Source organism: Pontibacter sp. BAB1700 (assembly GCF_000277005.1).
Lineage (GTDB): Bacteria > Bacteroidota > Bacteroidia > Cytophagales > Hymenobacteraceae > Pontibacter > Pontibacter lucknowensis.
On record NZ_AKIS01000008.1, the window covers coordinates 1 to 57,671 of the forward strand.

Here is a 57,671-nt window from a genome sequence, read left to right on the forward strand (position 1 = left end):
CAGTAGGCATAGAACAAGCAAGAACACTATTAACTCAAGAAATCCCCCGCTGCTTTTCAGTAGCGGGGGATTTTGCTAAACAGCAGCCAGCATCTGATCTCACAGTACTTGCTGTTTCCACTGAATTTACACCTGATTACATTGGTCCTTTTTAAGCTCTGAAGACCAGATGAACTCCATAAGAGCCAGAGACTAAACATGAAAATTTATACCCTATTGCTGGCGCTTTTGCTGGCATGTCCTGTTGCAACTGTTGCCCAGACTCAAGAAAGCAATCAGCCACTGTTCAACTTCAAACGCGGTGTTGGCCTTGTGACTCCGGACAGCTCCTTCTCGATCAACATGCGGTTTCGTGTGCAAAGCCGGGCCATGTATAACTCCATTGCAAAGGACGATTTTGGAGTGTCAGAATATGAAATGCGGGTGCGCCGTCTGCGTCTGCGCTTCGAGGGTTTTATGTACTCTCCCAAACTGACCTATAACATACAACTCTCTTTCTCGCGCGGCGACATGGACTGGAGCATGCGCGACCAATCCAACATCAACACCAGCCCTAATGTGGTGCGCGATGCCGTGGTATACTACCGGCCTAACGAAAACTGGCAATTCGCTTTCGGACAGACCAAACTTCCTGGCAACCGACAGCGTGTGATCTCTTCCGGTGATCAGCAGTTCATCGACCGCTCCATCGTGAATGTGGCCTTTAACGTTGACCGTGACTTTGGTTTTCAGGCGGTGTATAGCAATCAGTTCGGGGGTTTCCACTATATGCTCAAAGGTGCTCTGACGGCTGGTGAGGGTCGCAACGTGTTCTCGACTGACAAAGGTCTGGCCTATACCGGGCGCTTGGAGCTCCTACCCTTTGGCAAGTTCACCAACGGAGGCGATTATTTTGAAGGCGACCTGGAGCGTGAACCGACCCCAAAACTTTCCCTGGCAGGTGGTATGAGCCATAACGAAGGTGCCCGCCGCACGGGTGGCCAGATCGGTCGTGACCTGTACGAGCAGACGGACATTCAAACCTATATTTTTGATGGTCTGCTCAAGTACAGAGGGATGGCCCTTTATGCCGAATATATGGCGCGGGAGGCAGACAACCCGATCACGCTCAATGCTGCAGGCGATCGACGCCACATCCTGACCGGCCGTGGACAAAATTACCAGTTGAGCTATATCTTCCCGAACAATGTGGAGCTGGCAGGTCGCTACTCCCGCATAACACCCAACCAGGAAGTGCGCTCTCTGGAAAACACCGAAGAGGCCTACCTGGCGGGCGTAACCAAATACCTGCGGGCACACCGCCTTAAGTTACAGGCTAATGTGGGCTACCACTCCTTCAATCCTTTCCTGCCCGTGAACAACGACTATCACTGGACGACTGGTGTGCAGGTCGAACTGGGGATATAGGTCACGAACAGGTATAGCAGCCTTCGGCTAATTAAATTGCGTATTCAGGATAATGTATGGAACTTGCGAGCCCTAACACTTGCGTATGGAAGAACAGAAAAACAATCCCCTGCACGGCAAAACACTGGAGCGCATCCTGGTGCAGCTCGTAGACTATTATGGCTGGGAAGAGCTAGGTTATAAGATCAACATCAATAGTTTCAACAACAACCCGAGCATCAACTCCAGTTTAAAGTTTTGCGCAAAACACCCTGGGCAAGGCAGAAAGTAGAGGAGCTCTACATCAGAACCTTCAGCTAGGACCTTACGAAAGCGATCGATATGAAAGACTACAAAAAATATTATATCATTCCGGCTGCCCCTGAGGAGGTGTATGTGGCCCTGACCAACCCMAGCACTATTCAGCTATGGACAGGCGACCCGGCAGAGATGTCGACGGAGCCGGGCTCGGAGTTTTCGCTTTTTGAGGGTAACATCGTAGGCAGGAATCTGGAGTTTGAGGAAGGCAAAATGATCGTGCAGGAGTGGTATTTCGGCGAACAGACAGACAAGTCGATTGTCACCATTAAGCTGCACCCACACAAACATGGCACCTCCGCCGAGCTGCGCCACCTCAACATCCCTGACGAGGACTATGATGACATCGTGGAAGGCTGGAACGAAGCGTACTTCGGTGCCCTGATCGAGTTTTACGAGGATGAGTTTTAGGCTTTGAGTTTCCTAGAAGTATCCGGTATCCAGGTGGATGAAGACGGCCATACCGTGCTGCACGACATCAGCTTTGAGCAGGCGAGTACGAGAAAATTGCGATAGCAGGCGAAACCGGGTCCGGCAAAAGCACGCTGCTGCAAACCATTGCTGGATTGGTGCAGGCCAGCGCCGGTCAGATCACGTTTGAAGGCAAACGCGTGATCGGTCCGCACGACAAGCTGGTGCCGGGTCATGAAGGCATCGCCTATTTGTCGCAGCATTATGATTTGCCGCAATTTCTGAGAGTGGAGCAGGTGCTGCGCTACGCCAACATGCTGCAGGGCGACGAAGCCGAAACCTTGTACGAGGTATGCCGCATCAGTCATCTGAAGCAGCGCAAGACCAACCAGCTTTCAGGCGGGGAGCGGCAGCGCATTGCCCTGGCTCGCCTGCTCAGTACCTGGCCCAGTCTGCTGCTGCTCGACGAGCCTTACTCTAACCTCGACAAAGGCCACAAGGAATTACTCAAAGAGGTTATCCACGACATCACTGAGCGGCTTGCCATTACCTGCATCCTCATTTCCCACGACCCACACGACACACTCTCCTGGGCCGACCGCATTCTCGTGATCAAAGGCGGCCGGATCATCCAGCAAGGCACACCCGAGCAGGTATACCACCACCCGACCGATACTTATACCGCTGGTCTTTTCGGTAGCTTTAACCTGATCCCTGCTGAGGCGGCTTCTGAATTCGTAGCCAAGCTAGGTATAGCACTTCAGGGCCGTGACATACTGGTTCGTCCGGAACACATTCGGTTTGTAAGCGAAGCCGCTGGCTCTTTGACTGGCACCGTGCAAAAAATCACATTTTACGGTGGATTTTACGACGTGCAGATACAACTCTCGGGCACCAGCATCAATGTAAGAACACAAGCTATACCTGCCGCTACCGGCGAGAAGGTATACCTGACTGTTGACCGGGAGCAGATTAGTTTTGTCTGATCAGGAATAGCCTCAGTCTACCATACTCCCATTCGACATTTCCCGTTCGCGCAGTACCCGCGCAGTTACCAGCAGCTGCCCTACATGGCGCATGCTGTGTTCGGCGGCGTGAAAAAGCAGGCCCATCACCGTGGACTCTACCTGTGCACGTCCTACCCTTCGGCTTTCGGTCAGGGTGTTTTCATCAGTCTGCCGTAATTGGTCCATGGCCTTATCTACCTGCTCGTTAAACTTCTGCACCAGCGTTTCGGACTGCTTGTCCTCCCCTACCGGTTTGCCTTCGGCATACAGATAGGCCAGTTGGGGCTCGCTTAACTGCTCACCACGGGTATAGGCAAAGAGTCGCTCCAGTATGCCGGTGAGGTGCTGCAGGTGATAGCCCACCGAAGCCACTCCGGCAGGTCGCTCCCAGAGCAGGTCGTCCGGGAAGTCCTGCATAAAACTTCCGACTTCTTCGCGGGCCTGCAGCAGCGCATGGGCTACTGGCTGCAGCAAAGCAGGTACGTCAGGCAGCGGACCGCGCAGCCATACTTCAAGGTTTTTGGTCTGTGTCATAAAATTAGGTTTAGGGTATACTCCTTGGTTTAAGCAGCTGCGGCAGTTCTTCCCGACCTCAGCTCACACGCACGACAACCTTGCCGCGTGTTTTACGGGTCTCTACCTGCTGGTGCGCCCTGGCCATGTCTGCAAAGTCATATACGTGCGATACATGTGCCTGCAGCCGTCCCTGGCTCATCAGGTCGGCAATCTTAGCCATATCTTCGCCGCTGGAATGCACCAGGTAATTCTTTGCCTCAATGTTGCGCTCTTTTGCCAGCGCCTGCACCTGCTCCTTGGCACCCCCAAGTATGGAGACTGATCTTGCCGCCATCCTTCAGCGTCTGGAGGGAGCGGCGCGTGTTTTCCTCTCCGAGCGAGTCAAACACGATATCCATGTCCATCACCACGTCTTCTACCTTGAAATCGTGGTAGTCGATCTGCTCGTCAGCCCCCATGTTGCGTAGAAAATCGTGGTTCTCAGCTGAGGCCGTTCCGATTACGGAAGCGCCGAAATACTTGGCGATCTGCACCGCGAAATGGCCTACCCTCCCGCAGCGGCATGAATGAGCACACGTTGGCCAGGCTGAATACCGGCCTCGTGCACCAGCACCTGCCAGGCCGTGAGAGCCGCCAGGGTGGCAGCCGCTGCCTCGTGGTGCGGCACATTAGCCGGCTTATGCGCCAGATGTGCCTCTGGTGCCGCCACATACTCGGCATAGGCTTTTCCGTGTCCCGGGAAATTTACCATCCCGAACACTTCGTCACCAGGTTTAAAATACTGCACCTCTTCCCCTACTTCCACTACTTCACCCGAAATATCCCAACCCAGAATAACGGGCGGTGTCTCCTTCAGCTTGTCGTAAAGCGACTTGCCTTCCCTGGTTTTGGTATCGACAGGATTTATACTCAAAGCCCTGACTTTTACTAACACCTCGTTTTTATCTGGCTTGGGTCGGTCCGTTGCTTCCAATTGCAGTTTGTCTGGCCCTCCCGGTTCATGTAAAATGTATGCTTTCATAGTTTGAAAATCTTATCCTGTACCAAGATTATTTTAAACTGAAGCCAGAGCAAAAAGTTGTACCGACAGGTATAGGAGTCTCCGTAATGTACCTGACATTTGCAGCTGCAGCAGATTATACCTAATATGCATACGCAATAAACTCAATCAATAAACCTATGCCAGCATACATTATAGTAGAGGTGGAAGTAAAAGATCCTGCCACTTACGAAGAATACAAAAAACTAACACCGGGCTCCCTAAAACCATTTGACGGCAAGTTCATTGTGCGCGGTGGCGCTACGGAGCTACTGGAAGGTGAGCAGGAGCCACAGCGCATCGTGATCCTGGAATTCCCAACCATGGAAAAAGCCAAAGCCTGGTGGTCGTCAGAAGAATACGCCCCGGCCAAAGCCCTGCGCCAGAGCGCCTCCAGCACACGCATGATCGCGGTAGAGGGATTTTAAGCTTTTCCTGTCATTTCGACCTTTGGGAGAAATCTGAATCATGTCTCAGGCTTTGAAATCATTCAGATCTCTCCTATTGTCGGGATGACAGATTAAACAAATCGTTCCTTAGACTGAAATTGGAGGTAGAGACAGATTACGAATCTAACTTCTTTTTATCGCGCCGATTCAGATAGTCCAGCGCCTCTTTCACAGAGATAAGGTCGTTGCGGTCGTGGTAGCAGCGGATGCGCTCCATCTCACCGGCGATGAGCCCGGCGCGGGTGTCTTCGAGCTTGCCCTGCGAGTGGGTCACTTCCTCCTGCCAGGGCATGGGCTTGCCTGGCAGACTGTACAGGTATAGCGACGGGTGCTCTCGCAGTGCAGCTGTAATGGCTGTCATAAAAGCACGTGGCTGTTGGAACGGAGCAGCCGTTACCACCATTCTTTTATAGCCCTGCTCCCTGGCGTAACGCACCGCCGAAGTTGCCTCGATCAGGGTATGGAGCATCTCTGTATCTTCGGGCACGGGCGGTACAGGTATAATTTGCTCCGCTCCTATACCTAGCTTTTTCATCTCCTCTTTCCATACCTCAAATCCGGGGTAGCCGCTCATGGCTTTGGTTCCGAGGCAGAGCACCTTATCGGTGCGGCCGCTTTGCAAAAACTGATGGGCTGTTTCAAAGGCCGCCTGCTGATTGTCTTCGGTCTGGCCGAACAGAAACAAACCGTCTACCGGCTCTTCAGGTATTGTATCGCAAAGTGCGCGAATGATGAGTTCTTCTATCATAGCTCCGCTTATACGCAATGTAAATGGGCAAGGTATATCCCCACAAAATTGCCTAATTTTGTACATGATCAAAAAATACCTGCTACCTCTCACCATCCTTTTATTTAGCAGCATCCCTGCCATGAGCCAAAGCAAACCTGAAACGCCTGCCGTTGTGAAACCGGTAGAGCTGCAATTGAAAGGCTACAACAGCCGCGACATTGATCTGTTTGCCAGCGCCTTCAGCGACACCGTGAAGGTATACCGCCAGCCCGGCGTGCTCACCTACCAGGGCCGCGACGAACTGCACAAGCGCTACGACGCCATGTTCGCCAGCACCCCGGACCTGCACTGCGAGATCGTGAACCGTATTGTGGCAGGCGACGTGGTGATCGACCAGGAGAAGGTGCAGCGAAAAAAAGGTGAACCGCGCACCGACGCCATAGCCGTATACCGCGTAAAGGATGGCTTGATCGTAGAGGTGACTTTTATACCGCCTTACAATACCCAATAAATGACGAACCAGATAGACAGTATCATATTTGACCTGGACGGCACCCTCTGGGATGCTGCCCAGACCGTGGCCAAAGCATGGAGCGCCGCCCGCCAGAAAGTTGACTTTGAGATACAGGAGATCACACCTGACAAGATCCGCTCCATTGCCGGCACGCAGCACAACCTGATCTTTGATATGCTTTTCCCGCACCTGGACCAGGCTCAGCGCCAGGAACTGATGGAAGTGAGTGGTAAAGAAGAAATGGCCCATATCCGCGCGCATGGAGGCGACTTGTACGAGGGCCTGGAAGAAACCCTGCAGTACCTGCACGGCAAGTACCGCCTCTTTATCGTGAGCAATTGCCAGGACGGCTACATCGAGGCTTTTCTGGAGCGGCACGACCTGGGCAGGTACTTCGGTGACTTCGAGTGCTCCGGCCGTACTGGTGACCCGAAGGATGTGAACCTGAAAGCCATCGTGGAACGCAACAACCTGCAGGCACCTGTGTATGTAGGTGACACCCCCGGTGATCTGGATGCCGCCCGGAAAGCGGGCGTTCCGTTTATACACGCCGGTTACGGCTACCGCGAAGTGGATGAGTATGAGCACCGCCTGGAGCGCATCAATGATCTGACCACGCTTTTCTAGCAGCTCCGCTATGATCTATGAAGCCCAGCCTGAGGATATTGATGAGTTCTACGAGCTCTGGTGCCTGCTGCTCGATCTGCATCAGCCCACCATGCCGTATTCCGCTTTAAGCCGGGCAGCGAGCAGGCTCTGAAGGCAGAGCTGCTCCACCGCCTCAAGGACAAAAGCACCCGGGTGTTTGTGTACCAGGATGCGGATACCTGGGCAGGTATGCTGGTAGCCAGTCTACGGCCCGGCTCGGCAGGCTTCAAGCTATCCAGCAAAGGTTACATTGGCGAGACGGTGGTGTGTGCCGGATATCGGGGCAAAGGCATCGGCAAGGAATTGTTTGAGGCCGCCCGCAAATGGCTCAGCGACCGGGGAGCCGATCACCTCGAGCTCCAGGTGTCGGTGCAAAACCCGAGGCCATCCGCTTCTGGGAATCACTGGGCTTCACCCCCTCTACACAGCACATGGTGCTGCCTCTGCAGGAGCCGGGAAATTCGAGAAAAAACTAAGCCGGAACCGAAAACTGAAGCTGGGGCGCTTCGTAATGCTAAGAAGGTAACACCGCATGTTGCCTTCCCCCTAACAGCTTTCACTTACGATTACCATGGTTCTAAAATCACGCACCCTTGCGCCCTTTCTGGCGCTTTTATTGTTGCTCACAAGCGGCTGCGACAAAGAAAAAGAAGAAGAAATGCCGATCCCTGAGTCCCCTGTGTATAACAAAGAGGTGGCCTTCAAAATTTTTACGGAAACAGATTACAGTGAAACCCGCTGGCAGGACTCTAAATTGAACCTGACCCTCAGGCTGCGCCGCATCAGCACCACCCTGCCCAAAGACGAGATCGTACTGGACACTACCTTCGGTTGGATGCCATTCCAGGAGCTGCCCCTCAGAACTGCGCCCCTGCAGCTGGACCAACAACTGCGGGAAATTCATAAAGAGCAGGACCGGCTGGTGCTGGACGTAACCAAAACCGTATCCATCAACGGCTACGAAACAGTGTTTCACTACGACCAGACACTGGACCATGACAAGCGACAGGAGACAGTAGAAGTCAAACTCTAGTTAACTGGCACCTTAGCGCCGCAGTTCGTATACCTTGTCGTAGAGGGTTTCCGATACCTTACGGAAAACTGAAAAACCAGCTGCTGTGGATGCTCTATGCAGTTCGTGCTCGTGTCCGTCAATACCACGCTCTACCCGGTATATGTGCTCTTCCAAAACAGGCAATACTTTGGAAGAGCGCAGGCGCTGGTACTGTTCTTCGCTTACGATGCTGCTGTCTTTGGCTTCCGCTATCACCAGCACACCGTCTGCTTTGAGTACCTGGTAACATTCAGATAGCAGATCCTGTAGGCTGTCCCCCATGCAGTTCAAAGTTTCGATAAGCGTGATCAGGTCATACTCGTAAGCATACACCTGTTCTTCGGTGGCCCACTCAAAGTGCGCATTCACGATATGCTTCTCTTTGGCAAGCAGATTAGCCCGCTCTACAGAGGAGTTATACCTGTCATAACCCAGGAAGGTAGATTTAGGAAACACGCGAGCCATCACTAGCGTCGAAGCACCGTGGCGACCGCAGCCCAGGTCCGCTACCAGTATACCTGTTTCCAGTTTTTCAGAAAGTCCTTCCACAGCAGGAATCCAGTCATGCAGCAGACTAGCCAGGTACTCCTCACTGAAAAACCGCCCAGATACATCTTCAGGCAATAAGTTAATTCCTTTGGCGTGGCTACTTACTGTTGGCAGTATCATATCATGGGGTTTGCCATACTGGTCCCCATTTCCTTTCAGGAAACGGTTGCCTATGTAATGGGGGCTGGTTGGGTCGGTCAGCGCAATGGCATGCGCCTCGGGTAGGCAGAAAGTATCGGTCTCTGGTTCGTGCAGTAGGTAGCCATCTGCAGCAAGGCTGTCCACCCATCGCTTGACCAGTTTGATGCTGGCTCCGGCGCTTCGGGCAATCTGACCTACAGTCATAGGTCCTGCATTGACCATCGCTTTGTAAAGCCCCAGTTGACTGCCCAGAAAAGACATCCTGACTCGCTCGGCAGCGCTCAGGTCATCCAGTACGTGGTGTGCAAAATCCTCTACCCGCTCCGGCCTGACCTGCTCTCTATTAATTGTATTCTCTTTCATAGCAGTAGTGTTTAGTTTGAAGATAACACCTTAAAATTAAAACACTTACAATTGAAAGTATTGTATGAATTTCGGAATAATTTGTGCAGACTAGAAGTTTTTGCGAATCTCTAGTGGAGTCTGCCCGGTTTTGCGCTTGATGAAGTGGCTGAAATGGGACTGGTCCTCAAAATGCAGCGCATAGGCGATCTCAGCTATACTCATTTCTGTATGGCTGAGCAGCGTACGAGCTTCCTGTAAGAGCCGGTTTTGGATCATTTCGTGCGGGGGCTTGCCGGTGGTGCTTTTCACAACATCAGCCAGGTGCTTCGGTGTGATATTGAGTAAGCTGGCATACTGCTGCACCTCGTGCATTTCGCGGAAGTGCTCGTCAACCAGGTGCCGGAAGCCGCTTGTCAATTGCACGGCACGGGTAGCTTTCTCTTTGATGTAAACTGTGTACCTGGCTTTGTAGCAGTCACGGATGAGCAAGAGCAGGATATGAATATAATTTCGGATCAGTTGTGTTTTCTCCCTCGAATGGCCATTGTACACTTCTATGATATCCTCAAAAGACCGCTGCAACAGTTTGCTTTCGTATGAGGTGAGACTGATGACATGCTCAGCATCCAGATCAAAGAATGGAAATTGTTCTGACAGGGCTCCCTGCATGACTGGCTCCAGAAACTCCGTTGTAAATTCAATACAGAAGCCCCTGCAGTCTTTGATGTTAGTGGAAGCATAAAGCACATTGGCCGGCACAATGACCAGATCATGCGGCATGAGCCAGCGGTGCTTATCATCAAGGCGTATATCGTGGAGGCCATCGAGGAGGAGGTAGATCAGGTTAAAGTTTCTCCGCAAAGCTGGAATCCCCAGCTTTGGGTCAACATGTTGGTGCCTTTCCTCCATACGCCCTGGCAGGAACTGAAGGCCCGGATCATAGGGCCGTGTATCGTGGTTTATTTTTCTTTCAAAGGCAGCAATTGTTTCAAAGGTCAATATTTCATTTCTGGGCACAAATACCTTGTTAAATTTCCCTACATACCCTCCATCGTCTATTTCGCCCGTAATGTGAAGGATGCTCTCCCCGCCAATCGCTCTTTGTTCTCACTTGAGCCTGTTACTCACTGAAAACCGCAGGGTTTCTCTATTTATCATAACATCATTTCACCAAAAAAAGTAGCAATTTTTATACATTTAGTTAAAGCATAGATCCGCTTTTGGGTGAATCGCACTGAGACACTGATATAGGGCCATAAAGCGTAAGTTAACAAAACCTGTAGCAGAAAAGGGAGCAAATTAATTGCATCAAAATAGGGACAGAGCGAGCCAGCCAAATGCACCGGCCAGTGCCCTGCCAGAAGCGTAGGCAGCATATTGGCTGCCAGGATGGCCTTGTAGTTCTGGATGTTTGCCACTGATGCTGCCGCGATAATATTGAACAGGCAAATGGCATTGCCCAGTCCGGCACCACTCAGCTGCAGCGCCAGGAGCACATTGGGATTGAGCCCCAGCACCGCGGCCGTCTCGAGTTGCGAAGCCCCGAACACGACGTTGGAAATGGTGGTGCTGCCTGTGATGAAAGCACCCATAATGCCCACAAAAGGTGCAAACACGACATAGGCAGGCCCCAGGCCGCTTAGCATTTCAGAAATGTACCGAACCATGGAAGGCCGCGTGACACCTGAATGGATCATCAGTTGGGCAATGGCGATGGAAGGGAAAAGCACGGCAAACACGGCCAGCATCTTTTTGAGTGGCTCTGCCAGGTAGAGGGACTTACTCCGGCACAGCGCCGCAACCCCCAGCCCCACCGCTGCAAAAGGCAGCAAGGGGGAGGCAAGCGGCCTGATGGCAGCCCGTATACCTGTACCGAACATGTTTTCAAAGGCCAACTCCCAACCAAGCCAACTCCGCAACACAGGAGAGAGCTTTGGCAACAGCAGCATTATTGCGAGCAGCGCATAAGGTAACCAGGGCTTCAAATCGATCTTTACATTTTTCTGCCGCAGGTATAGCACTGACAGCCCCAGCATGGTCAGGGAAGCCAGTACGGTGGCTAGCTCGGCAGCCAGCCAGGCCAGCAGTAAAAAAGGCAAGGCAATGAACAGGTATAGCAACAACACCTGCCTGCGGTGCTTCAAGTCGCCATGGCTGCGTACCACCATCCGGAATACCAGCCAAAGGATCAGCAGCCCAACGAGCACATTGATACCTGCCGCCATCCAAGCGATATCGCGTATGGCAGCATCAGGCAGGCCCAGAGGAGCTTGCAGGCCTGTGAGCAAAGGTGTACCGACGGCCCCGAAAATAGCGAACAAGCCATCGAAAAGCAGCACCACCGCCACCGAAAGCACGGCATCAAAACCCAGGGCGATCAGTATAAGCGGCACAATGGCACCCGGCGTACCGAACCCAGCCACTCCCTCAAAAAAAGCTGTCAGTCCGATAGCCAGCAGAAAAAAGCGTAACTCTTTAGAAGGGTGTAATTGATCGAGCGAATGTGTGATCTGGTTGATCAGACCATTCCGGGACATGATGTTGTAAAGGAAGGTAGCACCCAGTACAATCATCAGGATATTGATGGTCGTGAGCAGCGACGCCCCCATTGCAGCCAGAAAATGTGCTGCCGTAGCGCCCCAGTAAAAGAACAGCACAGTCGTGAAGATCGCCCCAACTAGCACCGCCACCTTCACCCCTCTGGTAAGGGAGAGCACGACCAGCAGCAGAATAGGCAACAGGGAGAGCAGATAAGGCATCTTGTCGATCGATAGCGAAGGTAGAGAGGTATAGCTTAGGCCTTTACTTCATTTTCCAATTGCCGTCCTTGTTCAAAGTCAGCAATATTTTGCAAAGTAATGCCTGCTATGCTTTCAAGGGCGTTGCTGGTGAAGAAGGCCTGGTGTCCCGTGATCAGCACATTGTTGAACGAAAGCAGCCGCATGAACACGTCGTCCTGTATCACGCGGTCTGACAGATCTTCGAAGAAAAGATCGGCTTCCTCTTCGTACACATCGATGCCCAGGTATTTGATCTGACCACTCTTGAGTGCGGCAATGACAGCTTTGGTATCCACCAGGGCACCCCGGCTGGTGTTGATGAGCATCACACCCGGCTTCATTTGGGCGATGGTTTCTTTATTGATAATATGGTGGGTTTGCGGCGTAAGCGGACAGTGCAACGAGATAATGTCGGAGTTGGCGTAGAGGCTGCTCAGGTCGGTGAATTCTATACCTATCTCGTCAAATTCACCCCGCTTCTCAATGTCATAGCCCAGCACGCGGCAGCCAAAGCCCTTCAGAATTTTTGCTGTCACAAGCCCGATCTTTCCGAGTCCGATCAGGCCAACAGTCTTGCCATTGAGGTCGAAGCCCATCAGTCCGTTTAGCGCGAAGTTGCCTTCTTTCACGCGGTTGTAGGCGCGGTGAGTTTTGCGGTTGAGCGTCAGGATGAGCGCCAGGGTATGCTCTGCTACCGAGTAAGGCGAATAGGCTGGTACACGCACCACTTTCATACCCAGTTCTGCAGCTGCACCAAGGTCTACGTTATTGAAACCGGCACATCGCAGCGCAATCAATTTCACTCCCTGCTCTGCCAGTAACCGCAGCACTTCGGCATTGGCGGTGTCATTCACAAATATGCAGACAGCCCCATAGCCATTGGCCAGCACAGCGGTGTTCTTGTTAAGCGGTACCTCCAGATAGCTGAGTTTGTGCTGGTGCGATTTGTTTGCGGCATTAAAAAAAGTGCTGTCGTATACCTTGGAGCTGAAAAAGAGTACGTTCATATCGCGACGGTTTTGATAAGCAGGTATAAGACTATACGCAAAACCTCCGGTGGGTTATACCTGTTCTGTTGCCAGGTATAGCTTGCCACTCTGAGCGTACCTGACAATGCCTGTGTCCAGGAGTTCACGCAGCAATTCGGTTACCGAGTCGGTGTGCCTGGCTTCGAACTGCTGCACGAGCTCTTTCGGCAGCAGATTTTTGGACTGCACCACTTCCAGCAGCTTCTGCCGCAAAGCCTGCTGCTCCTCCCCTTCCCGCTCCTTCTTGCGCTGCGCCAGGCAGTAGTCGCAGATGCGGCAGCTCTTGTCACTGACTTCGGCAAAGTACTCCAGCAGCAACTGTGTGCGGCAGCGGTCGGTGGTCTCTACATAGTGGGCCATTTCCTGGGCCTGCTTCATGGCACGGTCGCGCAGTTGGTCCAGCTTTTTGTGGTTGAGCGGCAGGTTGGCGGCATCCAGGCGGGGCGCCGTGAAGACCAGCTGCGGTGCATCGTGCTGCGGTTCGTACACCAGTACCTGCAGCTTGTGCAGGTACTCGAGTTTGCGGCGCACTTCCTGTTCCGGTTTTTTGAGCTGTTCGGCCAGTTTGCGCTCCGATATCTTCACGAAGCCCGTAAAAGCCTCACCCCCATACATGCGCAGGATCAGGCGCAGCAGGGCGTCGTGCTCGGCATTGGCCACCTGGAACTCGTAAAGCGCCATGTTGTCGAGTAGCAGGTATAGCCGCGACGGGCTGTAATAAGCTTCGTTGAGCTGCACGTAGCCTTCTCCTTCCAGCCGCTTGATGGCGTGGTGGGTTTCGAGGGCCGACAGTTTATAGTTCTTGGAGAAAGCAGCCAGGTCGAAATCGAAACTGCCCATAAAGCCGCTGCCCACCGCAATCTGGTAATAATTGGCCAGACACTGGTATACCCGCCGGATCAGCTCCAGTGGCGGATGCGCCTCCTTCACTTTCTGCAGCAGGTCTTTGGTGTCGCTCGGGCCGTAAAGTAGCGTGGCATAAGCGTACTTTTCATCGCGACCGGCACGTCCTGCCTCCTGGTAGTAAGCCTCCAGGCTTTCCGGCAGATCAAGGTGCACCACCAGTCTTACATCGGGTTTATCGATGCCCATCCCGAAGGCGTTGGTTGCCACCATTACCCGCACCTTGTCCTCGATCCAGGCCTGCTGCGTCTTGTTGCGCTCCTCGAACTTCAATCCCGCATGGTAGGCTGCCGCAGGTATACGCCGGCTCTGCAGGAAGCGGGCGATCTCAACCGTCTGCCTCCGGCTGCGCACATACACAATGGACTGCCCCTGCATGCGCTGCAGGATCTCGAGCAGACGACCTACTTTGTCTTCGGTATAGAGGCATGAGTAAGACAGATTGGCCCGGGCAAAGCTCTTGACAAACACATTCTGCTTTTTGAAAGCCAGTTTCTCCTGTATATCGACGCGCACTTGCTCGGTGGCCGTGGCCGTGAGGGCCAGCACAGGTATAGCCGGCAGCGTTTCGCGCAGGGCGGCCAGTTCCAGGTATGGCGGGCGGAAATCGTAACCCCATTGCGAGATACAGTGCGCCTCGTCCACCGCCAGCAGGCTCACCTTCATCCGCTTCACCCGCTCCTGAAACAGGTCGGTCTGCAAACGCTCCGGAGACAGGTATAGGAACTTGATATTGCCATACACGCAGTTGTCCATCGCGATGTCGATCTCGCGGCGGTTCATCCCCGAGAAGATAGCTACAGCAGGTATACCGCGCTTCTTAAGCTGCTCCACCTGGTCCTTCATCAGCGCGATCAGCGGCGTGACCACGATACAGATTCCCTCCATGGCCATGGCCGGCACCTGAAAGCAGATCGACTTGCCCCCGCCCGTCGGTAATAGCGCCAGCGTATCCTGCCCATCCAGCACCGAGCGGATAATATCTTCCTGCAGCGGCCTGAATTGGTCGTAGCCCCAGTAGGTTTTAAGTATGTGGTGAATGTCTTGCAAGGGTGTGTGCTTTACAAAGGCGAAGATAAGGTATATCGGCTAAACTAGCTGCCAGGCCTGAGGCAGGACTTGGAAAAATACGGCGACAGGTATAAAAAAACCCGCCTCTATAGAGGCGGGTTTTTAAGTGCGGTATGTTTCAAATTAAGCAGCGGCAGACTGACCATCTTCACGGTCTTCGATCACCTTCTTCAGCTTATCGATCGCCTGTGCGGCACGCTCTTCGTCAAATCTATTGATGTTGAGCAGCATCTTCGTTTTCTCCTGGCGTGTGATTACCGGGTTGTTCAGCAGTCGGATGATTTCCTCTTTCTGCTTAGCCGATGCATAACGCACACCAGCTACCTGCTCATCAACCTCCGTCTTCTCAGCCACAGGAGTGGCAGAGGCGGCTTTCATGGTTGCTTTCTTCTCGGTTGGCACAGCTGGCTTAGCAGATGATTCGTTGCCGCCATAGTCCATTTCCTCTACCGGAGTTGGCTCGTAGCCGGCCGCGCGGATGATCCAGGCCAGAATATTACGGTATGCTTTACCAATAGCCCGGGTCTGCGCCATAGAGGCAATCGCAAATTCTTGGTAGTACTTCTTGCCCTGCTCTTTGTTGGAGCAAATCGCAAAACCGGCACCCACCACCTGCTGACTGCGTAGGTCTAGCAGGTTTACCTTCGCCTGGTATTTAATTTCCTCGTCGGTGCTGATGTTTACCACATGCTCTACTACCGGCAGGATACCCAGACGAGATCCGGCGTACTGCCAGCCTTCTACGTTCACGTACTCTTTCCCTTGTATATTTTGATATAACCTGTTCTCTTTTATAAACTTAGCCAGGTCAACAGCTAAGTGAAGCGTCTCATCAGATTTAGCTATATCATAGCTTTCAACCTCGGCTTCTTCTCCACTTTTGTCTCTTTATTCACTTGACTCATACTTTCGTTAGTTTTCATGTTTTAGTATATATATCAAACATACCTGCTCCTGAAATGGTGCAAAAAAACTAAAAAAAATATCCATTATAAACAATTGATAATCAGTTGTTTATAAAATAATTTTAGCCAGGTATATTTCCCCCGAAACCAGCCTCTGTTTTAGCACAAAAAGGCAAAGGGGGGATATATTGTACGTGAAAACTGCAATTGAGATAGTCGGGTGAACACGAAAGCCAGTCAAGACAGAGGGCATGGGAAATATTCGCCCAGGTGATGGTCGCTTATAGCACTGTAAACAGCGGATAAGGTATAGCTTAGGCCCTTACTTCCTGCACGATCAAGCCGTCTTTCATGATCAGGGTGCGGTCGGCCATGGTAGCCAGCTGCTCGTTGTGCGTCACGATCACGAAGGTCTGGTTGAACTCGTCGCGCAGCTTAAAGAAAATCTCGTGCAGCTCCTGGGCGTTTTTGGAGTCGAGGTTACCGCTGGCTCATCAGCGAAAATGATGCGGGGTGAGTTGATCAGGGCACGAGCCACTGCCGTGCGCTGCTGCTCCCCTCCCGACATTTCGGAGGGCTTGTGGTGCATGCGGTGGCTCAGGTTGAGCATACTCAGCAATTCGGCGGCCCGTTCAGTCACCTCCAACTCCGGACGACCGGCCAGAAAGCCCGGCAGGCAGGCATTTTCGAGGGCTGTAAACTCGGGCAGCAGGTTATGGAACTGGAAAATGAAGCCAATGTGCCGGTTACGGAAACGTGCCAGTTCAGTCGGATTGAGGCGGGAAATGTTCTTGTCATCGAACAGCACATCGCCGCTGTCAGCTGAGTCGAGCGTGCCCAGGATGTGCAGCAGCGTACTCTTGCCGGCACCGGAAGCACCTACAATAGAAACGACTTCTCCGGCATGGATGGTCAGGTCAATGCCTTTAAGGACTTCTAGCGAACCGTATTTTTTGTGAACGTTGACTACCTGCAGCACAGCTTAACGAATTGGTTTGAAAGTGTTGGACCTTCCAAAGCTACAAAACAAAAGGTATAAGTGCGGTACCTGCTCCCCAAAATTTAGCTTCAGCCTTCCGGTACGACCGGATCTAGGGGCTTGCTGTGCCTGTACTGCCCCCGGCACCAGCTGCCTTAGTTGAATCAGGCCGTTCGAGGACATCCTTGATGTATACTTCCTGCACGATCACCATGACGACTGCCAGCAACGGTGCTGCCAGAAAAAGTCCCAGCCCACCCTGCACGATGCCCAGCAGCACCTGGAAGAACAGCAATAGCGCCGGAGGCAGTGCCACTGTTTTCTGAAAGATAAGAGGCGTCAGCACATAGCCTTCTATACCCTGAATGATACTGTAGACCAGGAGTACCTGCAGCGCCATCTGCGGACTGTCCAGCAAGCCCAGCAGGATGGGTGGCACCCCCGCTATGATAGGCCCTATGTTCGGAATAAAAGCAAAGAAAAAAAGCCAGCAGCGCCATCAGCAGTGCCAGTTCCAGCCCTATGATCGTAAAGCCCAGCCATACTGTCACTCCAATAAGGCACATGGCCAGAAACATGCCCCAAAGCCACTGCCGCAGGGTATCGTAGCACAGGCTGAGCACCTCGTATACCCGGTTGCGCCTCATGACCGGAAAGAGCTTCACAAAGCCTTTGGTGTAGAGCAGCGGGTTTGCCGCCAGAAACAAGCCTGTGATCAGAACGATCAGTAAGTCAGTAAAAATGCTCAGCGTGGAAGTGAACATATTGGTGACGCGAGAGAAGATGGCTTTAGACTCCGGTATCATCTTGCCCGTTCCATTTTCCACCTCGTGGAGCACCTGCTCGCCCCATGTGGTCTCCCGCAGTTTATCTTTCAGATCTTCCCAGGCCTGAGGTATGGAATCGCCCATTTCATTGACCTGCTCCCCGACCGTGGGTGCCACAATGAAGCCCAGGCCGACCAGCATCCCAAAAAGCAAAATGGTTACAATAGTCAGGCTGAGTCCCCTTCCAAAGCCTGTTTTAGCGCTCACCCACTCTGACAGGCTCGTGAAAAGCACCGCCAGCAGTATACCTGCGAACACCAGCAGTAGAAAATGCGTGAGCTGTATGAACAGGTAAAAGGCTGCCGCCACCAGAAAGAAAATAAAAGCGGCCAGTGCAATTCGGCGAGCATATGTGTAGATGTCTTGCATGTAGCGTTTCTGAGGAATGCAATGTATCCATATCGGATTATGTATATTACTCAGAAACTATATCCATCGTTGCAAAGCAATCATTTGGGAATCTTTATTTATGAACACACCAGCATTGCTCACAATGGTAAAAACATTGCAATTATCTGTTTCCGATAAACGCAACTTTATACATAGCATCATAATTTCCTAAGCAGAGGTATGGCAGCAACACAAGGTTCCTGAGAAGGAAAAAGCTGCTAAACTGAGTTGACAAGTACTAAGCTTATAAAATCCGGCCTGCCACCCTATCCTCTTTGCTGATAGAAAAGAAGGTTCGTCCTTAATTGGCAAAAGGTATAAAGCACAAACAGTGAAAATTATAGCAATCATTATAAAAGAATAGTTATATTTACATATTCTAATCGCCTCCACTGCATTAGAGTGCATTGCCAAAAACTGGATGAACCTACCAGGTTGCCTAATTTCAGTTTACGCTTGCAATCGCTATCCTCTGTCTGCAGAGACCAGATAAGGTAAAGGAGATTTTACGAAGCAGTATACATTATACACGTTGTACCTTATGCCTACTATCACATTAGAAACGGTTATCGATGCCCCAATATCCATTTGCTTCGACTTATCCAGAAGTATAGACCTGCACGCTATCTCGACTCGTCATTCCGGCCAGCAAGCCATTGCCGGTGTTACAACTGGTCTGATAGGCTACAACGAAACAGTTACGTGGAGAGCGAAGCATTTTTTCCTTTGGCTTAACATAACCAGCCGGATCACGATTTTTGATCAGCCCCGCTACTTCGCCGAAGAGATGGAAAAGCGTTCCTTTATAAAATTCAAGCACGAACGCTATTTTGAGGAAACTGCTGAAGGCTCCATCATGGTTGATGTCTTTAATTACATATCTCCTTTCGGAGCATTGGGAATCATGTTAGATAGGCTGTTTCTTCAAAAATATATTACCGCTCTGCTCCAGAAGAAAAATAGAGTAATTAAACATTTTGCTGAGACAGGCAGGTGGAAATCTGTATTAAAAGGGTATTCTGACACTCCCCGGTCTTATCAGTCTAAACCTGACAGGCAAGTGTTAGCGCATGCCTGATCCCAGGTGCACATGAGTAGGATAATCCCCGAACATTAGACACCTCTCTTCATTTAGGTATGTAATTGCTTACAAGGCTGCACCTGAGGATCCCGTCTGATAGCATGTAGCGTCTTGGCCAGCCATAGCGCTGTGCACTTCCGTTTATATTTTAAAAACCTATTACTTGAATTTAAGCCGATAAACGATTACTTTCGTGCGACCATTAAATTGAAAGCATGAACATACACGAATATCAGGCTAAAGAAATTCTGAAAAGCTACGGCGTTCGCATACAGGAGGGCATCGTGGCAGATACGCCAGACCAGGCTGTAAAAGCGGCAATGAAACTGACCGAGGAAACCGGTACAGGCTGGCACGTGATCAAAGCGCAAATTCATGCGGGTGGCCGTGGTAAAGGCGGTGGCGTGAAACTGGCGAAGAACCTGGATCAGGTGAAGCAGATCGCAAACGACATCCTGGGCATGACCCTGGTAACGCACCAAACTGGTCCTGAGGGCAAACTGGTACAGAAAGTACTTGTAGCGCAGGACGTATACTACCCTGGCGAATCTGATCCGAAGGAGTACTACCTGAGCATCCTGCTGGACCGCGCCAAAGGCCGCAACGTGATCATGGCCTCTACTGAAGGTGGTATGGACATCGAAGAGGTGGCTGAGAAAACTCCTGAGAAGATTATCAAAGAGTGGATCGACCCGGCTATCGGCTTGCGTCCATTCCAGGCAAATAAAATAGCTTTTGCATTCGGTCTGCAAGGCGAGGCTTTCAAAGAGATGGTGAAGTTCATCACCAACCTTTATAAAGCTTATGTGGAGACAGACTCTTCTATGTTTGAGATCAACCCTGTGTTGAAAACTTCAGACAACAAGATTCTGGCTGTTGACGCGAAAGTTGACCTGGATGACAACGCCCTGTTCCGTCACAAGAACCTGGCTGCCTGCGCGACATCACGGAAGAAGATCCGTTGGAAGTAGAGGCAAGCGAGTCGAACCTGAACTATGTGAAGCTGGACGGTAACGTTGGCTGTATGGTAAATGGTGCCGGCCTTGCGATGGCAACCATGGACATCATCAAGCTTTCTGGCGGTGAGCCTGCTAACTTCCTGGACGTAGGGGGTGGGGCAAACGCACAGACGGTTGAGGCTGGTTTCCGCATCATCCTGAAAGACCCGAACGTGAAGGCTATCCTGATCAACATCTTCGGCGGTATCGTTCGTTGCGACCGTGTTGCCAATGGTGTAGTGGAGGCTTACAAGAACATCGGTGACATCAGCGTGCCAATCATCGTTCGTCTGCAGGGAACCAACGCCGAAGAAGGCGCCCGCATTATCGACGAGTCTGGCCTGAAAGTATACTCTGCCGTAGCATTGAAAGAAGCTGCTGAGAAAGTGAAGCAGGTATTGGCTGAAGTAGGAGCTTAATTCCTATAGCACATAAAACAGAAAGGGCTGCCATCACTGGCAGCCCTTTCTGTTTTTATACAATCTCTAACTCTACATTGATGTTGCCCCGCGTACCGATCGAGTAGGGGCATACCTCATGTGCTTCGTCCACGAGCTCTTTTGCTTTGTCCTTTTCAAGTCCCTGCAAGTGCACCTCCAGCTTCACTCCCAGTCCGTATTTACCTTCTTCTGACTTGAGCAGATCCACATGTGCTTTCACAGTAGATTCGGGATTAAGGCGGATGTGATGCTTACCGGCAACCAGCAGTAAAGCGCTTTGGAAGCAGGCCGCATAGCCCGCCGCAAATAACTGCTCTGGGTTGGACTTTCCCTTCTCCCCTCCCAAGCCCTCAGGTAATGAGAGTGGCATATCAATAACTCCGTCAGACGACGTCACATGGCCTCGGCGGCCTCCTGTAGCAGTTACCTCTGCCGTATATACTTTTTCCATAGCTTTCTGATTCTGTTTGCTTGATCCTAAGTATTATTTAGTAACTCCCAATTTATCCATATTGTTTTAGGTATGAACTAATTATGTATTTATATCAATGCTAAACCTGCTGGATCTGCTTTTCTGAATTATAATTATTGATCCTAAAATTTCCTTTTTAGCGCATTGTTCCTATTTTTGCAACACGGAGAGCACCCGTAGTTCAACTGGATAGAATATCGGATTTCGGCTCCGAGGGTTAGGGGTTCGAATCCTCTCGGGTGCACATTACAATTTAGAGCGCCAGCTACTGCAGAAGTGGCTGGCGCTTTTTTGTTGAATACAGAATTGAGTGCCGCTATAGGAAATAGCTATTTACAGAAGAGATAGCAAGTGCGATGACATAGATCAGGAGCAACCATCTGAAAAGCCTCTTCCTGCTAATGTATCGCTTCAGGATCGGGTAAAATAAGAAGTAGGCAAAGCCTGTTACTACTAGTATATAGAGAAGCGCTTTTAACACTTTTTAAAGTAAAATGGTAAGATCACATTTGGAGTGATCAGAGAAAAACATAGAATACCAAAGTTAAGAAATCAAGCCAGTTGACAGAACTTTGTAGGACAGAAAATTATAACCCTTGGAAGAGCCTATGAAAAAACCAGGTCCACAGCAGCATGAACTGTTGCGCGCACTCACGCTGAAAGACGCAGTGGGTGTCGGCTTGGGCGCGATAATAGGTGCGGGTATATTTGTGGTGACAGGTGTGGCCGCAGGTATAGCCGGTCCGGCTTTCCTTGTCGGGTTACTTTTTGCCGGAATCATCGCTGCCTTCAATGGCCTGTCTTCAGCACAACTGGCGGCGATATACCCACAGTCGGGTGGCACTTACGAGTACGGTTACCGATTGCTAAACCCGGCTTTTGGCTTTTCGGCCGGATGGATGTTCCTGATCAGCAAGCTTTCGGCGGCAGGGGTCGTGGCCATTGGGTTTGGGAGCTACTTTTACCAGCTTGTTCCGATCCACTCTCCCCTTGCGCTCTCACTGGCGGCTGTGGTGTTCCTGACGCTTGCCAATTACTTCGGAATTAAGAAAGCCGGTATGCTGAACCTGGCGATCGTATCCTTCACCCTGCTTGCCTTACTATACCTGGTTTTCAGCGGAGCGCCTGCTATGGAACAGGAAAACTTTCAGCCTTTTGCGCCATTTGGTATGGCAGGTATAGCAGAAGCTTCGGCATTGCTCTTTTTTGCCTTCACTGGATATGCCCGCATTGCCACGCTGGCCGAAGAAGTACAGGAACCCCACAAAACAATTCCCCGCGCCGTTATCATCACCATTGTTTCGGCTATATTATTGTATGCGGCTGTGTCGCTGGTAGCGGTAGGCGTGATCGGGACAGAAAGCATGGCAGGTAGCAAATCGCCGCTACAGGTGGCTGCCGCTTCGCTCAACACTCCTGCCATTCGACCTATCATCACTTTGGGTGTGCATCCACCGCCATGCTCGGCGTACTGCTGAGTCAGATATTAGGTATAAGCCGGATGCTGCTGGCTATGGGCCGCCGCCATGATTTACCGCCTGTATTTGAGCGCGTGCATGCCCGTTACCGGGTACCGCACGTGGGCATTTTCCTTACAGGGGCCATCATTCTTTTGCTCACAATCGCGGGCTCCTTTGAATTTATTCTGCGCTCGGCTTCCTTCACAATTCTGCTCTACTACAGCATTACCAATATAGCCGCCCTGCGCCAACCTGCCGACGAACAGTTGTATGGTAAAATTATTCCTGTGCTGGGTTTGATTGGCTGCCTAGCTATGTCTGTATCTTTACCTTTAGCAGTGATTCTTTCAGGCATAGGCCTGCTTGGGGTCGGCTTTGCACTTCGGTTCGTTTTTCACAAAGTATACGATAAGTGATTTGCATTAAAATACTTTTGAGCTCAGGCATAACTCCTGCAAAAGAAATGAAACTATAATGCCTGAAACAGTATTGCAGCAATGCAGCGTTTTTGCTATGTTGCATAAAATTTTCGGGGTGTAGCGTAGCCTGGTATCGCGCCAGCATGGGGTGCTGGAGGTCGTGGGTTCGAATCCCGCCACTCCGACGAAAGAGAAGTCTTCTATGCTATAGAAGGCTTCTCATTTCTAGTATAGGCTGAAGCTACTTAGGATGGAATTTCACTCACCAGCCTTTCTATACCTTTTTCAATCTGCTCCCGCAGTTTTTCAGGTTTATCAGAAATAACACGCTCAGCCGTACCCTGCCATACCAGTTCGTTCTGCACAGGATCAACCAGGTGTACCGATACCGTGCCCACGCTGTAGCGCCCGACTTCTACCTCCCTGCTCTGCCAGGTATAGCGTCGCTGTCCTATGTAGCGGGGCGGGTCAGATATGATATCCGTTTCCCTGGTTTGTACCTGCCTGTCTACCACTATACCCAGGTTGATGAGGAGGTCGGCTTCTTCTGTCGTCGGTGCCTGCTTCAGGCCGCGAAGTTCCAGCTGTCGGGCCAATTCCTGCTTCAGGAAGTGTACATGCCCCTGATAATCTCGTCCCGTCTTCTCTAAGTCGGTATCTACATCCATGAAGGCAAACTGACGGTAAGTGCTCAAACCGAAACCGGGTGCCGGCTCAGAGTGGATACTGGTGGAAGAGCTACATCCCGTGAACAGCCAGAGCAAAAGACAAGCAGTACTTAATATTAGTTTTCTCATTTCCGAAAGTTCTTAGATCATCACACAGGAAATAATCTATATACGTGAGCAGTAATCTGAGAAGTATGCGTTGATTGCGATTTTTATATTTAACTTAGCACCTAACCTGCTACTACAACTATTCCGCGATGTAAAATATCAGCATCGTTTAAACCATACGTCCACAAGCTACGTTTTGCCCTCCATGAACACAACGGCACAAGTACTCGAAAAAAACAAGGAACGCATCCTGGAAAAGTGGATGCAAAATCAATTGTCGGATGCGTCACTCCGTGATGATCTGATGACAAGTGATGAACTACAGCGTCAATCAAAAGAGATGCTCGACGGTCTGCTCAGAGCAGTTTCTAAAGGAAATCACGATAACATCTACGACACGGAGTTTGAGCAGGTAACTGACACGCTCCGCGATATTTCTATTACCAGAGCAAGACAGGGATTTAGTCCGCGTGAAACCGGAACCTATGTGCTAAGCCTGAAGCAGGCATTGATTGAAGTACTGGTTGAGCAGCGTCAGGATGACACCAGCACGCTCTACATGGAGATTATGCAGCTCAACACGCTGCTTGACAACCTGAGCATCGTTACTTTCGAGACGTTTATCAAAGGTCGCGAAGAAGTTATCCTGCGTCAAACAGACGAAATCAGTGAGATATCGACGCCGGTAATTCGTGTATGGGACGGTATACTGGCCCTACCGATTATAGGCACCTTGGACAGCGCCCGCACCCAAATAGTGATGGAAAACCTGTTGCAGGAAATCGTGAATACAGGCAGCAACATCGCCATTCTCGACATTTCCGGAGTACCTGCCGTTGACTCGTTGGTAGCACAACACCTGATCAAAACGGTAAGTGCGACCCGCCTGATGGGTGCTGAGTGCATCATTAGTGGTATACGCGCTGAAATAGCGCAAACCATCGTGCATCTGGGCATCGACCTGTCTAACATCAAAACAAAAGCCAGCCTAGCTAGCGCATTGCAGCTTGCCTTCAGCATGACGAACCTCGAAGTGCGCCGCAACGATAAAAATAAAGGCTTAAACATAATGCGCTAACACTATGGAAAGGATACCAATACTCAAAATGGGCCCTTTCCTGCTGGTTACCATTCAGATCGACCTCTACGACAGGCTGGCCCTGACATTGGAGAACGACCTGATCAACATGGTAAGCCAGACGGGAGCACGGGGTGTACTGATCGACATTTCAGCTGTCAGCATTGTCGACTCTTTCATGGGTCGCATCTTAGGCAACATTGCCTCCATGTCGCGCATCATGGATGCTGAAACGGTGGTGGTGGGTATGCAGCCTGCTGTGGCCATCACACTTGTAGAACTAGGCTTGACACTGCAGGGTGTACACACTGCCCTGAACGTGGAAAAAGGCATGGAGCTGCTCAACACAAAACTGATCGGTAACCTAGAGCAGGACGAGGAAGAGGAGGAAGATCAGAATGATCGTAATGACTAAAGACACGATGGAGATCGTGCGGGAACAGGATGTGGTCCCCTTTCGGAACCGCGTCCGGGAGTTTAGCACGCGCATCGGTATGAGCTTAGTGAACCAGACGAAACTGATTACTGCAGCAAGCGAACTGGTGCGTAACATGCTCAAGTACGCCAGCGGCGGCAAAGTAATCCTCGAAATAATCAGCCACAATGCCAAAACCGGCGTAAGACTTACCTTCAAAGACGAAGGTCCAGGTATAGCCGACATAGCTTTAGCCATGCGCGACGGCTTCTCTACTGGCAGAAGCCTTGGTCTTGGTCTGCCCGGCGCTAAACGATTAGTCAACGAATTCGACCTTAAGAGTAATCCGGGAGAAGGCACAACTGTTACTGTCATCCACTGGAAACATGGACGTTAATCAACATTACCGCTTCGTAGTACCTGACCGCAGCTACGCTAGCCTCACCAAAAAAGACATCACCCGACTTGCTGAAAGCTTTGCCTTACCGGAAGGTGCTGTAGGCAAAGTCAACATTATTGTGTCGGAGATGCTCTCCAACCTGGAAAAGCACACGACGCACGGTGGAGAGCTGCTGGTTAAGGCCATCGGCAAACCTATTTATGGCATTGAGATCATATGTCTGGACAACGGGCCCGGTATGAGCGATCCCGGTCGCATGCTGGAGGATGGCGTGTCCACATTCGGGTCGGCAGGTGAAGGTCTCGGGGCCATTCAGCGGCAGTCTGATGTGTTCGATATCTACTCACTGCCCCAGGTTGGCACTGTGATCTTAGCGCAGGTATACAAATCGAACCGATCTATACCTCCTGTCCGGCGCTACGACATCGGCAACATCATGGTACCCAAACCGAAAGAGATAGACTGTGGCGATGGGTATGCAGTCATTCATCATGAACGGGGAGCTTACCTGCTGGCACTCGATGGGCTTGGGCATGGCACACATGCGCAGGAGGCTGCACAGCTGGCCGTTAAGACGTACTGTGACAAACCGATACCCGACCCAGCTTTGGCCTTGCAGGTCATCCATACGAGCATCCGACGCACACGAGGCGCAGTGGGTTTTGCAGCCAACATCGATCTCAGTCAGAACAGGTTCAGTTACTGCGGCATTGGCAACATAGCCGGTAAACTTTACTCTACGGAAAGCCCGCTGGGCAACATGCCTTATAAGAATGTGATTTCGTACAACGGTATACTCGGGCACAATATCCCGGGGACTTTCAATAATCAGCACCTCGATTGGAACCGTAACAAGATACTGATTGTGCACAGCGACGGACTGAAATCACGCTGGGACCTGAGCCGCTACCCTAATTTGAGCCGGCACTTACCTACCACTATTGCGGCTGTACTTTACAAAGACCATAGCCGACAGACTGATGATACGCTCGTTCTTGTATGTAAAGCAAAGCCATAGCGCATGCCGAAGAGTCTTCTTAAAATAAATATTTCCAATGAACTGGATGTAGTGCTGGCCTACAAGCGGGCAATGCAGCTATCTGAAAAAACAGGTATGGCGCAGGCCAACCAAACCAAGTTTGCGACGGCCGTATCGGAAATATGCCGCAATGTGGTGGAGCATGTCGGCAACGGGACTATTCAGTTTGGCATTATCGAGGAGAAAGGACACAATTTCCTGGAGGCCAAAGTGTCGGACCGAGGAAGAGGCATTGGAAACCTGGATCAAATCTATGAACGGGCCAGCTACGGAAGCAATGTCACAGGCCGCGGCATGGGCATTGTAAACTCACGCAAGCTGGTCGATTTTTTCGACATCAAGTCTGAGCACGAGCAAGGTACCAGCGTCACCCTTCGCAAGCGCATTCCGGCCCAGTCCCCTGTGTTTACCAAAAGCCTGCAAGAACTTTGGCTGCGCGAGTTCAACGACGAAGAAGGAATATCCCCTTATGCAGAGATCAAAAAGCAGAACATGCAGCAGCTTGAATTGCTGGAGAAGCTGCGACTGCGCAATCTGGAGGCAGAGCAGCAACTACAGGAAATCAGAAGGCTGAACCTGCAGCTGCAGCAGTCCAACTTCGAAATTCAGTCACTCTCGGAGGAGCGTGAGCGCCGCAACCTGGAACTACAGCAAGCCAACGCAGACCTGGATGCCTTTGCCCATACCGTATCGCACGACCTGCGTGCTCCCTTGCAGAACATTGGGGGCATTATCAATTTCATGGAAAACAGTTTGCGGAACGGCAATAGCGAAGACGCCGCTTCTCTGCTGCCGATGCTGCGTGAGCAGGCCAGCAAAATGGACAAACTGATCACAGGTATACTGGCCTATTCACTTGCCGGCCACCACAGCCTGCACCGCCAGATTGTACCCCTGCGGTCTGTGCTGCAAAAGGTGTTGGAATCGCTTTATGTACCAGCGACTTTCAAAATCATATTCCCTGAAAACCTGCCCACGCTCTATACCCAAGAGATCTACCTGTACCAAATATTCAGCAACCTGCTAGGTAATGCCGTAAAGTACCACGACAGACCCGAAGAAGCCGAGATAGCAGTACAGTATGATTTGAAGTCTGAGTTTATTTACATAGCCGTGCAGGACAATGGCCCAGGTATAGCCCCCGAGGATCAGGAGCAGATATTCAGAAAATACGAAGCACTCGGCCACAACCTGACACGCCCCGACAGTTCGGGTTTGGGCCTGGCTATTGTGAAGCGCATACTGGAAGAAAAACAGGGTGACGTATGGGTAGAGTCAACAGGGCGGGGCACTCGCTTCGTATTCTCGTGGCCAGCCAGCGAAATCGTCACTGAACCGGAAGAAGCCGAATAAACAAGAAAGCCTGTATACTTTGCGGTATACAGGCTTTCTCGTTTAGGGCAAGTCCCTCTACTTTTTGCGATTCTGGAAAAACTCAGCCAGTATCTCTTTCACGTCATGGTTAGTCAAGGCTTTGGAGTAGTGCTTCTTCACTTTCTTAAAGCTCTTGATACGCTCCAGGTCATAAAAGCTTGCTGAAGAGGTTAGCATCAGGATGATCACATGATCACCGGCATCAAGGCCTTTGCGCTGGTATTCTTCCAGAAACTCAAAGCCATCCATAGTTGGCATTTTGATGTCGAGGAAGATGAGGTCAGGGCATTTGAAAGCTCCATCAGGTTGATCGCCACAAGCCTTGCTCAGATAGTCAATTGCTTCTTTCCCGTTTTTCAACACCAGGATTTCTTTTGCTACCTTCATGTCCCTCAGCAGTCGCTGATTCAGGTAGTTTGTGGTGTCGTCATCGTCTACCAGCAGCACTAGGTCAAGCACTTCAGATGCTTCCTTCATAGTCAGTTCTCTTATCTCTCTTAATTCAACGGTAGGGTACAAATTATACTCCCGGATGCGCTATTACCCAGTTGAGCTTCTAACACATTGTAAACAATTAATGTTCAATATTGCCACTCTTTATGGTTTATACCCCCGTAAGACAAAAGCAATACAGGATATGCTACACCACAGCGCCGCAAAAATACATTTTTGGTTGTAAAATTTAAAGCTTATTTGGCTGTTATCTTTGTTAAATTTTCAGCCTTCGCACCACCTCTAACCTGCACGTTGCTTCTTTTATTTTTCTTTCTGTTTTTGCCACGCCACATCACAATACCTGTTACCCACAGGGTGGCCGGCATTAGTCCCAAAAAGAACCAAAGTATCCGGGTAATCCAGCCTCCTATTTCGCCAAAGTGTATCGGCACAAACCAGTTGCGCGTAAGCTGACGGCCTATGGGAGCTGTGTGCGGATTGTATTCATACACAATAGCGCCCGTGTACTGATCCAGGTATACCATCGGCCGATCCTGTGGGCCTGCTTCCAGATCCGAGGTGGCCAGGTATGTCAGGTTGAGTGTCCCTGCACTGTCGGGGGCCATCACGAGGGTACGCCTGACGTAGCCCGGGTATAAGTCATCCATGCGGTCGATTGCCTGGTACACGCTAAGTGGTGCTATACCTTGAGTTGGCTGAGATGATTGCAGTGCTTTGACAAAAGGCGTAGGCTCTTTAGCAAAGGTCAGTTTGTCCACCACTGCCTGGGTCTTTTCCTGAAAGCCAAAATACACGCCGGTGACAGCAGCCAAAAAAAGCGGTATGCTGAAGTAAAAGCCAAACACGTTGTGCAGATCGTAATTGCGTCTTTTGAAAGAGGCGTTGGCCTTCAGGCCCAGGCCGTCTTTCAGGTTTCTTTTCTTGCGCGGCATCCACAGGTATAGCCCTGTGGTTAGTAGCACAAAGGCCAGCAACAATGCACTTATACCTGTGATCAAAGCGCCGGTATCTCCTATGGTTAGCTGGCGGTGCATCTCCAGTACAGTATCCATTACGCCCCGTCGCTTTTCGAGCTGTCCTACGTAGTTGCCAGTCGCGGCGTCAAAAAACAGAAACTGCTTGTTGCCTTTCACCTTGACGATGTAGTTCTCCAACTCTCTTACCGGAAAAAAAATATTGGTTACGGGGGCGCCAAACTGCTCTTCGGCCTTGCTGACAACCAGGCGCACGTCCACTGTCACTGCCCCCGGGTCTGAGCTTTTGTACTGCTCAGGGTATAGCGCGACCGTTAGCTCAGGCTGGAAAACATAAAGCGAGCCCGTCAAGCCAACAAAGGCCAGTACGGCGCCCGCTGTCAGGCCGATCCAGAGGTGTAGCTGAAGAAGAAGTTTACGCATGTACCTGAACTTGAAATCGGCGGCATCGCCCTTTGCAGAGCAATACCGCCGATATACTTATTATCTATGTTTCTATCAATTAAAATCTCACGCCAACGGTGCCCTGCACTGCAGTAGGTGCACCCGGCATGATCACGGTTGCTGACTGAGATCCCTCGTAGTATTTCACGTTGGTCAGGTTCTTCACGTTCAGGGCCGCATGGAAACGCTTGCTGTTGTAGAACATGGTGGCGTCGTACCGGGTATAGCCTGGCAGCATAAAGCTGTTGGCATCGTCTACCGGACGGTCCTCTACATACGTAAAGCCACCGCCAATGCCCAGGCCTTTCAACAGGCCGTCCTGTAATTCGTAGGTTGTCCAAAGGCTGCCATTGTTATACCCCACTCCTCTGAAGCGTCGACCTACCGTGCGTCTTGGATCGTCTGCACTCAACGCATCTTTCGTTACACGGGCATCAGTATAGGTATAAGTAGCGATCACATTCAGGCCAGGTAGTACCTCACCGGTAATATCGGTTTCTACACCTTTGCTCTGCACTTCACCTAATTGCACACTAGCGCCACTTTGTGTCGGGTGCGGTACCACCACGTTCTGGCGTGTGATATCGAAGTAAGCAGCCGTCAGGTTCACGCGGTCGTTCAACAAACCGATTTTGGTACCGGCTTCATACTGCACAGAAGTGATCGGTCTAAAGGCCTCTCCTTCCAAGGTCTGGCCTATACCTGGCTGGAAGCCTTTTGAGTAGTTGGCATACACTGAAACCGGCCCGTACACCTCATACAGCACGCCCAGTCTTGGGTTGAAGGCCTTGTTGCTTTGCTTTGTGGTTTCGTCTTTCATCCGGTTTTCTTTCTCCTGCTCCCAGATGTCATAGCGACCGCCCAGCAGCACTTTCAGGCGCTGGTTGATGGTGATAAAATCCTGCAGGTAGAAACCCAGCACATCCACACGATCCTGGTAGTCTTGCGAGTAAGTCAGTAGCGAATAGTCCTTCGGCTTAAGGTTGTAGTGTGGGTTCAGGATATCTAACACATCATAAGGGGCACGCTTCACCCATATGTCGAATATCGAACGTGAGATCTCAATACCTCCCACCGCTTTGTGCTCCACCAGTGCGCCTGTGTTAAAACTGGCGTACAGCTCGTTTTGTGTTGCAATATTGCGGTCGTAGGTATCCTGGTCCTGGTGCTGGCGATTGATGCGGAATGAACCGTCTTTCAATACCGTTGTCTGCTCTACTACATCGCGTGTTTCAGTAGCATAGTTGTAGTTGAAGGCATGGCGGAAACTCAGCGCCTCAGAGAATTTGTGCTGCAGGTTGTACTGCGCCATGCGGTTTTTGAATTCACCTGTATTACTCGGTTCAATCAAAACGCGGCTTCTAGAAACCGGAGCAATTTGGTCGTTAACGGAGAAAATGCCGCGGTCGGATGGCTGGTCGTGGTTCAGGAACTCTGTCTCTACGGTGAGGGAAGTCTTGTCAGAGAAATCGTAGGTGATAGCCGGGGCCACGAAAATACGCTTCGTTTTCACGAAATCCCGGTAGCTGTCAGCACGCTCGTACACGGCATTCAATCTGTATTTAAATGTTTTGCTTTCGTTCAAAGCACCGCCCAGATCTATAGCAGGTCTTACGAGACCAAAGTTATTCGCCGTGATCTGGATATCCTGGAAGGTATGGGCTGTCGGCTTCTTGGTGGAGATGTTCACCATACCACCCGGATCGCTCACCCCATACAGCACCGATGCCGGGCCTTTCATCACCTCAATCTGCTGGATATTGGCGCTCTCGCGGTAGGTACGCACCGTGTTGCGGAAGCCGTTTTTGAACACGCTCTGCATATCGGTACGGAAACCACGGATCTGGAAAATATCGGAGCGACCACCGAAACTTGTTTCCATGGATACGCCGCTTACATTACGCATGGCATCCTCCAGGCGAAGCACCTGCAACTGGTCCAGGGCACGGCGCGAAACCACCTGTACTGACTGTGGCACCGATTTGATAGGTGCTTCCATCTTTGTGGCTGTCGTGGCGGTGCGCTGCAGGTATTCACCGCTGCGATGTGCCGTCACCTGCACCTCTCCGAGTGAATGCGAAGAAGCAGCCAGGTCTACGTTCACAAAGGACGCCTTCCCTCCTGCCACTTCCAGCAGCTGCTTCTGTAAGGTATAGCCTATACCTGATGCTACCAGCGTGTAGTTGCCGGCAGGTATGTTTCTGATCAGAAATTTGCCTTCGTCGTCTGTGGTGGAACCGTAAGACGTGCCTTCCAGCCCAACGCTGATACCGGCTATACCTTCTCCTCTTTCTGATTGGATACGGCCTTCTATACGGCCTGTGGTTTGAGCATATGCCTGTTGCGCCAGAAGCACGAAGGCAAACATAATGGTGAGTACGCGTTGCATCTATTCTTATTTAGATTTATTCTAAGAAGTGCCGCAAAAGTAAGCACCATATCTATAAGAGAAAAGAGTTATTTAGATATTTTCTAAATAAGTGACAAAAATCACCTTAAGCCTCTCTATGAGTAGCAACGTACATCTTTTTGAAAGCTTTTTAAGTATTTAGAGTGATACCTGAAGCAGCATGCGGTATCGTTTTAATTGAATCAGAAAGAGAAGATATGGATACTTATAACCTGAAACCTGAGCACATGCGTGCCCCTAATAACCTGACACGCGAAGAAATAGAGAAAAGTCTGGGTGAGCTCGACAACAAGATCAAAACCCTGAAGGCCCGTGTAAATGCCACTGCGGCCGACTCGAACCATACCTACCACGAGCACATAGCGGCACTGGAAGCCAAACGCGAATTGATCGCCAACAAACTCGGCGACCAAGAGGACAGCCAAAGCAAGTGGCAAGGCCTCAAAGATGGCCTCGACAGCCTTAAAAATGACATGGACAACCTGTTCAAATAAAAACAGAAAGCCCCGGTACTAGGTATAGCACCGGGGCTTTTTATAGCTTAAGCTATACGCCGATTAGCCAGCCACAGGCTCACGGAAACCTACCCAGGTAAAGCGCTTGATCACAAATTCAGGGTTTGTAAAAGAAGCGTTACCGGCCGGATTGCCACCCGTCACGTGGAAGTCAGAGAAAGCCGCATTCTGGTTCACATAAATACCACCCGTCAGGTTAAAGCTCACCGGCGTACCTGCCAGGCTCATCTCATCCATGATCTTCTCTTTTGTATCCTCGTTTGTGGTATAGGCGCCGCAGGAAATCGCTCCGTAGTTCATCGCCATTTCTTTGGCAAGCTCAATCGACTGATCCGTGTCCTTTGTTTTGATCACAAGCGCAATCGGGCCGAACAGTTCGCGGCTGAAGCTTTCCTTCTCAGTAGCGTCCACCTCGTAGATTACTGGCGTGCAGGTACGGGCATTTTCGAACATAGGGTTGCTAAAGTCGCAGGTGCTCAGCACTTCTTTGCCTTTCACGCTTGCTGCCTCTTTCACACGCTCCGATGTGGCCGGATTCTGGATAGCTCCCAATATGTGTGGACCAGCTTTTGGGTTGTTCACCAGGCCAGTCACCGCATCAGCCAGTTTCTTCACTACCTCATCATAAGGCATCATCTCATCTCCTACTTTCACACCAGCTGCTGGCACGAAGAAGTTCTGTGGAGCGGTACACATCTGCCCGGAGTACAGGCTGAGCGAGAAAGCCAGATTCTGGGCTACCTTATCAATATCCTGCACCGAATCCAGTATGATCGAGTTCACGCCAGTTTTTTCTGTGAAAGTCACTTTGCCCGGCAGGCTTTCCACGTAGTTACCAAACTCCGTTCCACCGGTGTAGTCGATCAGTTTTACCTTCGGGTTTTCTGCCAGTTCTTTCGTGATCAGATGATCGTCCGCATCCACTCCAAGCTGACAGATGTAGGGGTTCAGTCCGTTTTCTACCAGCACCTTCTGTACCTCGGCCACTACAATTGCTATAGGCAGCACAGCCTTTGGGTGTGGCTTTACGATAACCGGGTTGCCGGTAACAAGGCTTGCATACATGCCCGGCACCGTATTCCAGGTTGGGAAGGTAGAGCAGCCGATCACCAGGCCTATACCTTTAGGCACAGCTCGCCAGCTCTTATTCAGCTTGAGGTTATACTTACCCATCGGCTTCTCCCACTCCATGTTTTCCGGAAAGCGGGTCTGCTCTTCGTAGCCTGCTGCTATGGCCTCCAGCGCACGGTCAGCTGCATGCGGACCTGATGCCTGAAACGACATCATATAAGCCTGCCCGGTAGTGTGCATCGTAGCGTAGGCAATTTCGAAAAAACGCTCCTTCATGCGCTCCAGCGATTCCACCAGAATAGCGGCACGATCAACTGGCTTTACCTTGCGCCACTGATGGAAAGCCTCATCGGCGCGAGACACCAGCGTTTCTGCACTGAAATAAGGGTACTTTATACCTAATGGTTGTTGTTCATAAGGTGATTCTTCCTGACCTGCCCAATTTTCAGCATTATCATGCACCAATTCTGTAAATTTGTTGTTAAGGTGCTGCTTATACCTCTCACGGCCTTCTTTATCAGCGGTTTCGCCATAAATATCGGGCATCGGGTTTTCAGGATATTGCGCAAAAAAACGTCGCTCATGCAGGGCTTTCACGGCGTTTTCTATGATGGGAAGATTTTTATTTTTCAAATCCGAGGTCATAGTATTTATTTTATATAATTAAACACATATATTAGAATCAATTGTTGGAAAGTTACGTATTTTTTTAAATACGCACGGGAAGCATCTTTAAATTTCGCCGTGTAATATGCGCTTTTACTCTATACCTCTGCCTACTCAGTGGAGGTCGTATTCACCTAATAGTTTAATATGATTTAATGTTTACCCAAGGGCCAGTGGTTTACCGCTGCATACTTTCTTTACTGTTTATAGTCCTTAGTTCTTCCCTGCTTGCGGCGCAGCATTTGCCTGCTCCAAAGGGTATAGGAAACGCGACTAAACCTCATACCGTTGTCTACAAGCTGAAGCCTCAGTCAGGAAATCAGCTACGCATGGCTACCGGTAATCCTATGCAAAAAGCCCTGCAAAAGGTAGGAGCCAAACCGGTTGAACAGAAGTTCCCGGGGAAAGCCCCCTCTCCTTTTGCCCGCAAGGCCCACGTGGACCTCTCGCTTATCTACGAACTGTCATACGACCCTTCGCACAACCTCGAAGCTGTGCAGCAGGCCCTGCTGGCAACCGGTATGGTGGAGTATGTGGAACCGCTCTACGAACGGGTACCGCTCTACCAGCCTAATGACCCGGCCTCCGACTCAACAAAAACAACGCAAGCTTACCTAAAACTGATACAGGCTTATGGTGCCTGGGCCGTACAGAAAGGCGATACCAATATTGTGATAGGCGTACTGGATTCCGGATTCCGTTTTAGCCATGAAGACATCAAAAATAAGATCAAGTTTAACTATGACGATCCTATAGATGGGATCGACAATGACGGCGACGGACTGATCGATAATTTCTACGGCTGGGACTTCGGTGACAGGGACAATAATCTAACAGATGATTCCCCTTATAGAGGGCACGGCACGAAGGTAGCAGGCGTCGCAATTGGCGAGGCCGACAACGGGTTAGGTATAGCAGGCACAGGTTTCAATACCAAGTTTATGCCCATCAAGGTTTTCCCGTCCACTTCAGTTGGTAGCTTTGGCGGCTATGAGGCCATTGTATATGCTGCTGACAAAGGCTGTAGTATCATCAACTTATCCTGGGGTGGCACGGGTTCTTCCAAGTATGAGCAAGACATCATCAATTACGCTGTGCTGGAGAAGGATGTCGTTGTTGTAGCAGCGGCTGGAAACACCAACGCTTTTGTAGAAATATATCCGGCGGCATATGAGAATGTGCTGTCAGTAGGTGGCATCCATAACGATGTGAAGACAAATGGGCATACCTGGAACTACAGGATAGGCTTGTCAGCACCGAGTCAGAGTGTATACAGTACTACTCACAGCCGTGACAACTCCTATGGCACCGATACAGGAACATCACTGGCTTCTCCGATTGTAGCCGGTGCAGCCGCTTTGTTGCGCTCTCAATTGCCGCACCTCAATGCGGTACAGGTCATCCAACGATTACGTGCTACGTCTGACGATATTTATCAATTGCCTGGCAACTCTCCTTACCATGAACTTCTTGGCAAAGGTCGCCTCAATATGAAACGGGCACTTCGCGACAAACAGGTAAAATCAGTTCGCTACACTTCATTTAACGTTGTCGATAACAAGGTGGCGCAGATCGGAGATACTCTGTCATTACACTTGAGCCTGACGAATTACCTCGACCCTACTACTGACCTGAAGCTAAGACTTACTTCAACCTCACCTTTTATCAAAGTGCTCGAGGAAGACCTGAGTGTTGGTGCCATGGCTACTTTGGCTTCACGTAATAATCACAACAAGCCATTCCGTTTCGTAGTGCTCCCGGATGCTCCCCATAATGCCATGGCTACTTTCAGACTTGGTTTTACAGATGGGGACTACCAGGATTTCCAGTATTTTCAGTTACCTGTCAACCCGGATTATATCACCCTTACGGCTAACAACCTGCATATCACCCTGAACAGCAAAGGCAACCTGGGGTACAACGGGTATAATTTCAGACAGGGCATCGGCATTACGTACAAGGGAAGCGCTTCCATGCTTTTTGAGGGCGGACTATTGGTTGCCACTACCCCTGACCGCGTGTCGGACAATGTCCGCAACGCCAGTTGGCAAACAGACAACGACTTTGTATCTGTGAACTCCGCACGGCTCCGCCACCACACAGACGATGCAGACCAGGAGATCACCGGGATGATGCGTGACAAATTTCCGGCGCCAACACAGGCGGGTGTGCAGGTCAGCTATAAAGGGATGGCATGGAGCGATACTGCAGACGCTGACTACATCATACTAGAGTATCGCATCCGTAATATGACCCCTGATACGATCAAAACCCTGCATGCCGGTTTATTTGCAGATTGGAATATAACCGACGCTTACATGAACGTAGCAGACTGGGACGAAACACTCAAGATGGGCTATGTCTATAACATGGGCCAGGCTTCGCCATATGCTGGTATCAGTTTGCTTTCGGTGACACCTCCTTCCTACTACGCGATCGACAACCTGTCTGGGGGCTCATCTACTTTTGCGATAGCCGACGGCTTTAGTACGCAGGAAAAATACAGAGCACTGTCGGGAGGCGTGGCACGAAAAAAAGCATGGGGCAGTGGCTATGGCAATGACGTGGCACATGTTGTGGGCACCACGGCAACGGGGTTAGCGCCAGGTGAAAGCCAGTTGGTTTCGTTTGCCATTGTCGCTGGAGATGATTTGGAACAGCTTCAGGAAAATGCAAAAGCAGCTCTTGTAAAATACCAGGTCATGAAAGCAGGGCCGGCTCCGCTGGCTATCAGTGATACTGTTTGCATTGGCTCGTCGGTTAGTCTTTCGCCGGTGGGAGGCAAGCAGTTCAAGTTTTACGCTGACGAAACTAAAACGAAGTTTCTGGGCGCAGGCAATAATTTCGAACTGGCTGCCCTCGACACAAGCACGGTGCTATACGTTTGCAACGCCGACTCCTTGTTTGACAGTCCGTTGGTACCTTTCCGGATCGTGGTAGCCAACTCTCCTGTAGCCGGTTTCAGCATTGCACAGCAACCGGAAGCTCTGGAGCCCGGCATGAGCATTGATTTCCGTAATGAAAGCGAACATGGCAGTAGCTGGCGATGGGACTTTGGCAACGGCGACACTTCTACTGAACAACACCCCACTTATAGCTATGACTTGCCTGGCTCCTATGATGTGGCCCTGATTGTAGCGAATGCCTATAACTGTGCTGAAGACACTGTCACAAGGCGAATAGAGATTAAGCAAAGCGAAACGGTAATACCGCCATTAGAAGCTCCTCAACAGTTTGTAGTGTACCCTAACCCGGCCGTGTACGAACTGTATGTCGCGATGCCTACGGCTGATGCTGCTCTGGCTTTGTTTATGACAGACGCTATGGGCCGTCGTGTCAGTCCCAAGCTACGCAGCCGCCTGCCGCACGAGGCTATCTATGACCTCAGCGGCCTGGCTGAAGGTCTCTATATTGTCCAGCTTACGTATGAGCAAAACACGGTCACGAAACGTTTGCTAATCATGAGACCTTAAGTAAAGTTGTTTCATTCTCCAATGGCCAATCTAAGGTTAGTTTTCGTCAGCCTGTACGGCACCTGATAGCAAGTCGCATAGAATAGAAATAAATATACATCCTTACAAAAACAAAACGCCCCGCTCTTTCGAGCGGGGCGTTTTCATTATCGGCAGCTAACTGTTTATTACGCGTTAGTTGACTGTTTCTGCTGCAAACGAATCAGGTTAAGGGCTGAACCAGCCTTGAACCACTCAATCTGTCCTTCGTTGTAGGTATGGTTTACCATGAAGGCATCCTGAGAACCGTCTTTGTGCGTCAATACCACTTTCAGTGGCTGACCAGGTGTGAAGTTCTCCAGACCCAGGATATCGATTGTGTCGTTCTCCTCGATCAGGTCGTAGTCAGCCTTGTTGGCAAACGTAAGACCCAGCATACCCTGCTTTTTCAGGTTAGTCTCGTGAATACGAGCGAATGACTTCACAATAACGGCACGAACACCCAGGAAGCGTGGCTCCATGGCCGCATGCTCACGTGATGAACCTTCACCGTAGTTCTCGTCACCAATTACAACAGTACCGATACCAGCAGCTTTGTAAGTACGTGCTGTGGCAGGTACGGTGTCATAACCGCGGGTCATGTCGTTGTATACCTTGTTGGCTTCACCGTTAAACGCGTTGATCGCACCGATCAGCATGTTGTTAGAGATGTTGTCCAGGTGACCGCGGTACTTCAACCAAGGTCCAGCCATAGAGATGTGGTCAGTTGTACACTTGCCCTGTGCTTTGATGAGCAGCTTCAGACCTTTCAGGTCAGTGCCTTCCCATGGCTTAAAGCCTTCGAGCAATTGAAGACGATCAGACTTCGGATCAACCACTACCTCTACGCTGCTACCGTCTTCAGCAGGAGCTACATAGCCCGCGTCTTCTACAGCGAAGCCCTGTGGAGGCAATTCGATACCTCTAGGCTCGTCCAGCATTACTTCTTCTCCATCTGCGTTGATCAGCTTATCAACCAATGGGTTGAAGGTCAGGTCACCGGCGATAGCGAAAGCTGTTACGATTTCAGGCGATGCCACGAACGCGTGTGTGTTCGGGTTGCCATCGTTACGCTTAGCGAAGTTACGGTTGAAAGAAGTAATGATAGAGTTCTTGCGTGTAGGGTCGTCTGTGTGACGCGCCCACTGGCCGATGCACGGACCACAGGCGTTTGCCAGTACCACACCGCCCATCTGAGCGAAGGTATCCAACAAGCCGTCGCGGGCTGTGGTAAAGCGTACCAGTTCAGAACCTGGTGTGATGGTAAACTCAGCCTGGGCTACCAGTTTTTTTGTTACAGCCTGCTCGGCAATGGAAGCTGAACGGGTAAGGTCTTCGTAAGAAGAGTTGGTGCAAGATCCGATCAGACCTACTTCCAGTTTAGCTGGCCAGTTGTGCTCTTTTACAACAGCAGCAAACTGAGAAATTGGCCAGGCGGCATCCGGCGTGAATGGTCCGTTTACGTGTGGCTCCAGTGTAGAAAGGTCGATCTCGATCAGTTGATCATAGAAAGCAGCCGGGTCAGCGTATACCTCGTCATCGGCACGCAGTTGGTCAGCTACTTCATCGGCCATCTGCACCACTTCTTCACGGTTTGTAGCGCGCAGGTAGGCACGCATGCTATCGTCGTAAGCAAATACCGATGTAGTTGCGCCGATCTCAGCACCCATGTTACAGATCGTGCCTTTACCAGTACAAGACATAGACTCAGCACCTTCGCCGAAGTATTCTACAATCGCACCTGTACCACCTTTTACAGTCAGGATACCAGCCACTTTCAGGATCACGTCTTTTGGTGAAGTCCAGCCGTTCATTTTGCCGGTCAGTTTCACACCAATCACTTTCGGGAATTTCAGCTCCCAGGCCATACCGGCCATTACGTCTACAGCATCAGCACCACCAACACCGATCGCTACCATACCCAGACCACCGGCGTTCGGTGTGTGGGAGTCCGTACCGATCATCATACCGCCCGGGAAGGCGTAGTTCTCGAGTACCACCTGGTGGATGATACCTGCACCCGGCTTCCAGAAGCCGATGCCATATTTATTTGAAACAGAGGCAAGGAAGTCGTATACCTCTTTGTTTTCGCTGTAAGCGTCCTGCAAGTCCTGGTCAGCACCAACACGTGCCTGGATCAGGTGATCGCAATGCACTGTAGAAGGCACAGCTACCTGCGGCTTACCAGCCTGCATGAACTGAAGCAAGGCCATTTGCGCCGTTGCGTCCTGCATAGCCACCCTGTCCGGAGCAAAGTCTACGTAAGACTTTCCGCGCTCAAAAGACTGTGTCGCGTTACCGTCGTAGAGGTGCGCGTACAAGATTTTCTCTGTCAGGGTAAGCGGTCTGCCTACTGCGTTACGGGCAGCATTCACTCGCTCGGCCATCCCGGCATACACTGCCTTGATCATTCCTAAATCAAATGCCATAGTTTTGCTATTGTTATTATTTTTAATGCTTCGTTGTGAAGTTTACAAATGTACGAAATATGCGTGTTTTAGCACAACATTAGCAGATAGGAATATAACATTTCCACACCTGCTATTGCTATTTAGTCTAAGTTTCGCTTTTCACGAATTCATCTAGTAATTTCGCGACATGAAACTTACTTGTTTTAATACCCCAATGAAGCTGATTTTGTTGTTGGCGTTGGCCACCTCACAGCTTTTAACCTCCTGTGGCTCTTCCACATCTAACGATAACACCATACAACCTGGCCCATGGCGTGTTGTGCTGCAGGCACAAGGCCAGGAGATTCCGTTCATCATGGAAGCTGAAGAGCAGAACGGCAAGACCGTGCTATACCTAGTGAATGCCGACGAGCGCATACTTGTGGACGAAATAAAGGAAGAGGGCGACTCGCTCAAGATCAGGTTGCACATCTTCGACGCCGACCTGATCGCCAAAGTAGAAGGCGACAAGATGGCCGGCCGCTTCACCCGTAACGACCTGACCAAGCGCTACTCTGTACCTTTCACGGCTGAGCATGGCAAGACCAACCGCTTCAAGGAAAATCCCGCTCCGGCTACTTATGACTTTTCCGGCAAATGGGAAGTGACCTTCACGAAGAAAGACGGCAAAACCTACCCGGCAATCGGTGTATTTGAGCAGAAAGACAACTACGTGACCGGCACGTTTATTACCCAAACCGGTGACTACCGCTATCTGGAGGGTCAGGTAGAAGGCAATGAGTTGAAGCTTTCTACTTTTGACGGTAACCACGACTACCTGTTCACGGCACAGCCAACAGCTGATGAAACGCTGCAAGGCGAGTACTTTGCCGGCCTCTATGACTACGAGACCTGGACTGCCAGACGCAACGAAAACGCCGAACTGGCCAATGCCAACGAACTGACTTACCTGAAGCCAGGCTACGAGTCGCTGGAGTTCACATTCCCTGACCTGGAGGGCAAGCAGGTGTCGCTATCGGATGACAAATACAAGGGCAAGGTAGTGCTGGTGCAGCTACTGGGCTCCTGGTGCCCGAACTGTATGGACGAAACACAATTCCTAGCACCTTATTACAGCAAGAACAAGGACCGCGGACTTGAGATTATCGGTTTAGGTTTTGAGCGCACCAAAGGCTACGAACAAGCCGTGCCACGTCTGACTAAAATGAAGGATCGCTTCAACATTGAGTATGACCTGCTCTACGCCGGTCCGGCCGACAAAGAAGCTGCCGCGCAGGCGCTCCCAGCCCTCAACCATGTGCTCTCCTTCCCGACCACCATCTTCATCGACCGCCAGGGCAAAGTGCGCAAGATCCATACTGGCTTCTCGGGGCCTGGGACCGGAAAGTACTACGAAGAGTGGGTGGCAGAATTTAATAAGACAATGGACGAGCTGCTGGCGGAGAAGATTTGATTGTTGATTGTTGATTGTTGGATCAGCAGGTATAGCAAAGGCCGCTACTGGTGCAGTAGCGGCCTTTGTGTTTTCTTACCTTTTGACCTTTCGTGTTGGACTCAGTCCTTAAATTCAGTCTCCGTTCACCTTTCGTAGTTCTGGCTGGATCTAAACTGGTTTCCTTAGCCGCACGATCCGGAACGTGCCTCCAAAAGCGGCCGGCTCGTTCAGCTCCATCTGCAGCGAGGTATGGCTGACAATATTCCCAATGCTGCGGTTCACATCCGAAAAGAGCGTGCTAGAAACCTGGTTGAAAAGTCGACGCAGCAGTGAGGGTTGCTGTCCGTCGGGCAGGAACTTGTCGAAGACCATCACCGTGCCGCCCGGTTTTAATACCCGTTCCACTTCCCGGATGCAGGCCACCGAATCAGGTATAACTGCGATTATGAGGTGCAGGATCACCGCATCGAAACTGTTGTCAGGATAGCGTAGTTGCTGGCCGTCCATTACCTGGGCATCGACAGGTATACCTAGCTTCTCAGCACGCACTTTCAGTTTGGTGATCATACCGGGTGTGATGTCGTTGGCGGTGATGTGGGCATAGCCTTGCAGGTATGGCAGGTCCAGCCCGGTACCTGCGCCGACGATCAGGATGGCGTCGTCAGGCTTGGCTTTTAGTAACTCGATGGAGCGCTTCCTATACCTTCGGAAAATACGATCGGCAATCAGATCATATACCGGCAGATAGAAGGTATAGCGCAGCCGGTTCCAGCTGTTGGTGTTGAGACTCATTTTTCATAGGTTATTTTGTGCTCCCAAAATTACCTCCGCTCCTGTCTTTCAGGCTTACAGATTTCATTCCAAAGTTTACAGATATTTTCGCTCCAGGTATAGCAGTTAAAACAGCGATTACTTTTTTGTCATCTCGACCGACGGGAGAGATCTGAGGTCTTAATGCTGTAGGCTCCAGATTTCTCACTAGCGTTCGAAATGACACAGGAGTTACGAGGCAGGTCCGCCTCTGCCAGTCTGGTATAGGGTATAGGTATATCCATCCTAGGAGTCTTTTCTGATCTTGGAAATCCTGATTCTGATAAACTATACCTGTGCACGATTCGGACAGGTCACCCCCTGTCCCTACCGAGGTCGGCATACCTGGCACAGAGAACATCCTGCTGATCTAAGATCAACAATTTAACCATCAACAATTTAACAATTTATTTCTCCCTTTCGATAGTAAAAGCAATGAGCTGCTCCAGGGAGGTGCGGGATGGGGAGGCCGGGAAGGTATAAAGAATAGCGAGCGCCTCGGCATGGTACTGGTTCATGACCTCGATGGTATGCTGTATACCGCCGGAGGTTTTCACGTAGTCGATTACCTGCTGCACGCGCCTGTTGTCGCCGTTGTTGTTTTTTACGTTGTAGATCACTCGGCGGCGGGTCATCCAATCAGCTTCCCGCAAGGCGTGAATCAAGGGTAAGGTCATCTTCTTTTCTTTGATGTCTATACCTACCGGCTTGCCGATTTCAGCAGTGCCGTAGTCGAACAGGTCGTCTTTGATCTGGAAGGCAATACCTACTTTCTCACCGAAGAGTCGAGCTTTTTCTATGTCTTCTTTAGAGGCGCCGGCAGAGGCAGCTCCCACTGCACAGCAGGAAGCAATCAGGGAGGCAGTCTTCTGTCGGATGATGTCGAAGTACACAGACTCGTCAATGTCCAGGCGGCGTGCTTTTTCGATCTGTAACAGCTCCCCTTCGCTCATTTCCTTCACGGCATTCGACACGATCTTGAGCAGTTCGTAATCGTCGTTCTGCAGCGATAGCAGCAGGCCTTTGGAGAGCAGGTAGTCGCCCACCAGCACAGCAATCTTATTTTTCCAGAGGGCATTTACAGAGAAGAAACCGCGGCGGTAGTTGGCCTCGTCCACCACGTCGTCGTGCACGAGGGTGGCGGTATGCAACAGCTCGATTAAGGCCGCACCACGATAGGTGGCATCCCCGATGGCATCGCCGCGGAAGAGCTTGGCCATGAAAAACACAAACATCGGCCGCATCTGCTTGCCCTTGCGTTTTACGATGTAGCTCATGATCTTGTCGAGAAGCAGTACCTTAGACTTCATCGAAGTCCTGAACTTTTTCTCGAACAGCTCCATTTCCTGCGCAATCGGCGCTTGTATTTCCTTTAGGCTAATGCTCATGCGATATTCCGCAATATTACTAGGTGTGGGGGTCGTTTCCAAACAAGTATAGCAAATCGGCGTTTAAATAATCTTAGATAAGCCAGGCGGTATACGTAACCAACAGCACAGCCTAGTGCTGGTTTGCCGCATGCCTAAAATAACTATATTGCCTTCTGATAACACAGCAGACTGTTATGGCAGACACACTCAAAGTAGACTTCGTGGTATACCCGGAGCACGAGCGTCCTTTCACCGCTGACGCCACCTATACCCAGGACGGAAACAGAAAGCCGGTCGTGCTTTATACCCATGGTTTCAAAGGCTTCAAAGATTGGGGGCATTTCAACCTGCTGGCAAACTATTTTGCCGAGCACGGTTTTGTGTTCATCAAATTCAACTTCTCTCACAACGGCACCAGCATCGACAACGATTCCGATCTGCACGACATGGAGGCTTTTGGACGCAACAACTTCAGCATTGAGCTGGAGGACCTGAAGTCGCTTATCGACATGGTGCACGACGAGGAAGGCCCGCTTCCACAGAACGAATTAGATCTCGACCGGATTTACCTGATAGGCCACAGCCGTGGTGGCGGGTCTGTCATACTCAAAGCTGCAGAAGACACCCGTGTGCGTGCTGTGGCTACCTGGGCCGCCGTCAACAACTTTGACCAACGCTGGGACGAGCTGGAGCAGGAACAGTGGAAAAAAGAAGGGGTGCAGTGGGTTACTAATTTTCGCACAGGTCAGCAAATGCCCTTGTACTACCAGATCGTGGAGGACTACCTGGCCAATGTCGAGCGACTGGAGATTCCGAAAGTGATTCAGAAAATGCAGCAGCCCTTGCTCATCCTGCATGGCGAAGAGGACGAGACACTGCCCGTGCAGATGGCCCACGACCTGCATACCTGGAAACCCGATGCGGAGCTGCACCTGCTACCCGGCGCCGATCACTCTTTCGGGGGCCAGCACCCATACCAGCAGGAAGAATTACCACTTGCAGCTAAAGCCGCTGCCGACCTGAGTATCGCCTTTTTTAACAAACATGCCTAATTTATACCTGCTCCTGGGCGGTAACCTCGGTGACCGCACGCTATACCTGTCCCAAGCTTGCGAACGCATTGCCGCACAGGTCGGCCCGATCACGCAAAGCTCCTCTCTCTACGAAACAGCTGCCTGGGGCAAGACGGATCAACCTGCTTTCCTGAACCAGGTATTAGAGGTACAGACTACTCTCAGTCCGGAGCAAGTGCTGCAAACGATCAATCAGATAGAGCAGGACCTCGGCCGCATCCGGCACGAGCACTGGGGAGCACGCGTCATAGACATCGACATTTTGTTCTATGACGAACTTGTACTACAATCGCAGCGCCTGACTATCCCCCATCCGCAGCTACACCTGCGCCGGTTCACGCTCCTGCCACTGGGTGAGATAGCACCGCATATGCAGCACCCAGTACTTCACATGCAGGTAACACAGCTCTTACAAAATTGCCCAGACGAACTTCCCGTTTATTTATTTAATTCAACTTCAAACCAATAGCTTGTATGGGAGCTGTGAATTTCCTCTAAAATACCTTACTTTAGAGCGGAATACAGCCAAGAGAGCAAAATTTTACTTATATTGTGAGATAACTATACTTGCGATTATGCATGATTTGATGCGCTTGTGGTTCGCTTCTCCCCAATAGCTTATGAACGACCTCCTCACCATCATCACAAACGAAAGAAGAAGCCTTTTGCGGGGCTTCCTGGTTGTGTTTATCCTGGTGCTTCCTTTTACTTTTATACCTGTTCTGTTCACGCAGCGCTTTACTGCAGAAACATTTAGCCAGCAATTGCCAGATAAGGCTTTGGTTGCAGCACTAATCGCCGCTGGCATAATTATCCTGCTGCTACTCAACAATTACGAAAAGCTGCTGCAGAAGAAGCGGCTGTATGACCTCCCTGCCTTTTCATCGCTTCACTTCAACGGAGCTGTTGAAAAATACAACTCGATTGTAAAAGAAATTTCGACCTATCTGTTCGGCAAAGCAGGCAATTACTTTTTCAGGGTGAACATCACCAACCCAAGACAGCACAATATTCAGGTTGAGCTCTCACCCCTCATCTATGTCGGTCAAAACCAGGAGTTACTGGACCGGCTCATGCAAGAGCTAAAGCTAAAGGAGAATTTATACCTGTCACGCGTGATCAATCTTCCGGAAGAGGAACTGCAACACAGCGACATTATTAGAAACGAACTATTGAAACTGTCGGACGAACTAAGCAGACTAGGCGTAACACCGATGGCCGTAGACGGGAATGGGCAGTAAGCCCTGCCTAAGCACCGTCATTAAGACATCTACTTCCCATAAAAAAAAGACCATTGCAGCAGCAGCCACAATGATCTTTTTTTATGTCTTGCTTTAAGGTTTTATTCCACTGAACTCACCTCAGCCGTACGTTCTATCTTTTTAACCAATCCCTGCAATACCTTGCCTGGGCCGCACTCTACGAAATGCGTCGCGCCATCAGCCACCATTTGCTGTACTGATTGCGTCCAGCGTACCGGGGCTGTCAGCTGGCTGATCAGGTTCTGCTTGATCTCTTGCGGATCAGTGTGCGGCTGAGCGTCCACGTTCTGATAAATCGGGCAGATGCCCTGGCTGAAAGTCGTTTCTTTAATGGCTTTGGCCAGCTCCTCTTCCGCCGGCTTCATCAGCGGGGAGTGGAAAGCGCCGCCCACAGGTAGTGGCAAGGCACGCTTAGCACCGGCTTCCTTCATCTTCTCGCAGGCGATTTCTATCCCTTTGTTAGTGCCCGAGATCACCAGCTGACCCGGACAGTTGTAATTCGCCGCCACCACTACTTCACCTTCTACTGAGGCACATACTTCCTCTACTTTCGCATCGTCCAGACCAAGGATAGCCGCCATGGTAGACGGATTGGCCTCGCAGGCTGCCTGCATCGCCATCGCTCTTTTATATACCAATCTCAGGCCATCCTCAAAGCTCAGCACCTTGCTGGCTACCAAAGCCGAAAACTCACCCAGTGAGTGTCCAGCGACCATATCCGGATTGAAATCCTGGGCAACAGCCGCCTGTGCTACTGAGTGCAGAAAGATAGCCGGTTGTGTCACTCTGGTTTGCTTCAGCTCATCATCTGTACCACCGAACATGATGTCTGTAATGTTGAATCCCAGAATCTCGTTTGCTCTGTCAAAAAGCTGACGGGCAGTCTCGTGCTGCTCATACAGGTCCTTGCCCATGCCCACAAACTGCGAACCCTGTCCCGGGAAAACGTATGCCTTTTTCATGCTAATATTAGTTGTTGATAGTTAGTTGCTGGTTGTTGAGTGGCTAAATTGTTAAATGGTTGAAAAGCCAGGTACATGCTGCGAGGTCCGATCTATACCTGACCTGCGCCTATACCTGCCGCCCTGTTTGAGTTTTCAGGTATAATCAACTTCCGATTGTCTATACCTACCTCGCTTATACCTGTATAAGGTATAAGGGGTAGCAACAAAGCTCTTAGCTGCTCGGCCAAAGTAAGACCCAACAACAATTTAACCATCAACAATTTAACAATTCAATACGCTACAAACCGGGCCCTCTCCTCGGGGCTGGGCAACATACAGGCTTCGTTGCGTCCTGCTATGCGGTAGCGGTGTTTCGCGATGAAGCGATACACAAAATCGCGGAAAGATAAGGGAATAAACCTGAAATAGTAAAGCACCGACCACGGAAAATTGAGATGGCAGGCAATGCGGAGGGCGGCTTCAGACTCCGTATAGAGCTGGCCGTTTTCAAAGAAAAGAATAGAATCAGGAAGCGGATCAGGCACCAGCTGCTGCGGCACGAGTTGTTCCACCAATCCGGATTGCAAAGCGGCGAAATGCAGGTTCTGCCGCGTGTTATACTTTAAAGCGATCTGTATGCTGGCCTGGCAAAAGCCGCAGGTTCCATCGTAAAACACGATGGGCAAACCCTGCAGCCGGTCCAGTTCATCTTTTGTCATTAGCGTACTATTTCTACCCAGCCTTTGTACTTACTGCGGCTGCGGTTCGGGTCAATGGATATAAACTCAACCTCGGCCTCGTAATAGTAAACCCCATCTGTGAGGCGCTTACCATCGTTATCGGTGCCTGGCCAATTGATATACGCATCTGAGTTGCTTTCGTATACCTTCACGCCCCATCGGTTGAATACCTTGAAGGTAGTGGAGCGAATAAACGCAGCCCTTGGATCTGGCTTGAACACATCATTTTTGCCGTCAGCGTTAGGCGTGATAATGTTCGGCAGCTCAAAGAAGAAGCAATTGTCTTTGCACTCTTCGTTGCTTGGCTCGCTCTCCTCTCCCGCCAGACTGGTGGCCGTCACGTAGTAGCAAGCCGCAAAAGACTCCAGCCCGGTATGGGTAAAGGTGGTCTCTTTCGTTGTGGCAATGGCGCGATAATCCGTTTCGCCTGGTCCTCTGAAGTATACCGTATAGAAGTCGATCTCATCCGTGCATCCATTTTCGATCTGTGGCACCCAGTTCAGCACATTCTGGTAAGGTGGCCGGGTTGGGTTTGCAAAGAAAGCCTCACAGTTGAGCACATCCAGGGTCAGTTCAGGCGGACAGATCACCAGTGGTATTTCCACGCACACTTCCTGACTCAGGTTCTGCAGTGGCTCCGGCAGACCGTCTATCTGGTAAGTGCCCTGGGTGCGTACCACGTAGCAGTAGGTCTGGCCTCGCTCCAGTGGGGCGGCGGCAGTGCCATTGTCGGTAAAGGTGCCGCTGCTAGCTGATGCTGCTACGCTGCCTACCTGCACCAGTTCATCTCCCACTACCCGGAAGATCTGGTGCTCCAGCACTTCGTTACGCCACGGCACATTATAGGTCCAGTTGAGTGTCACACCCAGTTCATCGCCTGTACTCTGTGCTTCGGCAGCCAGTCGCACACTGGAGGCGGATGTCGAATCGCGCAGCATATCCGGTGTAGCGCCACCTGGTGCAGTGGTACTGTAGAACTCAAGTTTATATCGATAGGCGTTTTCCTCTGTATTCAAGCCGCTGTTCACATAGACGGTGTCGCTCAGTCTGCGGGAAGTAAATACCCGCTGATAGGCTCCGCCTGGCTCCTGCCCTGTCTTACGGTACAGTCGGTACTCAAATGGTGGATTGAGGCGTTCGATTCCTGGCCCCGGCTGCGTCCAGCGGACGGTAATCTGTCCGTTAGTCACGTCGGTGCGGTCTACTGTTACATTTGTGATATAAGGTATGTCACGCTCTATTACAACACAGGCCTCCAGCGAAGCGATACTTTGTCCGCCAGCCGGTCTTGGAAACTCAGCATAGATCACATAGCAATACTCTGCGCCTGCTGCCAGCCCTTGCCCGTTGTTATCATCCAAAAACTCAGTAGCATCCTTGCCCACCTCTCCTATCAGCACATAGCCCGTGCTGGCAGGCACGCCAGTTTCGCAAGGGCCGGGGGTCCAGCCAGAGGGTCCTTCGCGCCTGTAGATCCGGATGGTTGCGGCATTCTGACAGATATAGCTGTCCCAGGTCAGCCGCACGGTACGGTCCTGTCCGGTTGCCAGCAGGTTTTGAGGCGGCGGTCCAATGACTCTGATGCGATAAGGCTGCAGGTCAGCCAGCTGCCTCGATGGCGGCGGCGGGTTATCCTCTGCCCTGAAAATTACCTGATATGGGTTGGCACGCACATCGTTGCAGGAAGTATTCCATACCAGCTGTCCTGCTGCGCGGCCAGGCTGGTTAACGGTCACGTTGAAGGTGGCAGGTGGCAGAACACCACCGGTACCAGGCGCAGTAAGCGTGATCAGGTGACCGTCAGGGTCAGTAGCTGTGATGGTAGTGCGCAGCGTTTCGCCAGCTACGATACAGGTGTCGCGGGGAACCAGCACCGGCGGACGGTTACGGGCATCCACCACCAGGATTTGCATGTCGCGCACCACCGTACTGATCAGCACGGGTGCGGCGCCTGTTACACGCCACTCTTCCACCACAAAGGCTACGTTATACTCACCCAGTCGGCAGGGCGCGTCCCAGGTTAACTGTCCGGTGATAGGGTCAAGGGTAAAAGTAGAAGGCCCGGTGTTAGCGGAGTTGCGACAGTTATCCACCGTATGCGGATCGCGGTAGCCAGGCACGTTGGTGATCGTGCCAGTAGCCTGATTGCGGTGCTGCGGTTGTATCAGTTTGTATGCCAGACTATCTCCATCGTCATCAATAGCCCCTGGGTTATGTACCCAGCGCTCACCAGCAGTCGCTTCGTCAATAGGTGCCACGGTGAGTACTGGTGTACTGTTCAGGCCACGGAGCGGGTTGATCGAAACTGTGGTCGTAATAGAAAAGGTAAGCTGATCGGTTGGAGCGGCCATGTTCAGGATGCCCCCATTGCGGTTTTCCCCTACCCATGTGACAGGATAGGTACCATTGGCCGGGAAAATATACTCCCACACAAATACTTCTCGGTCTACATCCGGCTTTACCGGTGTTACAGACTGCCGTTCTACCCGCACTGTCTCCCCTGTACCCATCGAAATAAAAACAAAGGGATCATCGGCCGGGGAGCTGGTTTTGGTGTACATCACCATGGTAAAGAAGAACTTCCGGGGATTGGGGTTGGGACCTGTGTCCCTGCGGGCTGTAATATCTCCCGCCCTGATATGTGTTGCCTGCGCCTCGTATGCATATCCCAACAACAACATCAATACCAACAGCACAATGCGGCCAGGCAAGCAACAGCTCAAGCGTAAACTATTTGGCATAAGCGTAGAGTTAGGTTTGGCGCTGAACAAAGGTAAAATGAAAACTGAATTTTTACCTTTTTATTATCAACAATCACAAGAAAAGTGGGTTTATAATATATGGTTTTCAGTCCTACGCATTGCAATTTAGATTGATTCAAAATATGCTATTTAATTGTTTTATACGGGCTCCGCTTGTACCTTTGGGCATTAAAAAGCATTCATTACTTAACCTTCTAACAAATACAGATGAATTGGTTTACTAAAACGTTTTCCAGTACAATCGGCCGCAAGATCATCATGTCTATCACAGGTCTTTTCCTGTGCTCTTTCCTGGTAGTGCACCTGATAGGTAACTTAACGCTATTCAAAGGTGATGACGGCGTGACATTTAACCTGTACTCTCACTTCATGGCGAATAACCCGATCATCCGCACCATGGAAATTGTATTGGTTTTGGGATTTGTGTTTCACATCTACGATGCGCTTGTACTGACGCGCCGTAACAAAGCAGCCCGCCCTGTTGGATACGCAGAGAATCATCCGCAGGAGAACAGCACGTGGTCTTCCCGTAACATGGGCCTTTTAGGTACTGTGATTCTCGTATTCCTGATCATTCACCTCTGGAACTTCTTCGTTCCGGCTCGTTTTGGTGCCGCTGGTGGCCTGGAGGGTGTTGTGATTGAGAATGTAGACTATGACAACCTTTACCTGAAGGTGGTGCAGTCTTTCCAAATCTGGTGGTATGTGCTGATCTACGTAATTTCCATGATCGCTTTGGCTTATCACCTGATCCACGGCTTCCAGAGTGCCTTCCAGTCACTGGGCCTGACGCACAAAAAATACACCCCGTTCATTAAGACATTCGGTGTTGTATTCTCTATAGCGGTTTGCTTTGGCTTTGCCATCATTCCGATTTATTTCTTTTTCGCTGCATAACATAAACTTTCATTAGTTGCTATGATATTAGATTCAAAAATCCCGGAAGGCGCCTTAGCTGAAAAATGGGATAAGCATAAATTCAATGTGAAGCTGGTAAACCCAGCCAACAAACGTAAATACGACATCATTGTAGTGGGTACTGGTCTTGCCGGTGCTTCTGCTGCTGCCACACTCGGCGAACTAGGCTATAACGTGAAAGCGTTTTGCTTCCAGGATTCCCCTCGCCGTGCGCACTCTATCGCTGCACAGGGTGGTATCAACGCCGCAAAAAACTATCAGAACGACGGTGACTCGATCTTCCGTCTGTTCTACGACACCATCAAAGGTGGTGACTACCGCGCCCGTGAGGCAAACGTATACCGCCTTGCTCAGGTGTCAGTGAACATCATCGACCAGTGCGTGGCTCAAGGTGTACCTTTCGCCCGTGAGTACGGCGGACTGCTGGCTAACCGTTCGTTTGGTGGTGCACAGGTATCCCGTACTTTCTACGCCCGCGGCCAGACCGGACAGCAGCTGCTACTGGGTGCCTACTCTGCCCTGAACCGTCAGATTGCTTACGGTAAGGTAAAGATGTACCCACGCACGGAGATGCTGGACCTCGTAATGGTGGACGGCAAAGCCCGCGGTATTGTGGTGCGTAACCTGATCACTGGTAAAATTGAGTCGCACAGTGCACATGCTGTAGTGCTGGCAACAGGTGGTTACGGTAACGTTTTCTTCCTTTCTACTAACGCGATGGGCTCTAACGCTACGGCGGCCTGGAGAGCGCATAAGAAAGGGGCTTTGTTCGCTAACCCTTGCTTCACGCAGATTCACCCAACCTGTATACCTGTATCCGGTGAGTACCAGTCGAAACTGACGCTAATGTCAGAGTCCCTGCGTAACGACGGACGTGTATGGGTTCCTAAAACGGTGGAGATTGCCCAGCGCCTGCGCAAAGGTGAGATCACTGTAAACGATATCAAAGAAGAAGACCGCGACTACTATCTGGAGCGTAAGTATCCTGCCTTCGGTAACTTGGTACCACGTGACGTAGCTTCGCGCAATGCGAAACTGATGTGCGACGAAGGACGTGGCGTGGGCGCATCTGGACTGGCCGTATACCTCGACTTTGCTGATGCAATCAGACGCGAGGGCCAACCAGCAATCGCTGCCAAGTATGGCAACCTGTTTGACATGTACGCCAAGATTACGGATGAAAACCCGTATGAAAAACCGATGCGCATTTACCCTGCCGTGCACTATACCATGGGTGGCCTTTGGGTGGATTACAACCTGATGACCAACATCCCTGGTCTGTACGCTACTGGCGAGTGTAACTTCTCTGACCACGGTGCCAACCGCCTTGGTGCCTCTGCCCTCATGCAGGGTCTGGCCGATGGTTACTTTGTAATTCCTTACACAATCGGTGATTACCTGGCTCAGACGCCTTACGACAAAGTAAGCACTGATCACCCTGCCTTTAAAGAAGCAGAGCAAAATGTAAAAGCCACTACTGATCGCTTACTGTCTATCAAAGGTAACCGCACAGTAGATGACTTCCATAAAGCGCTTGGTTTGCTGATGTGGGACTACTGCGGTATGGCCCGTAATGCTGAAGGTCTTCAGTTTGCCAAGCAGGAGATCCGCAAGCTGCGCGACGAGTTCTGGCAGAACGTGAAAGTGACTGGTGTAAACGAAGAGCTGAACCAGACACTGGAGAAAGCGCACCGCGTAGCCGACTTCCTGGAACTGGGTGAACTGATGGTAGACGACGCACTGAACAGAAATGAGTCATGCGGCGGTCACTTCCGTGAGGAGTACCAGACACCAGAAAACGAAGCCCTGCGTGATGACGAGAACTATGCTTACGTAGCCGCCTGGGAGTTTACAGGGGTAGGCAACGAGCCAATCCTGCACAAGGAAGAGCTGAAGTTTGAGAACGTGAAGCTGACGCAGCGTAGCTATAAATAATGGATAATTAATAATTAAGAATGAATAATAGATCTGGGAAACAGATGATTGAAGTTCTTAATTCGTAATTCTTAATTCGTAATTAATAAAGAAATGGCTGGAAGTAATCCAAATGCTAAACCAATGGACCTCACATTGAAGATTTGGCGCCAAAAAGATAGAAATACTGCAGGTCAGCTGGTAACCTATCCGCTTAAGAACATATCCCCGGATATGTCTTTCCTGGAAATGCTGGACGTGCTCAACGAAGAACTCCTGGTGAGAGGTGAAGAGCCTGTTGCCTTTGACCATGACTGCCGCGAAGGTATATGCGGTATGTGCAGCTTGTTCATCAACGGCCGGGCTCACGGTCCGGAGCGCGGCACAACCACGTGCCAGTTGCACATGCGTCACTTTAACCACGGCGATACCATCACAATCGAGCCTTGGAGAGCAGCGGCTTTCCCAGTACACAAAGACCTGATCGTTGACCGTTCTGCCTTCGACCGCATTCAGCAGGCCGGTGGTTATGTATCCGTAAACACGGGTGGTGTACCTGACGCAAACGAAATTCCTATACCTAAGACAATTGCTGACAAGGCATTTGATGCAGCTACCTGTATCGGTTGCGGTGCTTGTGTAGCTGCTTGTAAGAATGCCTCTGCCATGCTGTTTGTCAGTGCAAAGGTATCGCAGCTGGCGATGCTGCCTCAGGGTAAAGTAGAAGCCAAGACACGTGTAGAGAACATGGTAGCACAGATGGATGTAGAAGGCTTTGGTGCCTGCTCTAATACAGGTGCTTGTGCTGCTGAGTGCCCGGTAGGCATCTCACTAGACAACATTGCCATGTTGAACCGTGAGTATCTTGGTGCTAAAGCAAGCTCTGAGAACGTATAGTTCAACTGATTCTAATTAGCTCAAAAGGCGAGACAGGAAACTGTTCTCGCCTTTTGCTTTTATATTAGCACAAATATTCTGACATCTACACTTTTCTGTAAACCGTAGAGACTAGCGTCTGTTTACAAAAGGACACTACACAATACTATGATCACCATTATAACGGGCACTAACAGGCCATCCTCTAACTCCACAGCAGTTGCCAAACTTTACGCGAAACTGCTGGATGAACGCCAGGTTGGCAACCAAATACTGGATCTGGCTAATCTTCCGGCTGACTTTACGACTTCAGCCCTGTATGAAAACATTGGCACAAACCAAGCCTTTAACGACCTGAGCGCGCTTATCGGTGAGTCAGATAAGTTTGTCTTCATTGTTCCAGAATACAACGGTTCTTTCCCAGGCGTTTTAAAGGCTTTCATAGACGGTCTCTCCTACCCTAATACCTTTCGAAACAAGAAAGCAGCCCTTGTCGGCCTGTCTTCCGGGGTGCAGGGCAGTGGGCTGGCCATGAGTCACCTGACTGACATCTTTAATTACCTGGGCATGCATGTGTTAGCACTGAAACCCCGTCTTGCACAGATAGAGAAGAACTTCGATGGCGCTGCTATCACAAACGAGCTATACCTGGGACTGCTAAAACAGCAGATTGATCAATTCATCCATTTCTAATAGCCAGGTTGTTGTGTAGGTATAGGTACAAAAAAAGAGCCCGCTTTGACAGCGGGCTCTTCACATTATTAGAAAACAGGATTGAAAATTAGTCTACATTATCATGCAGAAAGCGGTTGTCGCCTAGTATCTCGTTGTCATCGTTTAGGTTGAAACGGGATATGTTGCGTTCAGAAGAGTGTGCAACTGAATCCAGAGCAACATTGCGGCGCAGGTAAGCCGGTACGTCCAGCTTCTCTTTCATCGCTTCGCTCGTGGTCATGTCGGCGCTCAGCATTTTCAGGCGCTCACGGCGCTCAATCGCTTTTTGCTTCATCAGCTCACGCTCAGCTTCAAGGCGCTTTGCCTCACGTGTGGCATAGTCTTCTTGTTGCTGCGCACCAAAGCCGTTGCTGAACTCCTGCGTAGTAGAACCCTCCAGGTTAAAAACACGGCGCTGCGGTTGTTGCTGTACAGGCTGCTGTGGCTGTGGGGCCTGCGGCTGCTGGTACTGCTGTTGCTGAGGCGCTTGCGGCTGAACTGGCTGTTGCGGCTGCTCCACCACCGGGCGACGAATTTCAAACTGCTGCTGCACCGGCTGCTGAGGTTGTGGTGTCACAGCAGGCGCTACTACTGGCTCAGGCACAAAGTTCACCATTTTAGGCTGCTCTGGCTTGGCTAGCTCTGCTACTTCAATTTTTTTTTGGCTATCCAGGTCAAATACCGTTTTCTTTGGCTCAATGATAACCTCTGCATCGCTGGCAAAACCAGTAGCAATTACAGTTACACGAATACTCTGACCAAGTGAGGAATCGATACCGTGACCGAAAATAACTTCAGCTTCCTGTCCGGCTTTATCCTGGATATATTCAGTGATTTCAGTCAATTCGTCCATTTCAAGCTCAGCCTGCTCACCAGACATAATTGAAAGGAGGATTCTCTGAGCACCGTGAATGTCAGTGTTATTCAGCAAAGGAGAAGAAAGCGCCTCTTCAGCAGCACGCAGGGCACGGCCCTCACCTTCTGTAGTTGCAGAACCCATCACTGCAGCCCCAGAGTCTTTCATTACAGTCTTCACGTCCTCAAAATCAACGTTCACTTCGGCTGTAACGGTGATAATCTCAGCAATAGATTTAGCGGCTGTTGTCAACACATTGTCAGCTTTGGAGAAAGCCTCACGAATGGTCAGGTTACCGAACATCTCGCGCAGCTTATCATTGAGGATAACAAGTATTGTGTCGCAGTTTTCGCTTAGTTCTTTGATACCGTTCTCAGCGGCAGTCTTTTTCTTCTTTCCTTCAAAAACGAAAGGAGCTGTAACGATACCCACAGTTAGGATACCGAGTTCTTTAGCCACCTTTGCGATAACCGGAGCTGCACCTGTACCTGTACCACCACCCATACCAGCCGTGATAAACACCATCTTGGTATCGTTACTCAGTAACTCTCGTATCTCTTCCTTGCTCTCCAGCGCTGCATGTTTTCCTTTTTCAGGGTTGGCACCGGCGCCAAGACCTTCAGTCAGGTTCAAGCCTATTTGTAGTTTATTTGGAACACTGCTGCTTTTCAGCGCTTGCATATCTGTATTACAGATCACGAATTCCACATCTTTGATACCTTGGTTATACATGTGGTTAACCGCGTTGCTGCCACCGCCCCCGACGCCAATCACCTTGATGATGGACTTACCGCTTGCCGGCAGGTCAAAACTGTACATTGATGTCATACTAAAATCTCCTGCTATTATGGGTTTCTAATAATTATGCTTCTTACTAATCGATATCGTCTGACAGAAGTCCTTTAATTCTGTCAAGCAATCCCTTGCCGCTGCTTTCTTTGCTGGCAGTCTTTGTTGTTACCACTCTGTTATACTCTTCGTGCTGCTGCACCTCCACATGCTTCTCTTCACGCTGGTCAAGTGACTGGTAGCCGGCCAACACCAGCCCTACACCCGTTGCGTGCATCGGGCTCTTCACGGCATCGATCTTTGACTTGCCCAGGTGCTCGTTCGGATAGCCAATGCGGGTATCCATGCCGGTGATGTATTCTACCAGTTGCACCAGGTTTTGAAGCTGAGCGCCTCCCCCTGTAATCACGATACCGGCTGCCAGGCTGTTGCTATACCCTGAACGAACAATTTCCGAGTAGATCAGTTCCACAATCTCTTCCATTCTCGCCTCTATAATATAGGCCAAGTTCTTCAGAGAGATCTCCTTAGGCGTACGGTCACGCAAGCCCGGGATCGAAACGATCTCGTTATCTGAAGCTTCGTCGGCAATCGCCTTTCCAAACTTCACTTTCAGCTGCTCCGCCTGGTTCTGCATCACCATGCAGCCCTGCTTAATGTCAGATGTGATGATATTGCCCCCAAAAGGAAGAACTGCCGTATGGCGGATAATATTGTCTTTGAAAATAGCAAGGTCTGTCGTACCACCGCCAATGTCAACCAGCGCCACCCCGGCTTCCTTCTCCTCGTCGCTCAGTACCGACATACTGGAAGCAAGCGGCTCCAGGA

The 57,671-nt window shown here is 50.7% G+C and carries 52 protein-coding genes, 2 tRNA genes and 4 pseudogenes (1 of these 58 running past the window's edge); 30 read left to right on the forward strand and 28 right to left on the reverse strand.

Annotation, left to right across the window (positions count from 1 at the left end; all coding sequences use genetic code 11):
• Positions 1–198: 198 nt before the first annotated feature.
• The 4 genes and pseudogenes from O71_RS01165 (at position 199) to O71_RS01180 (ending at position 3,101) form a co-directional block, all read left to right on the forward strand.
• On the forward strand, positions 199–1,407 hold the full coding sequence (locus O71_RS01165; RefSeq protein ID WP_007652400.1) for a porin: 1,209 nt from the start codon (positions 199–201) through the stop codon (positions 1,405–1,407).
• Positions 1,408–1,492: 85 nt separating this feature from the next.
• Positions 1,493–1,632 (forward strand): annotated as a pseudogene (locus O71_RS01170) (VF530 family DNA-binding protein); the annotation flags it as partial.
• Positions 1,633–1,728: 96 nt separating this feature from the next.
• A complete protein-coding gene (locus tag O71_RS01175; RefSeq protein ID WP_007652404.1) occupies positions 1,729–2,115 on the forward strand; it encodes an SRPBCC domain-containing protein in 387 nt (128 codons plus the stop codon).
• 146 nt (positions 2,116–2,261) lie between these two features.
• Complete coding sequence (locus tag O71_RS01180; RefSeq protein ID WP_237717655.1) at positions 2,262–3,101, forward strand: ABC transporter ATP-binding protein; 840 nt, start codon at positions 2,262–2,264, stop codon at positions 3,099–3,101.
• Between the two features lie 12 nt (positions 3,102–3,113).
• Here the strand turns inward: O71_RS01180 and O71_RS01185 are convergent, their stop codons facing one another.
• Genes O71_RS01185 through O71_RS24920 form a run of 4 tightly spaced genes read right to left on the reverse strand, consistent with a single transcriptional unit; the run spans position 3,114 to position 4,659 of the window.
• Entirely contained in the window at positions 3,114–3,656 is a 543-nt protein-coding gene (locus O71_RS01185) for a DinB family protein (protein WP_007652408.1), read from the reverse strand.
• A 58-nt stretch (positions 3,657–3,714) separates the two neighbouring features.
• Positions 3,715–3,927: a zinc-binding dehydrogenase gene (locus tag O71_RS26215; RefSeq protein ID WP_007652410.1), complete on the reverse strand. Its 213-nt coding sequence runs from the start codon at positions 3,925–3,927 to the stop codon at positions 3,715–3,717.
• Positions 3,896–4,171 (reverse strand): zinc-binding dehydrogenase, encoded by a 276-nt coding sequence (locus O71_RS26220; protein ID WP_007652411.1) that lies wholly within the window; start codon positions 4,169–4,171, stop codon positions 3,896–3,898. Before O71_RS26220 ends, O71_RS26215 begins: the two co-directional genes overlap by 32 nt.
• A gap of 11 nt (positions 4,172–4,182) precedes the next feature.
• A complete protein-coding gene (locus tag O71_RS24920) occupies positions 4,183–4,659 on the reverse strand; it encodes an alcohol dehydrogenase catalytic domain-containing protein (protein WP_007652413.1) in 477 nt (158 codons plus the stop codon).
• Positions 4,660–4,817: 158 nt separating this feature from the next.
• Between O71_RS24920 and O71_RS01195 the strand changes: the two genes are divergently transcribed.
• Positions 4,818–5,105, forward strand: coding sequence for a DUF1330 domain-containing protein (locus O71_RS01195; protein WP_007652415.1), 288 nt, complete (start codon positions 4,818–4,820; stop codon positions 5,103–5,105).
• Positions 5,106–5,241: 136 nt separating this feature from the next.
• Here O71_RS01195 and O71_RS01200 read toward each other — a convergent pair whose 3' ends face one another.
• Positions 5,242–5,874 (reverse strand): YdcF family protein, encoded by a 633-nt coding sequence (locus tag O71_RS01200; RefSeq protein WP_007652417.1) that lies wholly within the window; start codon positions 5,872–5,874, stop codon positions 5,242–5,244.
• A gap of 121 nt (positions 5,875–5,995) precedes the next feature.
• Between O71_RS01200 and O71_RS01205 the strand changes: the two genes are divergently transcribed.
• Genes O71_RS01205 through O71_RS01220 form a run of 4 tightly spaced genes read left to right on the forward strand, consistent with a single transcriptional unit; the run spans position 5,996 to position 8,051 of the window.
• Complete coding sequence (locus O71_RS01205) at positions 5,996–6,367, forward strand: nuclear transport factor 2 family protein (RefSeq protein WP_237717651.1); 372 nt, start codon at positions 5,996–5,998, stop codon at positions 6,365–6,367.
• Positions 6,368–6,997, forward strand: a complete 630-nt coding sequence (locus O71_RS01210; RefSeq protein WP_007652420.1) for an HAD family hydrolase — start codon at positions 6,368–6,370, stop codon at positions 6,995–6,997. It abuts the gene before it with no gap.
• Between the two features lie 60 nt (positions 6,998–7,057).
• Complete coding sequence (locus tag O71_RS01215; RefSeq protein ID WP_007652421.1) at positions 7,058–7,690, forward strand: GNAT family N-acetyltransferase; 633 nt, start codon at positions 7,058–7,060, stop codon at positions 7,688–7,690.
• Positions 7,677–8,051 carry a hypothetical protein gene (locus tag O71_RS01220; RefSeq protein ID WP_007652422.1) on the forward strand — a complete coding sequence of 125 codons (375 nt, stop codon included), beginning with the start codon at positions 7,677–7,679 and terminating at the stop codon, positions 8,049–8,051. Before O71_RS01215 ends, O71_RS01220 begins: the two co-directional genes overlap by 14 nt.
• A gap of 12 nt (positions 8,052–8,063) precedes the next feature.
• Here O71_RS01220 and O71_RS01225 read toward each other — a convergent pair whose 3' ends face one another.
• The 9 genes and pseudogenes from O71_RS01225 to O71_RS01260 form a co-directional block, all read right to left on the reverse strand.
• Positions 8,064–9,125, reverse strand: a complete 1,062-nt coding sequence (locus O71_RS01225; RefSeq protein WP_007652423.1) for a methyltransferase domain-containing protein — start codon at positions 9,123–9,125, stop codon at positions 8,064–8,066.
• 90 nt (positions 9,126–9,215) lie between these two features.
• A complete protein-coding gene (locus O71_RS01230) occupies positions 9,216–9,968 on the reverse strand; it encodes an AraC family transcriptional regulator (RefSeq protein ID WP_234986387.1) in 753 nt (250 codons plus the stop codon).
• 293 nt (positions 9,969–10,261) lie between these two features.
• A complete protein-coding gene (locus O71_RS01235) occupies positions 10,262–11,866 on the reverse strand; it encodes an L-lactate permease (RefSeq protein WP_007652426.1) in 1,605 nt (534 codons plus the stop codon).
• Positions 11,867–11,901: 35 nt separating this feature from the next.
• Positions 11,902–12,894, reverse strand: coding sequence for a 2-hydroxyacid dehydrogenase (locus O71_RS01240; protein ID WP_007652427.1), 993 nt, complete (start codon positions 12,892–12,894; stop codon positions 11,902–11,904).
• A gap of 54 nt (positions 12,895–12,948) precedes the next feature.
• Positions 12,949–14,868: an ATP-dependent DNA helicase RecQ gene (locus O71_RS01245; RefSeq protein ID WP_007652428.1), complete on the reverse strand. Its 1,920-nt coding sequence runs from the start codon at positions 14,866–14,868 to the stop codon at positions 12,949–12,951.
• Positions 14,869–15,012: 144 nt separating this feature from the next.
• Positions 15,013–15,639, reverse strand: coding sequence for a hypothetical protein (locus O71_RS01250; RefSeq protein WP_007652429.1), 627 nt, complete (start codon positions 15,637–15,639; stop codon positions 15,013–15,015).
• A gap of 469 nt (positions 15,640–16,108) precedes the next feature.
• Positions 16,109–16,773, reverse strand: a pseudogene (locus O71_RS01255) (ABC transporter ATP-binding protein).
• A 112-nt stretch (positions 16,774–16,885) separates the two neighbouring features.
• Positions 16,886–17,212, reverse strand: a complete 327-nt coding sequence (locus O71_RS26950) for an AI-2E family transporter (RefSeq protein ID WP_369750844.1) — start codon at positions 17,210–17,212, stop codon at positions 16,886–16,888.
• Positions 17,213–17,255: 43 nt separating this feature from the next.
• Positions 17,256–17,969 (reverse strand): annotated as a pseudogene (locus tag O71_RS01260) (AI-2E family transporter); the annotation flags it as partial.
• Positions 17,970–18,531: 562 nt separating this feature from the next.
• On the opposite strand from O71_RS01260, the gene O71_RS01265 reads away from it, so the two are divergent.
• Both O71_RS01265 and sucC read left to right on the forward strand, forming a co-directional pair.
• On the forward strand, positions 18,532–19,068 hold the full coding sequence (locus O71_RS01265) for an SRPBCC family protein (RefSeq protein WP_007652432.1): 537 nt from the start codon (positions 18,532–18,534) through the stop codon (positions 19,066–19,068).
• A 218-nt stretch (positions 19,069–19,286) separates the two neighbouring features.
• A pseudogene (gene sucC / locus O71_RS01270) lies at positions 19,287–20,488 on the forward strand (ADP-forming succinate--CoA ligase subunit beta).
• A 55-nt stretch (positions 20,489–20,543) separates the two neighbouring features.
• On the opposite strand, the gene O71_RS01275 reads toward sucC, so the two are convergent.
• On the reverse strand, positions 20,544–20,960 hold the full coding sequence (locus tag O71_RS01275) for an organic hydroperoxide resistance protein (protein WP_007652433.1): 417 nt from the start codon (positions 20,958–20,960) through the stop codon (positions 20,544–20,546).
• Positions 20,961–21,151: 191 nt separating this feature from the next.
• Between O71_RS01275 and O71_RS01280 the strand changes: the two genes are divergently transcribed.
• From O71_RS01280 to O71_RS01290, 4 genes are all read left to right on the forward strand, one after another.
• Positions 21,152–21,225 (forward strand) — tRNA-Arg (locus O71_RS01280).
• 364 nt (positions 21,226–21,589) lie between these two features.
• Entirely contained in the window at positions 21,590–22,459 is an 870-nt protein-coding gene (locus O71_RS01285; RefSeq protein WP_255345327.1) for an APC family permease, read from the forward strand.
• Positions 22,460–22,482: 23 nt separating this feature from the next.
• Entirely contained in the window at positions 22,483–22,857 is a 375-nt protein-coding gene (locus O71_RS26225; protein ID WP_007652435.1) for an APC family permease, read from the forward strand.
• Between the two features lie 114 nt (positions 22,858–22,971).
• Positions 22,972–23,045 (forward strand) — tRNA-Pro (locus O71_RS01290).
• 60 nt (positions 23,046–23,105) lie between these two features.
• Here O71_RS01290 and O71_RS01295 read toward each other — a convergent pair.
• Positions 23,106–23,657: a DUF4136 domain-containing protein gene (locus O71_RS01295; protein WP_040573402.1), complete on the reverse strand. Its 552-nt coding sequence runs from the start codon at positions 23,655–23,657 to the stop codon at positions 23,106–23,108.
• 184 nt (positions 23,658–23,841) lie between these two features.
• Between O71_RS01295 and O71_RS01300 the strand changes: the two genes are divergently transcribed.
• The 5 genes from O71_RS01300 to O71_RS01320 are packed head-to-tail and all read left to right on the forward strand — an operon-like array spanning position 23,842 to position 27,921.
• Positions 23,842–24,714, forward strand: a complete 873-nt coding sequence (locus O71_RS01300; protein WP_007652437.1) for an STAS domain-containing protein — start codon at positions 23,842–23,844, stop codon at positions 24,712–24,714.
• A gap of 4 nt (positions 24,715–24,718) precedes the next feature.
• Complete coding sequence (locus tag O71_RS01305) at positions 24,719–25,129, forward strand: STAS domain-containing protein (RefSeq protein WP_007652438.1); 411 nt, start codon at positions 24,719–24,721, stop codon at positions 25,127–25,129.
• Positions 25,122–25,526 carry an anti-sigma regulatory factor gene (locus tag O71_RS01310; protein ID WP_007652439.1) on the forward strand — a complete coding sequence of 135 codons (405 nt, stop codon included), beginning with the start codon at positions 25,122–25,124 and terminating at the stop codon, positions 25,524–25,526. Before O71_RS01305 ends, O71_RS01310 begins: the two co-directional genes overlap by 8 nt.
• A complete protein-coding gene (locus O71_RS01315) occupies positions 25,516–26,547 on the forward strand; it encodes a hypothetical protein (protein WP_007652440.1) in 1,032 nt (343 codons plus the stop codon). Before O71_RS01310 ends, O71_RS01315 begins: the two co-directional genes overlap by 11 nt.
• 3 nt (positions 26,548–26,550) lie before the next feature.
• Positions 26,551–27,921 (forward strand): ATP-binding protein, encoded by a 1,371-nt coding sequence (locus O71_RS01320; protein ID WP_007652441.1) that lies wholly within the window; start codon positions 26,551–26,553, stop codon positions 27,919–27,921.
• A 57-nt stretch (positions 27,922–27,978) separates the two neighbouring features.
• Here O71_RS01320 and O71_RS01325 read toward each other — a convergent pair whose 3' ends face one another.
• The 3 genes from O71_RS01325 to O71_RS01335 form a co-directional block, all read right to left on the reverse strand.
• Positions 27,979–28,419, reverse strand: a complete 441-nt coding sequence (locus O71_RS01325; protein WP_007652442.1) for a response regulator — start codon at positions 28,417–28,419, stop codon at positions 27,979–27,981.
• Between the two features lie 212 nt (positions 28,420–28,631).
• A complete protein-coding gene (locus O71_RS01330) occupies positions 28,632–29,795 on the reverse strand; it encodes a PepSY domain-containing protein (protein WP_007652443.1) in 1,164 nt (387 codons plus the stop codon).
• A gap of 79 nt (positions 29,796–29,874) precedes the next feature.
• Positions 29,875–32,205: a TonB-dependent receptor gene (locus O71_RS01335; RefSeq protein WP_007652444.1), complete on the reverse strand. Its 2,331-nt coding sequence runs from the start codon at positions 32,203–32,205 to the stop codon at positions 29,875–29,877.
• Between the two features lie 218 nt (positions 32,206–32,423).
• On the opposite strand from O71_RS01335, the gene O71_RS01340 reads away from it, so the two are divergent.
• Complete coding sequence (locus O71_RS01340) at positions 32,424–32,720, forward strand: hypothetical protein (protein WP_007652445.1); 297 nt, start codon at positions 32,424–32,426, stop codon at positions 32,718–32,720.
• Positions 32,721–32,783: 63 nt separating this feature from the next.
• Here the strand turns inward: O71_RS01340 and paaN are convergent, their stop codons facing one another.
• Positions 32,784–34,457 carry a phenylacetic acid degradation protein PaaN gene (paaN, locus tag O71_RS01345; RefSeq protein ID WP_007652446.1) on the reverse strand — a complete coding sequence of 558 codons (1,674 nt, stop codon included), beginning with the start codon at positions 34,455–34,457 and terminating at the stop codon, positions 32,784–32,786.
• Positions 34,458–34,825: 368 nt separating this feature from the next.
• On the opposite strand from paaN, the gene O71_RS01350 reads away from it, so the two are divergent.
• Positions 34,826–37,951 (forward strand): S8 family serine peptidase, encoded by a 3,126-nt coding sequence (locus O71_RS01350; protein ID WP_304412022.1) that lies wholly within the window; start codon positions 34,826–34,828, stop codon positions 37,949–37,951.
• Positions 37,952–38,118: 167 nt separating this feature from the next.
• On the opposite strand, the gene O71_RS01355 is transcribed toward O71_RS01350, so the two are convergent.
• The gene (locus O71_RS01355; protein ID WP_007652448.1) at positions 38,119–40,398 is read right to left on the reverse strand and encodes an aconitate hydratase; all 2,280 of its coding nucleotides are present in this window, start codon (positions 40,396–40,398) and stop codon (positions 38,119–38,121) included.
• 196 nt (positions 40,399–40,594) lie between these two features.
• Between O71_RS01355 and O71_RS01360 the strand changes: the two genes are divergently transcribed.
• Positions 40,595–41,833 (forward strand): peroxiredoxin, encoded by a 1,239-nt coding sequence (locus tag O71_RS01360; protein ID WP_007652449.1) that lies wholly within the window; start codon positions 40,595–40,597, stop codon positions 41,831–41,833.
• A 150-nt stretch (positions 41,834–41,983) separates the two neighbouring features.
• On the opposite strand, the gene O71_RS01365 is transcribed toward O71_RS01360, so the two are convergent.
• Both O71_RS01365 and O71_RS01370 read right to left on the reverse strand, forming a co-directional pair.
• Entirely contained in the window at positions 41,984–42,607 is a 624-nt protein-coding gene (locus O71_RS01365) for a class I SAM-dependent methyltransferase (protein WP_007652450.1), read from the reverse strand.
• Positions 42,608–43,032: 425 nt separating this feature from the next.
• Positions 43,033–44,013, reverse strand: a complete 981-nt coding sequence (locus O71_RS01370) for a polyprenyl synthetase family protein (RefSeq protein ID WP_007652451.1) — start codon at positions 44,011–44,013, stop codon at positions 43,033–43,035.
• A 176-nt stretch (positions 44,014–44,189) separates the two neighbouring features.
• Here O71_RS01370 and O71_RS01375 point away from each other — a divergent pair, with 176 nt between their 5' ends.
• The 3 genes from O71_RS01375 (at position 44,190) to O71_RS01385 (ending at position 46,309) form a co-directional block, all read left to right on the forward strand.
• A complete protein-coding gene (locus tag O71_RS01375) occupies positions 44,190–45,047 on the forward strand; it encodes a S9 family peptidase (RefSeq protein ID WP_007652452.1) in 858 nt (285 codons plus the stop codon).
• A complete protein-coding gene (gene folK / locus O71_RS01380) occupies positions 45,040–45,537 on the forward strand; it encodes a 2-amino-4-hydroxy-6-hydroxymethyldihydropteridine diphosphokinase (RefSeq protein ID WP_007652453.1) in 498 nt (165 codons plus the stop codon). Before O71_RS01375 ends, folK begins: the two co-directional genes overlap by 8 nt.
• Positions 45,538–45,688: 151 nt before the next feature.
• A complete protein-coding gene (locus O71_RS01385) occupies positions 45,689–46,309 on the forward strand; it encodes a hypothetical protein (RefSeq protein WP_007652454.1) in 621 nt (206 codons plus the stop codon).
• Positions 46,310–46,410: 101 nt separating this feature from the next.
• Here the strand turns inward: O71_RS01385 and fabD are convergent, their stop codons facing one another.
• From fabD to O71_RS01400, 3 genes are all read right to left on the reverse strand, one after another.
• Positions 46,411–47,292 (reverse strand): ACP S-malonyltransferase, encoded by an 882-nt coding sequence (gene fabD, locus O71_RS01390; protein WP_007652455.1) that lies wholly within the window; start codon positions 47,290–47,292, stop codon positions 46,411–46,413.
• Positions 47,293–47,564: 272 nt separating this feature from the next.
• The gene (locus O71_RS01395) at positions 47,565–47,993 is read right to left on the reverse strand and encodes a thiol-disulfide oxidoreductase DCC family protein (RefSeq protein ID WP_007652456.1); all 429 of its coding nucleotides are present in this window, start codon (positions 47,991–47,993) and stop codon (positions 47,565–47,567) included.
• Positions 47,993–50,755, reverse strand: coding sequence for a gliding motility-associated C-terminal domain-containing protein (locus tag O71_RS01400; RefSeq protein ID WP_237717653.1), 2,763 nt, complete (start codon positions 50,753–50,755; stop codon positions 47,993–47,995). The genes O71_RS01395 and O71_RS01400 overlap by 1 nt, the downstream gene beginning before the upstream one ends.
• A gap of 228 nt (positions 50,756–50,983) precedes the next feature.
• Here O71_RS01400 and O71_RS01405 point away from each other — a divergent pair, with 228 nt between their 5' ends.
• The 4 genes from O71_RS01405 (at position 50,984) to O71_RS01420 (ending at position 55,177) form a co-directional block, all read left to right on the forward strand.
• Positions 50,984–51,673, forward strand: a complete 690-nt coding sequence (locus tag O71_RS01405) for a succinate dehydrogenase cytochrome b subunit (RefSeq protein ID WP_007652458.1) — start codon at positions 50,984–50,986, stop codon at positions 51,671–51,673.
• A gap of 21 nt (positions 51,674–51,694) precedes the next feature.
• Positions 51,695–53,629, forward strand: a complete 1,935-nt coding sequence (locus O71_RS01410) for a fumarate reductase/succinate dehydrogenase flavoprotein subunit (RefSeq protein ID WP_007652459.1) — start codon at positions 51,695–51,697, stop codon at positions 53,627–53,629.
• Between the two features lie 123 nt (positions 53,630–53,752).
• Positions 53,753–54,505, forward strand: coding sequence for a succinate dehydrogenase/fumarate reductase iron-sulfur subunit (locus O71_RS01415; RefSeq protein ID WP_007652460.1), 753 nt, complete (start codon positions 53,753–53,755; stop codon positions 54,503–54,505).
• 147 nt (positions 54,506–54,652) lie between these two features.
• Positions 54,653–55,177 carry an NADPH-dependent FMN reductase gene (locus O71_RS01420; RefSeq protein WP_007652461.1) on the forward strand — a complete coding sequence of 175 codons (525 nt, stop codon included), beginning with the start codon at positions 54,653–54,655 and terminating at the stop codon, positions 55,175–55,177.
• An 88-nt stretch (positions 55,178–55,265) separates the two neighbouring features.
• On the opposite strand, the gene ftsZ is transcribed toward O71_RS01420, so the two are convergent.
• Together ftsZ and ftsA are read right to left on the reverse strand one after the other, a co-directional pair.
• Positions 55,266–56,882 carry a cell division protein FtsZ gene (gene ftsZ, locus O71_RS01425; RefSeq protein ID WP_007652462.1) on the reverse strand — a complete coding sequence of 539 codons (1,617 nt, stop codon included), beginning with the start codon at positions 56,880–56,882 and terminating at the stop codon, positions 55,266–55,268.
• 46 nt (positions 56,883–56,928) lie between these two features.
• Positions 56,929–57,671, reverse strand: the 3' portion of a protein-coding gene (ftsA, locus tag O71_RS01430) for a cell division protein FtsA (protein ID WP_007652463.1). The gene runs 553 nt beyond the window's last position; the window shows 743 of its 1,296 coding nt (coding positions 554–1,296); its start codon lies beyond the right edge, outside the window — the gene reads right to left on this strand; the stop codon is at positions 56,929–56,931.

Bases quoted from the DNA above. Each gene is read 5' to 3' on its own strand.
- O71_RS01165 (WP_007652400.1), top strand. From the start codon at position 199: ATGAAAATTTATACCCTATTGCTGGCGCTTTTGCTGGCATGTCCTGTT.
- O71_RS01185 (WP_007652408.1), bottom strand. From the start codon at position 3,656: ATGACACAGACCAAAAACCTTGAAGTATGGCTGCGCGGTCCGCTGCCT.
- O71_RS24920 (WP_007652413.1), bottom strand. From the start codon at position 4,659: ATGAAAGCATACATTTTACATGAACCGGGAGGGCCAGACAAACTGCAA.
- O71_RS01195 (WP_007652415.1), top strand. From the start codon at position 4,818: ATGCCAGCATACATTATAGTAGAGGTGGAAGTAAAAGATCCTGCCACT.
- O71_RS01200 (WP_007652417.1), bottom strand. From the start codon at position 5,874: ATGATAGAAGAACTCATCATTCGCGCACTTTGCGATACAATACCTGAA.
- O71_RS01205 (WP_237717651.1), top strand. From the start codon at position 5,996: ATGAGCCAAAGCAAACCTGAAACGCCTGCCGTTGTGAAACCGGTAGAG.
- O71_RS01210 (WP_007652420.1), top strand. From the start codon at position 6,368: ATGACGAACCAGATAGACAGTATCATATTTGACCTGGACGGCACCCTC.
- O71_RS01220 (WP_007652422.1), top strand. From the start codon at position 7,677: ATGCCGATCCCTGAGTCCCCTGTGTATAACAAAGAGGTGGCCTTCAAA.
- O71_RS01225 (WP_007652423.1), bottom strand. From the start codon at position 9,125: ATGAAAGAGAATACAATTAATAGAGAGCAGGTCAGGCCGGAGCGGGTA.
- O71_RS01235 (WP_007652426.1), bottom strand. From the start codon at position 11,866: ATGCCTTATCTGCTCTCCCTGTTGCCTATTCTGCTGCTGGTCGTGCTC.
- O71_RS01240 (WP_007652427.1), bottom strand. From the start codon at position 12,894: ATGAACGTACTCTTTTTCAGCTCCAAGGTATACGACAGCACTTTTTTT.
- O71_RS01265 (WP_007652432.1), top strand. From the start codon at position 18,532: ATGCCTACTATCACATTAGAAACGGTTATCGATGCCCCAATATCCATT.
- O71_RS01275 (WP_007652433.1), bottom strand. From the start codon at position 20,960: ATGGAAAAAGTATATACGGCAGAGGTAACTGCTACAGGAGGCCGCCGA.
- O71_RS01285 (WP_255345327.1), top strand. From the start codon at position 21,590: ATGAAAAAACCAGGTCCACAGCAGCATGAACTGTTGCGCGCACTCACG.
- O71_RS26225 (WP_007652435.1), top strand. From the start codon at position 22,483: ATGCTGCTGGCTATGGGCCGCCGCCATGATTTACCGCCTGTATTTGAG.
- O71_RS01295 (WP_040573402.1), bottom strand. From the start codon at position 23,657: ATGAGAAAACTAATATTAAGTACTGCTTGTCTTTTGCTCTGGCTGTTC.
- O71_RS01300 (WP_007652437.1), top strand. From the start codon at position 23,842: ATGAACACAACGGCACAAGTACTCGAAAAAAACAAGGAACGCATCCTG.
- O71_RS01305 (WP_007652438.1), top strand. From the start codon at position 24,719: ATGGAAAGGATACCAATACTCAAAATGGGCCCTTTCCTGCTGGTTACC.
- O71_RS01310 (WP_007652439.1), top strand. From the start codon at position 25,122: ATGACTAAAGACACGATGGAGATCGTGCGGGAACAGGATGTGGTCCCC.
- O71_RS01315 (WP_007652440.1), top strand. From the start codon at position 25,516: ATGGACGTTAATCAACATTACCGCTTCGTAGTACCTGACCGCAGCTAC.
- O71_RS01320 (WP_007652441.1), top strand. From the start codon at position 26,551: ATGCCGAAGAGTCTTCTTAAAATAAATATTTCCAATGAACTGGATGTA.
- O71_RS01325 (WP_007652442.1), bottom strand. From the start codon at position 28,419: ATGAAGGAAGCATCTGAAGTGCTTGACCTAGTGCTGCTGGTAGACGAT.
- O71_RS01330 (WP_007652443.1), bottom strand. From the start codon at position 29,795: ATGCGTAAACTTCTTCTTCAGCTACACCTCTGGATCGGCCTGACAGCG.
- O71_RS01335 (WP_007652444.1), bottom strand. From the start codon at position 32,205: ATGCAACGCGTACTCACCATTATGTTTGCCTTCGTGCTTCTGGCGCAA.
- O71_RS01340 (WP_007652445.1), top strand. From the start codon at position 32,424: ATGGATACTTATAACCTGAAACCTGAGCACATGCGTGCCCCTAATAAC.
- paaN (WP_007652446.1), bottom strand. From the start codon at position 34,457: ATGACCTCGGATTTGAAAAATAAAAATCTTCCCATCATAGAAAACGCC.
- O71_RS01350 (WP_304412022.1), top strand. From the start codon at position 34,826: ATGCAAAAAGCCCTGCAAAAGGTAGGAGCCAAACCGGTTGAACAGAAG.
- O71_RS01355 (WP_007652448.1), bottom strand. From the start codon at position 40,398: ATGGCATTTGATTTAGGAATGATCAAGGCAGTGTATGCCGGGATGGCC.
- O71_RS01360 (WP_007652449.1), top strand. From the start codon at position 40,595: ATGAAGCTGATTTTGTTGTTGGCGTTGGCCACCTCACAGCTTTTAACC.
- O71_RS01365 (WP_007652450.1), bottom strand. From the start codon at position 42,607: ATGAGTCTCAACACCAACAGCTGGAACCGGCTGCGCTATACCTTCTAT.
- O71_RS01370 (WP_007652451.1), bottom strand. From the start codon at position 44,013: ATGAGCATTAGCCTAAAGGAAATACAAGCGCCGATTGCGCAGGAAATG.
- O71_RS01375 (WP_007652452.1), top strand. From the start codon at position 44,190: ATGGCAGACACACTCAAAGTAGACTTCGTGGTATACCCGGAGCACGAG.
- folK (WP_007652453.1), top strand. From the start codon at position 45,040: ATGCCTAATTTATACCTGCTCCTGGGCGGTAACCTCGGTGACCGCACG.
- O71_RS01385 (WP_007652454.1), top strand. From the start codon at position 45,689: ATGAACGACCTCCTCACCATCATCACAAACGAAAGAAGAAGCCTTTTG.
- fabD (WP_007652455.1), bottom strand. From the start codon at position 47,292: ATGAAAAAGGCATACGTTTTCCCGGGACAGGGTTCGCAGTTTGTGGGC.
- O71_RS01395 (WP_007652456.1), bottom strand. From the start codon at position 47,993: ATGACAAAAGATGAACTGGACCGGCTGCAGGGTTTGCCCATCGTGTTT.
- O71_RS01400 (WP_237717653.1), bottom strand. From the start codon at position 50,755: ATGCCAAATAGTTTACGCTTGAGCTGTTGCTTGCCTGGCCGCATTGTG.
- O71_RS01405 (WP_007652458.1), top strand. From the start codon at position 50,984: ATGAATTGGTTTACTAAAACGTTTTCCAGTACAATCGGCCGCAAGATC.
- O71_RS01410 (WP_007652459.1), top strand. From the start codon at position 51,695: ATGATATTAGATTCAAAAATCCCGGAAGGCGCCTTAGCTGAAAAATGG.
- O71_RS01415 (WP_007652460.1), top strand. From the start codon at position 53,753: ATGGACCTCACATTGAAGATTTGGCGCCAAAAAGATAGAAATACTGCA.
- O71_RS01420 (WP_007652461.1), top strand. From the start codon at position 54,653: ATGATCACCATTATAACGGGCACTAACAGGCCATCCTCTAACTCCACA.
- ftsZ (WP_007652462.1), bottom strand. From the start codon at position 56,882: ATGACATCAATGTACAGTTTTGACCTGCCGGCAAGCGGTAAGTCCATC.